The following is a 48,266-nucleotide window of genomic DNA, read 5'->3' on the forward strand; positions in this document are numbered from 1 at the left end:
CTACACCATACAGTGGAAGTGGGACAATTTTGGCAGGGTGCGCAGTATATGGTATAGCAATGGCTTTAGTGTGCATTATGCTTATGACGCGGGAGGCCAGGTAAGAGGTGTGGTGGGCTACGCAGGTGACTATCGCACCGAGTATGTAAAAAACATAGAGTATGACCAGTATGGCAGCCGCACGAAAGTGGAATACGGCAATGGCGTGGTAACACAGTACCAATATGATGCAACGATGCACCGGCTTGTGAAGCTTGTCACACAACAGGGCGATAGTACCTTGCAAAACATAGCGTATGCGTATGACAGGGTAGGAAATATATTGACAAGAAGTGAAAACGGTGTTGTGATGAGTAACAACATTGTAAAAAGCATACGGCATAGTTATAGCTATGATAGTTTGTATCGACTGACCGAGGCAGAGGGTAGCATAGAAGAGAGTGGGAACACGGTGAACAGTTACCGTAATGAATTTACCTATAGCAGTATAGGCAATATTATGAAGAAGCTCCAGGTGGTAAAGGTTAAGGGGCAGGATGATGCAGGCCTAACGTATAACTACAGTTATAGCTATGAGTCAAACAAGCCGCATGCGGTAACTAATATCAATGACAACCTAACGTATCGGTATGATGCCAATGGGAATATGATAGCGGTATACGATACGGCAAAGGATTACAACAGGGTGCTCTACTGGGATGACGATAATAGGCTCACAAAGACAGTGGACACTACAGCGGGCAAAGGGGTAACAACCACGTATAATTACGATGCCAAAGGTATGCGTATACTCAAGGATGGCCCGTATGGGAAATCGATTTATGTGGATACAGGCTTTATTGCTTCGACAGGTGGGCACTAGGCTCAGCCTTAGTGCTCAGCAACCATGCTTCGACAGGTTCAGAAACCCGAAGTCATTGTGCTCACTAACTAGATATTATAGATGGCCCCTGAGTGCTTCGATAAATCTAGCAACCTTCTATCGAAGAAGGATAACTTGTCTTAGATTGAAGTACTCAACAAAGGTTTTAGAATAGTAAGCTGTTGAAGGATTATTGAGTATAGAAATCAAAAGGTATTTTACTTTGGAACTATCTTTTGTTGCAGCCTGGATAAAAGAAAGTGCATATTATAATATGTGGTTATGGAAAATTTAACACTATTCAATATACAAGTATTGTTGAATGTACAGTAAACCCTAATTATAAATTAGTTCATATGCACAAAATTAAAAAACATCAGATGTACAGTTAGACTATACAATCTTTAATCTTTGCAATGTTTCTTTAGTAGGTATACCGTTTTTATCCCATCCACGTAATCCATAGTACTCATCAAGCATTTTTTGTAGATCTTCAGTTGTACACATCCACCCTTTTGATGGTCCATCAGGGATGGGTTCGTTCATTACACGGTAGGGCAACACATCAATTTTTCTATCAATTCCACGAGACACATTGATGAGTCGCTCTATTGTATAAATACGTTCACCAATTTCTACTAATTCCTGTTTTGTTATATTCCATCCAGTAACGTATGATAGTGCTTCAGCTAAAGTTTCATTAATCTGTGAGCCAAAACTACGTTCATGGATAAATCGGCATAATACTAAAGAATCACCAACAGCAGTATTGTTTTGTGAGTTAAAAGAATACTCAGGCTGATGAGTAAATCCAGGATCTACTTCTGGATCATTGGGATAATAAGTTGGGCGTGTATCATGATGACTACCACCTCGTGTTGCTGTTGCATATCCCAGACTCATCTGACGTAGTCCTCGTGCAGAGTGTCCTGCTATTTCTAATCCTTTTACTTCATAAAGATAATTTTGTGATTCTCTACCTATGTATTCAGATAATCGTTTGGAACCCATTGCCAGTAATTTACCTAAAAGACCTTTTTGATATGCAGCACATTCACCAATTTCTGTTAAATGATTCCATTTTCCAAAATGCAAAGGAATTTCTAAGTCTGAATTTTTTATAAGTCCTTTTTCTACACACTCAGTTAGAAATGCAAGAGTAACACCAAAACTTATGGTATCCATTCCCATTTCATCACAAACTGTATTAGCATTGTAAATAGAAACAACATCACTGTTTTCCAGCATAGAGCCTATTGAGTAAATAGTTTCATATTCGGGCATTTTAACATGAGAACCAGTATAGGTACCATAGGGGACATCAACAAGTTTGCCGCATGCTATGGGGCAGCCGTGGCAGGCAATATTTTTTTTCTTATGATGGTCTTTGATGTATTCACCACTTATCACATAAGCCTTATCAAATTGTTCTTTCTGGTTATTTCGAGTACATAATTTTCCCCTGCTATTGATCATCTGTACCAGTACTGGTGTACCAAATTCGGTTAAATGTTTGGCACGTTCTTTCATTCCCGGATAAAGTTGATTGAGACAATTTTTTAGTTTATCTATATCAAAGATTTCAAGCTTTTTGTCACCGGAAACTACTATACCTTTACATAATTTTGCTCCCAAAACTGTACCTATACCACCGCGACCAGCAGCACTCACTCGAGTTCCACTGCATATTACAGATGCATATCGTACAAGATTTTCACCTGCAGGGCCAATTAATGCTGATTCAATCCTTTTCTTGTTTTCTTTTGATAATAGTAAATAAGCCTCAGAAACTGTTTTGCCCCATATTGAAGTCGCATCCTTTATAGTCACTATCTCATTATCAATATGAATATATACCGGTGAAGATGCTTTTCCCTTTATAACTATTGCATCAAAGCCTGTTCGCTTAAACATTGCTGCAAAATTTCCGCCAAAGTTTGAATCACAAAATATGTTGGTTAATGGGGAAATGCTGGCACAATGCCCACGGCTTCCACCCCATACATGGCCACCAGTAAACGGACCTGTTGCAAAGACTACTGCATTATCTTCAGATAAAGGATTTGTGTCTGGTTTTACTGTATCATACAGTATTTTTGCCGCAAAACCATTGCCACCTAAATAAAGCCTTGCAAAATCTTCGTTAAAATTTTTAATATTTATACTTGTAGTGGTTAAGTTAACTTCTAATATTTTGCCATGATATCCAAACATTACATGTTCCCTCAATAATATAATTTATATTAAATGCATTTTTTAGCTCTTTATTTTATTGATAGTATCTGATAATTTTTGTATCATTGGTCCATCTTTGCGCCATACATAACAGGTATCAATTAAATAATGGCTCATTGATCCCTGATTGGCAAATTCTTTTGTAACAGGTTTTTGTGCTTTATGTGCCCAGAAACCCTGAACAGCAGCTGGTGCCATAGCTAAAATACAATTTGCAACGTGTGTGCATCCACTGGTTCCACCAATAATATCCTTCACAGCTTTTGTAAATCCCCTGGTAATGGATAAGCCATTCAGTTTGTGTATGTTTTTATTTGCATCAATGCACTCTACCCGTGGATAATGTATCATTTCCACATGAATATCACTTATAGTCAAAGAATTTCCACTAACCTTCATTGTAATCTTCATATTATGGAGAATGCCTGGATCTTTTTTTTCACCAGTAACCAGATAATAAGGGCATAAACGGGTATCCTTTATCTCGCCTTCTACAATAACCGAATCCTGTTCATCTTCATAACACATAATATCAATAGTTCGTGAAAATACTTTTTTATTTTTCATAATAAACCTCTTAATAATAATTATTGATAAAAAAGTATTAATAACATATTTTGCAATGAATTTTTTATTAAATGAAAAATAATTTAAAACCACTAATTATTCCTAAATGTGGAAATTTGAACAAAATATAAAATAGTGTACACCCCCGCCGACTTCGGCGGCGGTCGTGTACACTATATTCATTATGAAATTTTTTAAGGAATTATTGCTGATTTACAACAATAAGAATTCAATACAATTATATTTAGCATTTAGAAGCAGATATCCATGGACATTGCCGAGTATATATAATTTCATGTTCTGTTTATAAATTCATTTGTTAGGATGGATAGTACTGTAAACATAATAAAAAACATTAACCGTATGTTATAATAGATCTTAACTATAAATAAATTATTACACCATTGATAAAAAATGCATTTATTATTAAAATTGGTATTTATATTTATAGAAAATACAGTAAGTTTAAAGACATAGTGTCTATAAAAAAATTTCTAAATATAAAAGTATATAATGTTATTAATATTCAATAATATTAAAAATGTGTTATATATAAATAAATTGTTGACATTGTTATCATATATTGCTTGAATTATATCAACGTATTAAATAAAAAATTCACTTCTATGATCCATCGTTTCTGGTTTTTTAAATTAAAAAAATCGCAGGAGGTTTGCAATGGAAAAAGTTTGGTTAAAATCCTATGCGCCAGGGGTACCTCATTCAATCAAATACGATGAGATAACCGTTGTGCATGGATTTGAAAGGTCAGCAAAAGAATATCCAAATAAGAATGCGCTGATCTTTCTTGATGCTAAGATCAGTTTTAAGAAGATGCAGTCAATGGTTAACAAAATAGCAAATGCATTGATTGATATGGGGGTAAAGCCTGGGGATAAGGTTGCAATGTTAATGCCAAATATGCCACAGATAGTTATTGGATCATATGCTGCATGGAAAGTTGGTGCAGTTGTGGTAATGAATAATCCATTATATACTGATCATGAGTTGGAATACCAATTAAACAATTCAGAATCAACTGTTTTAATAACACTAGATTTGTTAGGCCCACGCATGATTGCATTACGCCCAAAAACGCCGGTTAAAAAAATTATAATTGCTCATATCCGTGACCATTTAGGATTTCCCAAAAAACAACTTTTACCAATAGTGGCAAAAGATAAACATAAAGATATACCACCTACTCAGGATGTATATGAATGGACTGATTTATTAAAAAAATATCCTGATAATGATCCGGGTACCATGGCAAAATTCAATGATCTGGCCAATTTACAGTACACAGGTGGAACGACTGGTGTAAGTAAAGGTGTAATGCTTACACACAAAAATTTATCATGCAATTTACAGCAAATAAATGCATGGTTTCCTGGATTTAAACGCGGTGAGTTAACAAGCTTAGGTATTTTACCGTATTTCCATTCATTTGGACTAACCACGGTAATGAACCTTTGTCTCTGGCAGGGGTGGACACAGGTGTTGATACCTCGGCCTGAACCTGGTGCCATCCTTGAAGCTATAGTAAAATATAAAGTGAATTTCTTCCCTGCTGTTCCCACAATGTATGTTGGATTATTAAATCATCCAAAAATCAAAGATACGGATATATCAAGTATTCGGGGTTGCTTTTCAGGTGCAGCACCATTGCCTGTTGATGTTATAAAAGAATTTGAAGCAAAAACAGGCGCCCAGATTTGCGAAGGCTATGGATTGTCTGAAACTTCGCCTGTTGCAACAATAAATCCGTATGGTGGGAAAACAATACAGGGTTCTATTGGATTGCCAGTTCCTGATACAGAAATAAAGATTGTTGATCTGGAAGAAGGAACAAAAGAAATGCCATTGGGACAGGAAGGTGAAGTATGTATCAGGGGGCCTCAGGTTATGAGTGGTTATTACAAGATGCCTGATGAAACAGCAAAAACACTTCGCGATGGATGGTTATATACAGGTGACATTGGTAAAATGGACGAAAACGGCTATTTCTATATTGTTGATAGGAAGAAAGATATGATTATTGCAGGTGGATATAACATCTACCCACGTGATATAGATGAAGTGCTCTTTGAACATCCAAAAATTATGGAAGCATGTGCAATAGGAGTTCCTGATAAATATCGTGGTGAAACCGTCAAAGCGTTTGTGGTATTGAAGCCTGGTGAAACAATGACTGAACAGGAAGTAATAGACTATTGTAAAACAAAATTAGCTGCTTACAAAGTTCCAAAGATGGTAGAATTTATTGATAGTTTGCCAAAGAGCAATGTAGGGAAAATATTACGTAAAGAACTCAGGAAGATGGAACTTGAAAAAATGCAGAAAGAACAGGCTGGATAGAAAATAGAGTATTATTATAAAAGTTTGATAAGGCGCACATACAGTGCGTCTTATCTTTTTATCAGGATAATAGTATGCATTATATTGGTATAGATCCATCATGGAGTGGCAAAAATAATACAGCAGTTGTTGTGTGTGATAATACGTTACAGGTCATTGAAAATTGTTATACAAATGATATTAAAAAATTAATTTTGGCGATAGTTCCTTTTAAAGATGCAATTATAGGTATTGATGCACCTCTTATTATTAGAAATCAAACAGGACATCGCAAACATGAAAATGAATTTTTAAAAGTATTTTCCCGATTTGGGCTTGGACTGCATGCAGTAAATAAAAAACGGTATCCATATTTTTTTCCCGAAGTGTTATACCGGGAATTGAGTGCTCTGGGCTATAGTTTTAATAAGAACAACATTTATGAAGTATATCCTCATGCAACAATTATGATATGTTTTAATAATATGAAACTTTTACAGTATAAATCGAAATATGGTGTTACAGTGCGCAGAAAGAATATGGAAAAATTATATAATTATATAAAAGGCGTTATTACATGTGATGATTTATTTACAGGAACTATCGCACAAGCTAAAGGTAAACAATTAAAAACATATGAAGATTATCTTGATGCGCTAGTGTGTGCATATACAATATACCACTGCATGCATAAAGGTTGTTATTCATTTGGAGATGCTGAAAATGGCATTTTGATAGTGCCTTTTCCTGAATGAAGAAAGGTTGCTTCATAAATAATTTAATAAAAAAATCCTTGCATTTATTATAATGTGATGGTATTTACAATGAACTTTCGTATTTCAGAGAGTATTTACAGTGTGGGGGATATGTATGGCAGAACAAAAATTTGCTAAAAGTGAAATATTTGCAATACTCCTTATTGCATTGATGAATCTATTTTTATTTGCTGATCAGAATCTGATGGCACCTAATCTGACACAGATTGCCCATGACTTTGGATTTAATGATGTTCAGCGAGATGTCATGTTAGGCGGGCGAATATCATTTGTATTCTGGGTGCTGGGTGGGCTTGTGACTCTTGCCATTGGTTATCTTACTGATAAAATATCACGTCGTAATCTTTTTTTATTTGTTATTCTTGTTGGTGAAATTCCCTGTTTGCTTACTGGCTATGCTCAAAATTATGATCAGCTATTCTGGCTGAGGGCATTAACAGGAATAGGAATTGGGGGAGCTCTTCCTTTAACATTTTCACTGATTGGTGATTATTTTTCACATAAAAACAGGGCGGCTGCTGCAGCATGGATTGGATTGGCACAGGGTTTAGGAATTGCAGTTGGGCAGCTTATGGCGGGTTTTATTGGGCCTGTATATGGATGGAGGTTGCCATTTATACTGGTTGCTATACCTAATTTTTTACTGGCAATTATTTTCTTGCTGTTTGTAAAAGAACCACAGCGTGGTAAGACAGAAGAAAGTCTTAAGGAATTGATTGAAGAAGGAATTGCATATACTGGACGCATTAACTGGAAAGAATATAAAAATTTATTTAAGATTAAAACCAATATTCTTGTCTTTTTACAGGGTATACCGGGCACTGTTCCATGGGGTGTATTCTTTATATTTTTAAATGATTTTTATTCGCAGGATAAAGGATATTCTGTCCAGATGGCTACACTCATTGTTATGACAGTTGGTGCTGCTGCAATTATTGGTGCATTTGTTGGTGGCCTTGTTGGGAATAAACTGTATAATATTAAACCAAAATATTTACCAATGCTTTGTGGAACCTCTACACTTGTGGGTATAATTCCCATGGCATTATTGCTTAATTATACTCCACAAATAATCGTTCCAGAACCTGATCCAACCTGGCCTCTTATATTTGGGTTTGTAACTGGCTTTACAGTTACCATAACAGGACCAAATGTTAGAGCAATCTTGCTCAATGTTAATACTCCTGAAACACGTGGTTCAATATTTTCACTTTATAATCTTACTGATGATCTTGGTAAGGGATTTGGACCGGTTATCATAAGTGCACTCATTGTATGGTTTGGAAGGATTATGGCATTTAATGTTGCAAATCTTTTCTGGCTTGTGTGTGGATTATTATTACTGGTAATGATATGGACATTCCCGGAAGATGAAGCTAAACTCAATGCAATATTAAAAGAACGCGCTGAACAGATGAAAAAAAATTGATAATAACAAAAATAATGGAGTAATCCATGAATAGAAAGTTTTTAATAGCACTGATTGTTTTCATGGTTTTATATGTATTGGTATATTCAGTGGGTAATTTTTATATTGATTATCGCTGGTTTTCAATGTATAACCATCTGGATATATTCTGGATTCTCTTCTTTTCAAAGTTTAACGTACAGACGTTATTTTGGGGTTTGTTCATAGGATTATTCATACTTAATTTTATTCTTATAAGGATTTTGGGGGGCAAAGGTAGAATATTCACAAAAAACATTCTGGATAGAATTCGAATCCCAGGATTTGGAACAACCCGCAACCTGTTGTTTGTTTTATTAGCTGCAGGTGTAATAGTTTTAGGTTTTTTTATGGGTTTATGGGCTTCAGCTTACTGGAAAGAATATTTAATGTATAAAAATGCAGTTTCATTTACTGGCTTCCCAAACGATCCCCTGTTTAATAAAGACATAGGATTTTATGTATTCACTCTTCCATTCTATAAATTCATGTTTCGGTGGTCATTGGTTTCACTTTCGATAATAACTATATTCTCTTTTTTCTTTCATATATTGAATAATGGGATTTTTTCGCAAGATGGCAAGCTGGAATTTTCCCGTTTTGCACGTGCGCATCTGTCTACACTTATGGGTTTAATTGTGTTACTCATTGCAACCGGGTACCGGTTACTTTCATATGATTTATTGTTTAATAACAGGGCAAAGTTTTTTGGTGCAGGTTATACTGATGTTCATGCAAAATTGCTAGCTTATGACATATGCATAGTAATATCAGTAATTGCTGCTATTTTGCTTTTTGCCAATATAATTACACGCAGCTTTAAATTGCCAGTGATTATTTTAATAACCTTATTGCCAGTTTATTTTATATTTGGGACAATCTTTCCTGCATTGCAGCAACGCTTCATTGTTGATCCAAATGAATTGGAAAAAGAATCTCCATACATTAAATATAATATTGAATTCACACGGTTAGCTTTTGGGCTCAATGCAATCAAAGAGATGCCCTTTGAAAATGCGCCTACGTTGACATTGCGTGATTTAGAAATGAACAAGGATGTGGTTAATAATATACGTCTTTGGGACTGGCGCCCTTTAAAACAAACATATAAGCAATTACAGGGTTTAAAACCTTATTATGATTTTATTGATGTTGATATAGTACGGTATTCTGTAAACAATCAGAAAGTTGCACTTAATATATCGGCGCGGGAATTGGATAACAGTAAATTAACCGTTTCAAAAAATTCATGGTTGAACAATCATTTGATTTTTACTCATGGTTATGGTATTGTTGCCAGCAGAGTAGATAGAATTACACCTGAAGGGCTTCCGGAACTTGTACTGTATGATATCCCTCCAAAATACAAAATACAGATACCCGTTGAAGTACCACAAATATATTATGGTGAACATAATAATGCATACATTATTACTAATACACGAGTAACTCCTGGTGAATTTGATTATCCGTATGGTGATGAAAACAAATATACACTGTATACTGGAACAGGAGGTGATGTACTTGATTCGGTTATAAAACGAGCTATGTATGCAATAGCCTTTGGTGACTTTAATATTTTAATTTCTAATGTGATAACCAGTACAAGCAGAATCCATTTCCGAAGAAATATAACCGAAATGATAAAAGCCATCACTCCATTTTTATATTATGATTCTGACCCATACGTTGTAGTTGCGGGAGGTAAAATATACTGGATTATTGATGGATATACATCTTCAAATGCATTTCCGTATTCATCACCAGTGCAATTGGAACATGGTGAATCAATAAATTATATCCGAAATGCAGTGAAAATTGTTATTGATGCATACAATGGCAGCATTACATATTATATCTCTGATCCAAATGATCCTGTAATTAATGCATATTCCAAAATTTTTAAAAATTTATTTCTTCCTATTGATAAAATGCCTTCAGAATTACAGGTACACCTGCGTTATCCTGAAGGCTTATTTAATCTTCAGGCACAGCAACTGTTGCGGTATCACATGACAAATATAAATGTTTTTTATAATAATGAGGATTTATGGGATATTCCACTGCAGATATATGAAAACGAAAAAGAGTATATGCATAGTTACTATCTTGTAACCGCTTTGCCTGGTGAAAAAACAACTGAATTTCTTTTAATATTGCCTTTTACACCCGCCAAGAAAGACAATATGATAGGATTTCTGGTTGCCCGCTGTGATATGCCTTCTTATGGACAATTATTATTATACACATTGCCCAAGGATAAACTTAACTTTGGGCCTATGCAGATTGAAGCCCGAATAAATCAGGATGCAGAAATTTCAAAACAGCTAACATTGTGGAGTCAACGTGGTTCACGGGTAATACGTGGGAACATGTTAGTACTGCCAGTTAAGGATTCAATTCTTTTTATTGAACCATTATACCTTAAAGCCGAAACAAGTGAAATGCCGGAATTAAAAAGAGTTATTGTTTCATATAGAGATAAAATTGTTATGGAAGAAAATCTTTCAATGGCACTTTCACGACTATTTACCGAAGGAGGTGGAATAAGTTTTGATTATTCTACGGATTACGGGTTAAAAGATCTCATTAATAAGGCTTATATGCATTTTATTCAGGCTGAGGAATATCAACGTCAGGGTAACTGGGCAAAATATGGGGAAGAGTTAAAACAATTGAAGGACACACTGACAGCTTTACGGAATAGCAAGTAATATTCATTTCAGATAAAGGGAGTTTTTCATGAAAAAAATTATACTATCAATTGTAGTGATTTTGTTAGTTATACTTATTGGATTTGTAACATATGTTGCAAATAAGACAGTACGTGTAAATGAAACTGATATACCTGGATTTACGCCAATCAAAAATGATGCATTGGCAGATAAATATTGCCCATATATTATTTCAAATTCTGAATATGAATATCCATACGCTGTATATTACCGCGCAAGTGTAGATGATAAAGGAAATACATATATTGCATATCATTATTTCTGGGAACGAGAAGTTAATAATACCAGAGGATTTATACCATGGTTAAGCCGAAACATTTACACAGGAGGGTTAAAACTGCAAAAAATTATGTTTGGCAAACATGATATTGAAGTTATTGGTCTTGTTATTAATAAAAAAAATATCATTACAAAAGTTATTTATGAAAGTCCTGAAAATTATAATCCCAATGTTTTTTCCGTTAAGCATAAAACGAATGAAATAACGCAAAATATAATTTTGCCATTGCGGTTTAAAGTTGTATCCTGGAACCATTTGTTTCAGCATGTTGATGATAAATATACGTTAAAAAAAGGCGAGGTTGAGTTATTTATTAAGCCAAAATATTTTACTCAGGATTTGTGGGATGAATTCACAATGTTTAAAAAGGAAGAAACAGCATTAAAACAAAATAGAGCCCATTACCCATGGGAAAGAGAATTTATACATTAATAACAATTATGCGAATAGGGAAATTTTACCCGGTAAAATCAAATAAAATACTTCACATCCATGATTATATTGAAGTAATTGTTTATAATAACAATGGAAATGATATAGTTTTACAATGTGAAATAGAAGATGTGGTGCAGAATGGCTTATCGTATGTGTATAAGATTTTTGTGCCAAATCCATATAAGCCTAAACTATGATTAATTATAGTATTATTACTGTCCAATCTACAGTGGGCAGTTTGGGGTCGTCTCAAAACCAACCGTGGGGCTTGCAATGACGTGAGTGTAATGTAATTGTGAGCTTAGCACCAGTGCTGAGCTTGTCGAAGCAAAGCAATCTTAATACCGTAGAAGATGAAATTGCCACGCGCTTGCTGCGCTCGCAACTATGGGATTGCTTCGTCACTTCGTTCCTCGCAATGACGCAGGTGCAAAGTAATTGCAATGAGGTGTCTTTTGGGATATCCTCATTATCGCAACTTATATCCATGCTTTTCTACAAATGCAACGACCTTCTTCTGAAGATTGTCAATTTCTTCCGGGGTTAATGTGTGGTCTTTGGCTCTGAATGTTATTCTGAATGAAACAGATTTTTTACCCTGTGGTATTGGTGGTTGATTGTATACTGAAATAACTTCAATATCAGCAATATGTTCCCTGTCAGCTTTATAGAGCATATCCACCAGTGTAGCAGCATATTCCTTTTCATCAGTTAATATGGAAATATCAAAAGGTACATCAGGAAATTTTGGTAGTTCTTTAAACACTATATCCTGCTGTGGCAAAGATAACAGCAGATCAACATCAATATCAAAAAGTGCAACCTGTCCTTTAATTTCAAATTCATTGGCAATTTTAGGATGAAGTTCACATACCAGTGCAACAGGCTTGTTATGAATTAAAAGTTCCAGTGAACGTGCTGGATGTGCATATGGTGGCAGATTATCGCTTTTTGGCTTCAAAGTGTAATTAGTACGTAATGTTTTTTCAAAAATGCCAATGCAGCAGGCTTTGGCATCGTAAAAAACAGGATGAACAGGTTTTTTTGAATATATAACTCCAGTAACTCTGGTATTTTCAGTAGCTAAATCTTTTGATAGTCTATTTTCTTTAAGGTAAATTCTTCCCAATTCAAAAATTTTGAAATCGTCAAAGAAGCGCTGGTTAGTTGTTATATTTACAATTAAATTTGGAATAAGGCTTCTTCGTAAACGGTCCTGTTCTTTTGACAGTGGATTTTTCAATTGCAATTCTTTGTTTTCATTTAATTGTAATTTATTAAGCAATGCTTCGCCAACAAATGAATAATTGCTAACTTCAGTCATATGGAAATCATTGACCAAAATTGATTTAATTTCCCTTTCAAACGTTCGTTTACTGTTGCGTGAAGGTGGAGCACAGGGCACAAAAGGTGGTTGTTCAGGGATATTATCAAATCCATATATTCTGCCAATTTCTTCAACTATATCATCAGGTATTGAAATATCCTTTGTTGCACGATAACTGGGGACATCGATAATCAAACTGTTGTTATTTTTGGTTACCTTAAAATCTAAGGATGTAAGAATAGATACTATTGTGTTGTCATCAATTGAATGGCCTAATTTTCTTCGGATAAAATCTGTAGTAGTTGAAATACTGACTGGTTTTGCAGGCATGGGATAGGTGTCAATAATTGGTGTTACTGCTTCAGCTTCAGGACAAAGCATCTTTATCAGTTCATAGCACCTGATAATTGCAGCAGGGCAAAGTTCAGGATCCAGTGATTTTTCAAAACGGATAGCTGCTTCTGTACGCAGATTGTATCTGTTTGCAGTACGGCGTATATAAACGGGATTAAAATTTGCAGCTTCAAGAACAATTGAAGTTGTGTTGTCTTCAATTTCACTGTTGCCACCACCCATAACACCAGCCAGTGCGATAGCACCACCACTATCGGCTATTACAACATCCTCAGATGTCAATACATGTTCCTGGCCATCCAGTGTGGTTAAATGCTCGCCATCTTCTGCAAACCGCACGATAATTTCATTGCCACGCAGCTTTGTACGGTCAAATGCGTGCATTGGCTCACCCAATTCAGCCATAACATAATTGGTGATATCCACAATGTTGTTTATGGGACGCATGCCGATTGCTTCAACCCGAGCTTTAAGCCAGTCAGGTGATTCCTTTATGGTAATGTTATTTACCATTAATCCGCAATAACGTGGCGCGCCTTCAGGATTTTTAATAGTAACTTTTAGTGTTTCTTTAGATTTAAAATCTTTTGCAAGATCAAAATTTACAGGGTATTTAAAAGGCTTTTTAAATAATGCAGCTATTTCACGTGCAAAACCTGTATGGCTCCATAAATCTGGCCTGTGGGTAATTGATTTATTGTCTATCTCTAAACGAACATCTATAAGGTTTGGGTACAGTTGTGCTAAGGTAATGCCAATGGGAGTATTTTCTGGAAATATCATTATACCTGAGTGGTCATCAGATATTCCCAGTTCACGCTCCGAACACAGCATTCCTTCGGATTCAACACCTCTGAGTTTTGCTTTTGTAACGGTGAAGGTGTCAGTAAATTTAGTACCAACCGGTGCAAGCGCTACAATATCACCAGCTTTGTGATTTGGTGCACCGCATACAACCTGTAACACACTATTGCCGGTATCCACTTTGCATACGGTAAGTTTATCAGCATTGGGATGTTTGTTAACTTCTAAAATTTTTGCAGTATAAATATTTTTTAAAAGCTCATGAGAATATTCAATAGAATCAATTTCAGCAGTTGACATGGTAAGCCGATTGGCAATATCAGCCACTGGAATGTCTTTAATATCAACCATATCCTGAATAATATTTAATGAAATCCACATAATAATAACTCCAAAAAAGACTTAAAATTGATAGAGGAAACGAACATCGCCGCTTAAGAAATGGCGAATGTCATTAATACCATAGCGCATCATAACAAGCCTGTTTAAACCCAAACCAAACGCAAAGCCAGACCACTTATCCGGGTCAATATTCCCATACTTGAGTACATTAGGATGAACCAGCCCACAGGGCAATAGCTCAACCCACCCGGAATATTTACATACACTACAACCCTTGCCACCACATATTAAACAGTGAATATCTAACTCAAATCCAGGTTCAACAAAGGGGAAATATCCAGGGCGCAAGCGTATGGTTGTTTCTTTGTGGAAGATTTCTTTTAGCAATGTTTTCATAAAATAGATAAGATGGGCCACAGAGATATCCTTATCCACCATCATGCCCTCAACCTGGTAAAATGTATTTTCATGTGAGGCATCAATACTTTCATAGCGGAAGACCCTGCCAGGGCCAATAACTCTAAATGGTGGTTTAAGCCTCTCCATGCCTCTTATCTGAATTGCTGATGTATGTGTCCTGAGCAGATTGCCATCTTCAGTCCAGAATGTATCCTGCATATCGCGGGCAGGGTGGTATGGCGGGATATTGAGTGCTTCAAAGTTATAGTAATCAGTTTCTACCTCAGGGCCATCAAGAATTTCAAAACCCATAGAGGTGAATATGTCCTCAATTTCATATTGTATTTGCGAAATAGGATGCAGGTGACCTCTTTCATACTGTTGTAATGTGCCGGGCAGTGTAAGCGTAACATCCAACCAGTCTTCCATGATAAGTTTGTTTATTTGCTGTTGGGTTAATACAGTTTTACGATTTTCCAGTGTGGATTCAATTTTTTCTTTCAGTTCGTTGGATAATTTGCCTATCTCAACACGCTCTTCCTGTGGCAATGTGCCAAGTGATCGCAAAACTTGCGTCAAATCACCTTTACGGCCCAACACTTTAACACGTAACTGTTCCAATTGATCTATCGTTGTGGCTTTCTCAATTGCGGATATTGTTTGTTCATACAGGTCCTGAAGCTGCTTTTTCATATACATCACCTGAGTAATTACAAGTCTATACGTCCCTTACCAAGAACTATCGCCCAAAAAAAATATTATTTAGGCGATAGTTACCGATAAATAATTTTTTAGATTTGTATTACAAAGGAACTGCTTGAAAAAAGTCAACAATATTACTATGAATTTTTATGTAAATTAACTATATGACAATCTCACAACTGATGCCGTGAGATGCATTTAACCAGAACTATTACTCTTTTTTGAAAGGTATGGAATTTGCATAAATAGTGCAGGTGCGCCATACGATACCCACAACCCCATAAACCAGTATCGGATAAAGTCAAATACACTTGATGAGGGGAATACTATTTTAAGACCTTCTTTAATAACAAGGAGAATGATAATCCCTATGATAAATTTACAAAGCGCAGGTAGAATTGTAAAAGTCATCTCTTCAGATTTATCTTTGTTGAGTATAAACCCTATTGCAAAACCGGATAGTACACCAAATGATTTGGCAATTTCATTGCCGGTTAAAGCTATGGCAATAATAAAAGGTACTATGACAAAAAGTGCAACTGCGGGGATTATACCGGTATTCCATAGTTTGTCGTAATGAGGGATTAACGCAATAACACACAGAAAAATAACAGTCCCTAAAATTATGCCACCAGCCACATCACCTAAAAAATGTACACCTAAATACAGGCGAGAATACGAGATGGCAATAATCAAAAATAGCGAAAATAGCGTAAAAACTCTATGCTTTAACACATAGGCCAATGTACCCCAGAATACTATTGCACTTTGAGCATGGCCGCTGGGAAATCCAGGGCTGTTAACAGGACAATACATGCGGTTCAGTTCTGCTATTGGTGGGGCAAGGTTTGCAGCATCTGGCCTGGGATTTATAAATAAAAATTTTGCAATATCGTTAATTGCAGCAGATAGCAAAAAAGCAATGCCAACTATGGTTGCAACGCGTTTATTTACACACCAGAATAAAAATGGTATCACAAGAATATAAAACATCTCATTGCCTAATTGTGTGAATGCAACCATAACAAAATCAAGCCATCTTCCGGCATAAAGATGTATCTGGTTTAATGTTTGTTCACTGAAAAGTAACTGGTTGGAAAAAAACATAATTAACTCCTTTTGTAAAAAGAATTTGATTATATCAGATTATCCAGCGCATATTTTGCAGCACCTATTGCTGCTGTGTAATCACCATATGAAGTTACACAGTAGTGAATATCTTCTTTCATGCCAGCTAAGGCCAACGTTTGTACACCCTGTATAATTTGTGGTAAAAAAAATTTATGTGCATTAGAAAGCCCGCCACCAAGTATAACTGCTTCAGGATTAAATATATTGACTAAATTTGCAATTCCAATTCCAAGGTATTGTCCAATTAAATTAAAGATATACAGTGCCAGAGCATCACCTTTTTGTGCTTCTTCAAATACCAATTGTGCTGTTAATGTCTCATGTTTTGTGCGGTTAATTATTGTTGAATCAGGATACATGCTTATATGACTTTTTGTAAAATTGACAACCGCAGTTGCTGAACCATAGCACTCAAGGCAGCCTTTTCTTCCGCATTTACACAATAGCCCATTGTAATCAATAGTTGTATGGCCAAATTCCATTGCACTTCCAGCATGGCCGGTATAGGGCACGCCATCAATAACCGCTCCACCGCCAATGCCAGTGCCCAATGTAAGCATTATCCAGTTCTTGAAATGGTTGCCATTGCCAAGCCACAGTTCGCCAAACACTGCGCAGTTTGCATCGTTTTCAAGAAAAGTTTTACATCCAGATAATTTATGTATTTTTTGCACCACGGGATAGTTTTTCCACCATGGAATATTGGGGCTTGTGACTACAATACCTTTGTGTTTATCAATAGCGCCTGCCGAGCCGATGCCTATGGCCTCAACTTCATTTTTGTTTATGTGCGATATTTCCTGTAAAATATCTATGCACTGTAAAATGTTTTTTTCAGTTTCAGAAATAGATTTTCCTGTGGGAACCTTTGTTTGTGCACGTATAACACCGGTGCTATCGACAATAATGCCTTTTATGTTTGTGCCGCCAATATCCAGACCAATAACCATAGAATGACATCCACCATGAAGTTAAACCGCATAGTATCACAAAACATTCTAAGGGCAATCATTTTTTTTATATAGGTGGTATAGAGCATATTATGAAAAATTATTTTACAATAACCGTTGATTGAATACGGTTATGTAATGGTATTGGAATCTTTATAATTGTTTGATAATCCATAGTGTTACTATAACTTTCCGATTCTTTTTGGACCAGTGATTGTACCGAAATTATATCTGTTGTTACATTGGCATATATAAAAAAATAATGAATTGTAGTATTGTTTTTTATGGAAACACCACATGTTGCATGAGTTGGAGCAAAAACAGGTGGCTTACTGTATATCTGGTGAATCTTACCATACACTGTTGCTACAAAATAATGGCTATCAGTATTTTCAATAATAAGCGATAGCTCAACAAAGGGGTAGCCATTATTTGATTTTTGGGTGCATTCCAGTATAATAGTAGTGGACATAATATCGGGGATTTGTGACTGTTCAGGAGGTGTTGATTTTTGTACCTGCTTGCTACAAGCACTACATGATATTATTTGTATTAATAGAATTATTGGAATAAAATATTTTGTCATAGAGTAAAGTTGTTTATACCTAAAGTTAGGAACATTAATTTTTAAGATAAATCTTATGAGGTAATGTTGTAAAGAAATATTTATTATGTAAATAAAATTGCGGTTTATTGAAAATTATGGGAATTTATACGGATGTTTATTGATCAATGTGCATTCAATGAAATATATTTTTTTATCTTGACAATTATATTGCTATATTAATATTGTTAAAGTCTAAAAAAATCATTAATAATAATTAGAAGGGATGTGATTACAAAATGCCAGTACCTTTAGAAGTTGAGGTAACAGACGGTGATTTGGAGCGTGCGTTTAAAAATCTGAAAAAACGCATGGCTTTTGAAGGTATCTTTAAGGAGCTTAAAAGGCGCAGATACTATGAAAAGCCAAGCGAAGAAAAGAAGCGCAAAAAGGAAGAAGCTGAAAGACGCCGTTTGAAAAAAATCCGAAGATTTGAAACGCAGACAAAACAACGCCGTTTTGTTGCAAAACCATCTGGCAGAGGCGGATCTTCACAGGACGAATAATGCTTACCTACATACGTGAAGCCAGCAAAAAATCCGGCAATTGCCGGATTTTTTTATTTGATTTGCTGTTTATCCCCTTTCACAAATTCCTGCCCATATAGAAATTTTTATTGTAATATTGTATTATATATTATAATAATGCACAAAAAATGATATGGGGGTTGCCGTACTATGACACATCCTGAAATGTTGCAAAAATATAAGCTCAATAATCATGTGAGGATTGTAACAGCAGCATCACTGTTTGATGGACATGATGCTTCCATTAATATTTTCAGGCGAATTATGATTGGAACTGGTGCTGAGGTCATTCACCTGGGTCATAACCGCTCAGTGTGGGAGATTGTTAAAAGTGCACTGGAAGAGGATGTTCAGGCAATTGCGGTTACTTCATACCAGGGTGGTCATGTTGAGTTTTTACAGTATATGTATGATTTGCTCAAAGAGCACAACGCTGAGTCAATTAAAATTTTTGCAGGTGGCGGAGGTACAATTTTACCTCATGAAATTAAGGAGCTTGAAACGTATGGTATTTGCAAAATCTATTCACCTGATGATGGCAGAGCTATGGGACTACAGGGAATGATTAATGACCTTCTTTCAAAAAGTGATTATCCAGTAGGTAACATTAAAAATTTTGATATTGAAGGAATTAAAAAAAAGAATATTCGGGCGATAGCAACCGCAATCTCTGCCTGTGAAAATTTTAGAGAGCTTGTAAAAGCTGATATTACTACCGTGCAAACATTAACTGCTTTAGATGGCACACTTGTGGTGGGTATTACCGGAACAGGTGGTAGTGGGAAATCATCACTCATTGATGAACTGGTTTTGCGATTTCAACAGTCCAATCCTGATAAGACGATAGCTATACTGTCAGTTGATCCAACGCGGCAAAAAACAGGTGGTGCTCTTTTAGGCGATAGAATCCGAATGAATGCCATCTATCACCCCAATGTATATATGCGTTCCCTTGCAACACGTGATTCAAAGACTTCAGTCTCGCACAATATAAGCGATGCAATACACATTATGAAACTGGCAGGATATGATTTAATACTTCTTGAAACATCTGGTATTGGTCAGGCACAAACTGATGTTCTTGAATACAGCGATATATCCATGTATGTTATGACGCCTGAATATGGTGCAGCAACACAACTTGAAAAGATTGACATGCTTGATTATGCCGACATTGTTGTCATTAATAAATTTGATAAATTGGGAGCGCTGGATGCACTACGCGATGTAAAAAAACAGGTGCAGCGCAATAAAGAAACCTTTGATATTTCACCTGATGAAATGCCGGTATTTGGAACTATTGCAAGTCAGTTTAATGATGATGGTGTCAATGTATTGTTCAATCATTTAATAAACACAATTAATGCAAAGAGTAAAACACAATTTGCACCCTATAGTGCAGATAAACAAAAAAAAGACATTCTGTATATTGTTCCACCCGAACGAAGTCGGTATCTTTCTGAAATATCTGAAACAATCAGAAAGTATAATGCAAAAACAAAAGATGAATCGCTCAAAGCGCAATATTGTTTCAGTTTAAAGAACAGTATTGAATATTATACACAGCATAGTGGTGATGCAAAAATTCTAAAAGATTTAAACCAAAAGTATGAAGAAGCATATTCGTCGTTAGATGAGGAAAGTAAAAGAATATTACAACAGTGGGAAGATAAAAAGAACAATTATCAGGGTGAATATTATACCTACAAAGTGCGCGGTAGAGAAATTAAGGTAAAGGCTTTTACACAGTCACTATCGCACACAAAAATACCAAAAGTGTGTATGCCAAAATTTAAAAACTGGGGTGATATCATTGAATGGAGCATGCAGGAAAATGTGCCGGGTGAATTTCCGTTCACTGCTGGTGTATATCCGTTTAAACGCGAGGATGAAAATCCCACCCGTATGTTTGCAGGCGAAGGCATTGCCGAACGTACCAATAAACGATTTCATTACCTTTCATATAATATGCCGGCGGTGCGGCTTTCAACTGCGTTTGATTCGGTTACATTATATGGTTGTAATCCTGATAAGCGTCCCGATATCTATGGCAAAATTGGAAATTCAGGTGTATCAATTTCAACGGTTGATGATGTAAAACGTTTATATTCAGGATTTAAGCTGACTGATCCCAATACATCGGTGAGTATGACAATAAATGGGCCGGCACCTATTATGGCTGCATATTTTTTCAATGCTGCCATTGATCAGGAATGTGAATTATATATTCAGCAAAATGGATTAACCAACGAAGTAAAAAGAAAAATTCAAGAATTTTATCAAAAGCGCAATGCTACACCACCTATCTACCGGGCAGCAAAACTACCTGATGGGCATAATGGATTGGGGCTGCTTCTTCTGGGTATCCCCGGTGATATGGTTATACCTGCTGATGTATATCACAATATAAAGAATCACACACTCAGGACGGTAAGGGGCACAGTACAGGCTGATATATTAAAAGAAGAACAGGCACAGAATACCTGCATATTTTCAGTTGACTTTGCCTTGAAGCTCATGGGCGATATGCAGGAATATTTTGTTAAACATAAGATAAATAATTTTTATTCAGTTTCTATTTCCGGATATCATATTGCTGAAGCAGGTGCAAATCCCATAACGCAATTAGCGTTTACACTGGCAAATGGATTTACGTACGTGGAATACTATCTGGCACGTGGTCTGCATATTGATGATTTTGCTCCTAATTTATCGTTTTTCTTTTCAAATGGGCTTGATCCTGAGTATTCCGTTATTGGAAGGGTTGCACGCAGGATATGGGCAAAAGCCATGAAATTCAAATATAGTGCCAATGAACGCTCGCAATTGTTGAAATACCACATCCAAACTTCCGGCCGCTCCCTGCATTCACAGGAGATTGAATTTAACGATATCCGCACTACGTTGCAGGCTCTGTATGCAATATACGATAACTGTAACTCTTTGCATACCAATTCATATGACGAAGCCATTACCACACCCACTGAGGAATCAGTACGGCGAGCGCTTGCAATACAGATGATTATTAATCAGGAATATGGGTTGGCAAAAAATCAAAATCCACTGCAGGGTTCATTCATCATTGAAGAATTAACCAATTTAGTTGAAGAAGCGGTTATTGCAGAATTTGACAATATAAGTGCTCGTGGTGGTGTGCTGGGTGCAATGGAAACAATGTATCAGCGCAACAAAATACAGGAAGAATCCCTATATTATGAAAACAAAAAAATGACAGGAGAATTGCCTATCATTGGTGTTAATACATTCCTTTCTAAAAACGGAAGCCCAATTCAGGTCCCTGATGAAGTGGTACGGGCAACCCCGGAGGAAAAAGATACTCAGCTTGAATCGCTTAACACATTTCATGCGGTGTGGAATCAGGAATCAACAGTAGCCTTAGAAAAATTAAAAACTGCTGTTAGGCAGCATGAAAATGTGTTTGAAACATTAATGGATGTTTCAAAATATTGTTCATTAGGCCAGTTAACCGGTGTCCTGTATAGTGTTGGTGGTATGTACAGGCGAAGTATGTAAGATATGGATAATGAACTTATTTGATAAAAATACCTATATTCCCCTGGCAGAGCGAATGCGTCCCAAAACCATTGAAGAGTTTGTGGGGCAAAAGCATTTGCTTTCAAAAGGTAAACTACTATACTCTATCTTTGAACAAAAGAAAGCTCTTTCGCTCATCCTGTGGGGTGATCCTGGAACCGGTAAAACTACACTGGCACATCTTATTGCCAATGCCTGTAATATGGATTCTTATTTTATAAGCGCAATCTCGGCAGGGGTTGCTGATGTACGCAAGGTTATTGATAAGGGGAAAGCCAATAGAACGGCGGGTGTGCAAACACTCCTTTTTATTGATGAAATTCACCGCTTTAACAAGGCACAGCAGGATGCCGTTCTTGGCGCAGTTGAAAATGGTGACATTGTGCTCATTGGGGCAACAACGGAAAACCCGTCATTTAGCATCATAGCGCCGCTGTTGTCACGCACCCGCGTATTGCGGTTGCATCCGTTACAGGAGGATGATTTACGGGCGATAGTTACTGCTGCAATGACCAATGACCAGGAACTATCGCACAAAAACATAACGCTTGATGATGTTGCATTAGATACGCTGGTACAGCTTGCTATGGGTGATGCGCGAAGGGCGCTCAACATACTTGAGGCTGCAGCGTTTTTAAAAGGTGAGGGTAAGATAGACAACGATACCATTTTTGAAGCTTACAAAGAACAAAGTATTGCTTACGATAAAGCAGGCGACAAACATTATGATACCATCTCAGCGTTTATAAAATCATTACGTGGTTCTGACCCCAACGCTGCAGTGTATTACCTGGCACGTATGCTTGTTGCGGGGGAGGACCCTGAGTTTATTGCACGGCGTATGGTGATATTTGCATCGGAGGATGTGGGCAATGCCTATCCGCTGGCGCTTACCGTTGCAACCAGTGGAATGTTAGCAGTGAAAAATGTTGGTTTACCAGAGTGTGAAATTATACTTGCTCATATGGCAACATTTTTAGCTTCGTGTCCCAAAAGCAATGCCAGTTATATGGCATTGGTTAATGCCAAAGAAATTGCATCACGAGATTTACACGAAATTCCACTCTACCTGCGTAATGCTCCCACACAACTCATGAAGCAGCTGGGTTATGCAAAAGGCTATAAATATCCACATGATTATCCCGGCCATTTTGTTGATGAAGAGTATCTTCCCAAAGAAATAAAAGATTTGATTTTTTACGCACCTTCTGAAGAAGGGAATGAAAAGAATATAAAAGAACGGCTTGTCAAACTTTGGCCAAAAAAATACAAAAAGGAGAAAGATGCATGAACGACAAAGAAAGATTATTTGAAATTTTATATCAGAAGTCATTTATGTACAGGGACAATCCCCCTTTTACTTTGGTTAGTGGAAAACAAAGCCCGTATTATTTTGACTGCAAAGCAACAACCCTTGACCCCGAGGGGTGCATCCTTGTTGGGAAATGCATGTATGCATTAATAAAAGATTTACCAGCTGATGCAATTGGTGGATTAACATTAGGTGCAGATCCCATTTCACTATCCACGGCAATGGAAGCCTATAATCATGGAAATATATTGTATCCACTGATTGTGCGTAAAGAACCTAAAAAACACGGCACGCAGAAATGGATTGAAGGCAATACCGCTAATATAAAAAAAGTCATTGCCATTGATGATGTTATTACTACAGGGGGCTCTACTATTACGGCTATAGAGCGGTTGGAGGAATCAGGTTTACAAGTTATTGCAGCTGCGGTCATTATTGACCGTGAAGAAGGTGGACGAGAAGCAATAGAAGAGAAGGGAATAAAAGTGTTATCATTATTTACACGTTCTGATTTTGATAAAAAGAGGTTAGGATAAGAAAATAAGAGGATGTCCCATATGATACCTCTTTACTATGACTTTTGCCCTTCAGTCATTGCGATGAACAAAGTGACGCAGCAATCCTCTCACTTGCGGCATTGAGATTGCCTCACTTCGTTCGCAATGACACATCAGCCAATCCCGTCATTGCGAGTGCCGCAGGCACGTGGCAATCTTGTCTTCTGCGGCGTTAAGATTTCTTTACTTCGCTTGCAATGACATTACACTGACGTCATTGCAAGCCCCACTGTTTGTTTTGAGACACCCTCTTATTGTAATAATTAGAAATAATACAACAATCCAATATTCAGCTTAACTATTGTGGTATCTCTATCAGCAATATCATGCCATAAATACCGCAATTCTACCATGAGTTTCCATGGTCCACTTAAGTCAAAATCTACACCTGCAAATCCTTCTATTCCGGCGTCTGAATCGTCATTATTGGTTTGATCATCGCTGAAGCTATAATAGTTTAATGCGGGCCCAAAACCTAAAAATGGTGAAAATTGTTTTTTGCCCATGAAAAACCAGTACCAGTCAATGTGAATACCATATACATCTGCATATTCATAATTGGCATCTTCGTTTTCCAATGAAAGATAATCAATTCCTGGCCTGAATTGCAGATTATTAAATAAAAAAGTTCCCATGTCAAAAACTATGCCAAAGTTCCAGGTGTCATCAAATCCTTCACCCCCATATCCGTCAGCATAGTCATCGTACATCTTTGAGTAGCCACCTTTAATACCAATGCCAGCGGCAAATACTGATGATGCTGTAAAAACCACCAGTAACACAAGTAATATCTTTTTCATATAACCTCCTGAAATAATTAATTAAAATTTAGATATAGTAAAAGGTGCTATAATTAAAAGCGCAAGTAAAAAAATGTGCTATAAAATAAAAATATCAATACATAAATTAAACCTTACAGGAAAAATATTGCTTTTTATGTAGTATTTATACCTTAAATTTATTTATTAATGTAAGTTATACTTGCTTACCCATGCTGCTGGAAATGGTGAGTGGTAAAATTCATAACTTTAAGCAATATAATACTTTTAGGTATTATTATTGTTTTATTTTTTTTACTTTTTTAAACTTTTTTTATAAATGACAGTTTTAATCTTTAAATACAATTTTTCCGGTGAAAGCTCAATAGCCCTGTCTATATATTTTACTGCTGCAATATAATCACCACTTTTATAAGCGTATTTTGCCATTAAGTAATTTAAACGGTGAAATTGTGTATCAATCTTTGATGCTTTTTTTAAAACATGGAATGCTTCATTGTATCGCTGTTTTTTTGCATAATATTTGGCAAGGTCAATATATGCACCAATAAAATTTGGATTGAGCTCTATTGATTGCTTTATAAGTTCAATAGCTTTATCGTAAAAACCCTGTGATGCCCATTGTATGGCCATTTCATACAGGTCTTCAGATTCAATGTCATCATAATGTTTTGGCATACAGTACCTATCTACTTAAATAAACACTTTTTATTTTCTAAATTCCACCGGCACAGACGATTTAATGTCAACTGTAAAAGTATAAAAATTATTTGTAAATGCTGATATTTTAAGGCGATAGTTCCCTTTAATAAGCCGCTTCAGAGGATCAGTATCATCAGTGCAAACAAAGATATTGCTTTGAAAACGCCAGTTAATATCAAAGTTTTTTGCTATTTCAGCATAAACAGGTTGCAATGGCTTCTTTGGAAAATGCGATACATCAACAAGCGATTCAAGAATAAATCCACAGCGAACCCTTTTGCCATTTTTGTCTTGAGCAATAACTGTTATATCAATACAACGCGTGTCCTCAAGCAAATCAAAATAAATTTCATATGTTGGTGTTTTGTCAATGAGCTCTTTACTTTTTGGAAGTGTTACTGTGTCTGAAATAAAAGAATAAACATGCGATTTTTGTTGTGTATTTGTAACAGTAGAGCATGATGTAATAAACAAAATTACAATAATATAATAAAAAGATTTTTTCATGATAAATTTCTCACATTGCAATTAAAGTTTAGTTAATTGAGATACTATACACTGTTTATTGTAGTTTGCAATAGAAAAATATTGAATAAAATCAAGCTTTAGCCTCTTATAAATTTATTTTTACGATTAATTCAGCATCGTGCTACAATCAAGATTGCATAGCAAACTCGTAATGACGGATTAACAAAGTCATCCTGAGCTTGTTTCAGGATCTATGATGGTGGGTATATAGATTATAAATCAAGTTTGGAATGGCAATGTGAAGGAAAGATTCCAGGTAAAGCATGGGAGGAAAATATTGGCGCGTGCCAGAATGTTTATTTTGGTGCATTGAACTGAAAGTAAAGAGGATGTTCATATGCTTAACAAAACACGTAAAATCCCCCCTAAAATAACAATGGCCATTTTTGTTGCATTTTTTCGTTAACATTTCTTTTTAAGGAGTATGGAGGATAATTGAGTGATATGAAGCAATCACTAGTATGGATGATGAGATTGCCACGGCACTGCGTGCCTCGCAATGACGTGATTTCCACGGAAGGAAAGATTACTTCGTCGCTGGCGCTCCTTGCAATGACGGGAAAGGGATTGCCACGCACCTTCGGTGATCGCAATGACGTATGATGGCGTCACCGCGAGGCGCGGATGCGCCGTGGCGGTCTCTTATTGCCGTAGTGTCATTCTATGCGTAGTGTAGTGAAAATAGAGATTGCTTCGTCGCTGGCGCTCCTTGCAATGACGGAAGTGTTAAATGTCATTGCGAGCGAAGCGACGCAATCTCAGTATCACGGAAGACGAGATTGCTTCGTCGCTGACACTCCTCGCAATGACGGGAAAGGGATAGCCACGCACCTTCGGTGATCGCACCAGCAGTGTGTTGTATATCATTATAGAGACATCAAAAGCCTGCATTCATGAACCCTACTGGTATATGCTCCATCTTTTTTGAAAATCTTCAATACTATGAAAGCTATGATAATGTTCGTACGCTTCATACCTATCATGTATGTCCTGAACACATTGCTACCAATCTCAATGTGCAACATCTGTTAGAAATGTTCTTTTCTATAAAAGCAAAAAGTGAGAAGTGTGTGTAAAATCCCCTAAAAGAAAAACATTAGTAAATTTCATTGCATTTTTCACATTGAAATTTTTTTCAAGGGGGTGGAATAATTGGATGATTACCTATAATTATCTAAGTACATACAGTGCAATAACATTAGTAGTGGTGACATGTTTTTCAATTTTATTATCATCAATATTATAAATAATCACACCATTATAATTTGTATCTGCACCTGATGATGTTATTACTAAATGATTATTGTCAAGTGAATCAATGAAAAAATTTCCGGTACTACCAAGATTAAGAAGAGTGGGATAATTATTATCAGAAATTATTTGTTTAAGATAATATTGACCTGTATCACTAACGATGGCAAATACTTTATCATCATCGGTAACTGCTAGATCAATGAGTGAATTTCCTATAGCTGTTGTAGGATTAAGTGTAATTGATGTACTTTGTGTAATTCTAAATATAGAATTTACGATGTCATTATACCATATATAAAAATAATTTTTAGTTTTATATCCACCGAATGGATTTACAAGTGAAACACCTATAGTAGCAGTCAATATCGGATTAATTGGATTATTCATTGAATAAAGATTCACATTAGTTGCATTGGGCTCAACAATGAATATTTCGGAATTATTCCCTTTAAATATTCCTAATGAATTAGTAGGGAACGAACCTATAGTTTGTGTCCAAACATTGTTATCTAAAAGTTGATTAATATAAAAGTTTGTGAGATCAAAGCAAATAAATGATTCATTAAATCCAATTACATTTGTGTCAGTAGGTTGTGATGTCAATATAGTCCATGTTGTCAAATCATTTAGAATTGAGATTGTTGCTGATGGAGTAAATAAAATAATTTCCCCTTTATTATTTACTGAAATACCACTTGGGGTAGATAAACCTGATGCAAGCTTGAAAGATTTAATATAATATACATTTGCCAGTATAAGTGTATAATTTACTCCATCATAAGCAATTGCATAGGCAGTTCTGGATTTTCCATTTGCAATGTCATACATATCTAAGCGGTCACAGGCAGGGACTATAAGTGTACTGGTAAATAAAATTAGGTATAAAAAAATTCTAAATATATTCATTTATATGCCTTAAGTAAAAGTATTATTTTATGATTTTAATAAATATAAGTCATATTTCAAATTTTTACAAGTAAAAATTAATAAAAATAATTAAATCTATGAAATAAAAGAATTAAATAGGATAGATAAATTATTTTAAATTGTTAGTTATAATTTTCCTGAAGCATATTCAGTTATATTTTATTAAATAATCTTTAGTGTAAAGTAATGAATTGTATTCTCATGCAGTATTTTACAGCGGGAGGAATGGAGATTTTTTTGCTTTAAAAAAGTTAAGGAATAGATGCTAAAAAAATTATTATAAACCTTTAGCTTTGTTATCGCAAAACATATAATGCAATAACATCTGTGCTGGTAATATTTTTTACGATTTTATTATCATCAACGTCGTAGATAGAAAGACCATTGTAACCATCGGTATTCCCGGATGATGCTAATATAATGTGCCTATCATCAAGTGAGTCAATTTGGAAAATACCAGTTGATCCAAATGAAGCTATAACAGGATAATTACTGTATCATATAATTGGCCATTGTTTCCCTTAAAAATACCTTCAGTAAGAGTGGATAAAGATAAAAAGGAAATCCAATTATCTATTACTTCTTTTTTATCATTTATTGCCATACCATAACTTCCAAGTGCAAATGTTGGTAATGGGTTAAACTTTTAAATGATTTGGTGTAATGAATATTTGCATTTATAAGATTATTTATTTATAAATATTCTATGCATAATTCTTTTGTAATGGAAAATCATATTGTACAAACGTTAAATTTATTTCATCAATAATTAAAATGATTAATCCAGCATGTCAATATAAAATATGTCAACACTGTTATCCGTAAATAATATCAAAAAATATTTTTAAAAATATTGTTGCACATTTAGTGCTATGATGCAACTAATAGCACGTTGTGGTGTGACATAAACAATTATCAAAAATTGTATATTTAGAACTATCGCATAATATTTAAAAATCTTTAAAAAGGTGTTATTGATGTATTTAGATTCACTGGAAGTATTTGGCTTTAAATCATTTGCCGATAAAACCAAAATTAATTTTGAAAAAGGCATTACCGCAATTGTTGGGCCCAACGGTTGCGGTAAATCTAATATTGTTGATGCCATAAAGTGGGTATTAGGTGAAAAGCAGGCAAAAAATATCCGTGGCGATAAAATGGAAGATATCATATTTGCTGGAACCGACCAGCGGAAGCCATTATCGCTGGCGGAAGTTTCACTGGTAATTAATAACACAAACCGAATTTTAAATATTGATTCGGATACGGTCACTGTTACACGAAGGGTGTTCAGAGATGGCGAATCTGAATATATGATAAATAAATCACCGGTGCGACTTAAAGACATTGAAGAATTGTTTCTTGATACTGGCCTTGGTAAGGCATCCTATTCAGTAATGGAGCAGGGCAAGATTGACCTGATACTGTCAACTAAGGCTGAAGACCGCAGGTATATCTTTGAAGAAGCTGCTGGTATTTCGCGGTTTAAGGTTCAAAAAAAAGAATCATTAAAGAAACTGGAAGATACCACTGTTAATCTTGAACGTCTTAATGATATTATAAAAGAGATTGAACGTGAAAAAGATTTTAAGTCAAAACAGGCAGAAAAAACCAAGATATATTTTGGTTTACGCGAAAAATATAAAAAAAATGACATAGCTTTACAGCTATTACGGTACAGAGATTTTCAAAAGAAACTGCAAAAGGTTACCGAAGATCGGCAGCGTATTTTTGATGAACGTGAAGAACTTTCAAAAAAGGTTGCTTTAATTTCTTCTGAAAATGAGAATGATGAAAAAAGAAAAAACGATATTCAGCTGCAGCTTTTTGAGTGGGATAAAAAGCTTCATACATATACTGTAAAAGTGGAAGACATAGATGGTAAAACTTCACGTAATAAACAGTTAATACAACAACAACAGCAGCGAATAACAACAACAAAACTGCGTATTCAGGAAATTGAAGAAGCAATTAAACGACTTGCTGAAGAAAAAGAAAAAAATTTTGAACAAAGTCATGCAATAATTAAGAATATTGCTAACGATAAAGAACAGCTTGAAAATCTTTATTCACATCGAAAAAAGAAGATTCAGAATATCCATGCATACCGGGATACTATTGAACAAAAAAAGCATGCTATTAAAGACCTTGAAGCTGAAGTAAAAAAATTACGTGAATCGTTGGAGATAGTCATCAGGCAATTAGTTGATGCCATTGAAAAGCGCAAACATGAATTGGAGTCTTCCGAAGCACAGCGTGAACAGGTACGTGAACGAATACATTCAAAATTAACGCTGGCAGAAGAAAACTTGCAGAAAGCACTGCATAATCTAAAGCTTAATTTGGTAAACGAAGCGGTAACTCAATTACAGATGATTGATTTTATTGATTTAAAGAACGATATACAGCTTTTTGAAAATTATGAGGATGGTTTCAGGTCAATACTATTTGATAAAACAGGAATTCATGCACAAAAAGAAAAACTAGATTCAAGTATTCATAAGGCAACTGCTGATATTGAACAGTTGCGAAACGACATCAGCCAGTTAGAAGTAAGTATCCGTAATGAGCAAGAAGAGCTTGAAGAAGTTAACAATATGATAACTCGCGTTGAAAAAGATTTATCTAAGAATGAAAATGAAAAAGCATGGATTGATAAACACATACAGACTATAGAGCGGCAAATTACCGAAGATACCAAGCAGAAGACACATTTAGAAAATGAGATTCAAAAAATACAGCAGCAGATTGATGAGCTTACAAAAGAAATTGAACAGTGGCAGAATAGCCTTGTGGAATTTAATGAAAAAAGCAATGAGTTAAAGCAGCAGATCCATGAGCTTATTGCAAAGCGTGATGAGATAGACAAGCGCATCATTGGACGAAAGCAATCGTCAAAAAAAGATATGGAACAATTACAGCGATTGGCTGACCGTATTAGTGCACTTGATAAAAACATTGTTGAATTTCAGTTCAGAATAAATTCAATAGAAGAATATTTATGGACAGAATATGAAACACGTATTGCTGATACAAAGATTCAGGTTGATGAATCAATGTATGAAAGTATAAACAACGAATTGCAAGATATAAAAAGACAAATACAGGAACTTGGTCCTATTAACAACTTAGCCATTGAAGAATATAAAGATTTAAAGAAACGCTTTGAATATTATATTGAGCAAAAAAAGGATATAGAAAAAGCACGTGAGGATATACTTTCAGTTATTGCTGATATTAATAAACAGTCAGTAGATCTATTCTTACAAACATTTAAAGAAATTCAGAAGAATTTTCAAGAAATATTCAAACAACTTTTTAATGGCGGTGAAGCAATTATAGAGTTGACCGATCCAGAAAACATTTTAGAAAGTGGCATTGAGATTATTGTCCGCCCGCCAGGTAAAAAGAATAAAAATATCAATATGCTTTCAGGTGGTGAGCGTTCAATGATTGCAATTGCGCTTTTGTTTGCAACATATATGGTAAAAGCTTCACCATTCTGTTTTCTGGATGAAATTGATGCAGCCCTTGATGAGGAAAATATTGGGCGCTTTATCAGGCTGGTTCAGAAATTTTCTAAGTCTACACAGTTTATCATTGTTACTCATAACAAAAAAACAATGAGTGTGTGCGACTCAATATTTGGTGTAACAATGGAAGAACCGGGTGTTTCCAAGGTACTATCTGTTAAATTAGAAACAGCGTATGCAATGACAAAGTAGAAAAGGAGTAAATGTGGAGTTAAAGCGCCAGTTAGGACTGTATACCGGAATACTTGTTATCATTGCCGATATGATAGGTACCGGTATTTTTATGACTACAGGGAATATTCTGGGCATTACGCAAAGTGCTTTTATTGTAATGCTTCTATGGATTGTTGGTGGTGTTGTTGCATTGAGTGGCGCATTAAGTTACAGTGAGCTTGCCACAATGTGGCCTGATGCAGGTGGCGAGTATGTGTACCTGAAAAAAATATTTGGTAATCTTCCTGCATTTTTAACCGGATGGGTTTCACTGTTAGTTGGGTTTACCGCACCTGTTGCCACAAGTTCTATACTTCTTGTCCAGTATCTCAATACATTTTTTGTTACTATCAACGCGCATTCCATTACTGTATATACTGGCAATGTCTTCTGGCAAAAAACTATAGCTTGCGGAATTATTGTATTGTTTGCTTTCACACATATAATTGGAGTAAGAAAAGGGAGTAATATCCAGAACATACTCACAGTGGTAAAAATTGGCATTGTGCTTGCGTTTATTGGTGCAGGTTTTTATATGCTCGATAGTTCCGGTATCAGCCGCCTGTATGCACAGTATGGCACAGTGGAAGTAAAATCCATACCATTTGTTGGATTATCCCTGCTTATGGTGATGTTTGCATACACAGGATGGAATGGTGCTACGTATATTGCAGGAGAAATAACCAATCCCGAAAAGAATCTTCCTAAAATAATGTTTTGGGGAGTAACAATTACAACCATATTATACATTCTGCTGAATGTTGTCTTTTTGATGTCAACAGATGCTATATCCATTATGGGCAAAGATGAAATAGGTGCAATTGCAGCAAAAGCCCTGTTTGGTCCAGCAACAAGTAATTTTTTCAGCATAACTATCGCCCTGATATTGCTATCATCAGTTTCAGCACAGATGATGTTGGGACCACGGGTATATTATGCAATGGCAAAAAATAAAATGATATTTCATTCACTGGCAAAAGTCAGTGAACGTTTTGGAACACCGGTACATGCAATAGTATTACAAATGCTTCTGGCAATAATCTATGTGTATACAGGCAGTGCAATGACACTGGTAATCTATATGGGATTTGCGCTGAATATATTTCCGGTGCTGGCTGTTATAGGTCTGATTGTAGCACGCAAAAAATTTCCGGATTTGAACAGACCATATACCACACCTCTATATCCACTGGTGCCGTTAACGTACATTATTCTATCTATCATTATGATGGTTGCAGCTTTGTGTTGCTGGACAATTACATCAGCATTTGCAATAGGGGTGTTACTGGTTGGTATTCCTGTGTATTACCTGTGGCAAAAAAAGATACAGGGAGCAGAACAATAACAAATCTTTGTTATTTTGGTAAACTATCAAATTCAAGTGATTCTTTGTTTATATATACTATGTTACTCATTGGAATTGATTCTTTTAATAAATCATGAATTAAGATTTTCAATTTAGAACTTATTCCTACTCTGCGCATATCAATTAATATAATTGTTTCGACTAGACTTGAAACTATTATGAAAAGTCAAATATTTTTCGACTATGGTCTAAATATCAACATATTTTATTTTTTTAATTTTAAATATTTTTTAATTTGAATATTTAGAGCTTATTATTAATTTAATGCAATATTTCTAAGGATTAAATATATTGTATTAATTGTACAATGGGAAAGAATACATTAACCAAACAATATACCCTTACTCCGGCAGCTGGCAAGCGTTTAATTGCAAAAGCTATAGTACATATTCCTGAAATACAGGAAGCGCTGCAACAGAGAACAATTGTCATTGTATCAGGAACAACCAACGGCTATGTTGCTGAAGAAATACTTGCACATAGTAAACAGCTTGAGGGATTTTCAAGAGAGCGTTTTTTTAGAGGGATAACCCTTCCACCACGATATAAGGTTAGTCAATCGGGGAGGCTGGAAGATGGTGGAACATTTACCGCTGATGTGGTAATAGAAAAAGGGAAATGGATAAAAGATAAATCGTTATTTGAAATAGTAAATGATTTACAAGAAGGTGATATTATTTTTAAAGGAGCAAATGCCGTAAATCTTGACACAAAACAAGCTGCAGTGCTTATAGGCCATCCTCAGGCAGGCACCATAGGTATTATTATGCAGGCTGTTGCAGGGAGAAGAGTATCTTTGTATATCCCTGTTGGTTTAGAAAAGCGCATATCAGCAAACATAAATGAGCTTGCTCAACTTATAAATTCACCACAAACAAAAGGAATACGCTACTTCCCGGTAACTGGAAATATTATTACAGAAATTGAGGCAATACACATTCTTACACAAGCTCATGCTGTACTTTTTGCAGCAGGAGGAGTAAGTGGTGCCGAAGGATGTGTGTGGTTAGCTGTTACCGGTACAGAAGAGCAGATACAAAAGACTGATGGAATAATAGAGTCAGTGAGGTATGAGGATAATTTTTTGCTTTTTAAATAAAATCAAGCAAAATCCCAATACTATTAATATCCCTAACGAGTAAATCCCAAAAAACGGAAGTAATACAAATGGAGTCATTAATGCACCACACAATGCACCAGTATGGTCGGCAGCATCAAGGGTTGAAGACAAAAGCTGTATATCATCAGTTTGTTTGTTAAGTAATAATGGTATAAATGAACCGGTGGTTGCTGCAATAAACATAATGGAAATATAAAATAATATTGGGTTATTGTATATAGAAAAACAAAACAACATCACTAAGCCAGCAATTAATACCACAATCCGTGTAATAAAAAAGTCTTTTGGTACAAATGTGGTTACACTGCCTATAGCTAATCCCAGCATAAACAATGCATTACACAGAGCAATTTTATAATATAAAACACCATATACATTTTGATAGGTGATAAGGGCAATGATCATTGCTGCCATACTGATAAATCCGGCTATACATATTATGCTGCCCATAAATATGTGGTGGATTCCCCTTGACTTAAAATACCATAAACTTATAATTACAATGAGCACTAACAAAAGTGTCATGAATAAAGGATTGGTAATAATCCGTTCCGCCAGTGAATTGGATTGTTTTAATGAATTAGCTAAATATTCAAAATATCCTTTTGGCAAATGATCGCTGTTTATGATATGTTCAGATTGTAATTGTGTAGAAAGATATTGTTGCTGTGATTCTTGAAAATACATTTTGAATTCATAAGGATTAAAGCCCGGAACAAGACGTTGTATGGTTTTTGCGATAGGTGTCTTTGAAAAATTTTTAATATAATGGGACAGATAGTTACTGACATCAATTTTACGGTTATCATTAAATCCAATACAATAGATGGTATCACCTGCTGAAATCAGTGATGAAGGAAATACTTGCCTGAAGCTATTTATTACTGATGCTATATATCGCCTGAGAGAAGGATTCATAATGTTGGCAAAACCTTCAACCTGAATAATGCACACACCATTGATGGATAGATGTAGTTTGCAGTCGTTGAAAAATTCTTTTGTATATAACCTGTTATGTAAAATGCTATCGGGGGGTGCTGGCAGGATGATGATGGTACTATATTTTTTATGTGTTGTTTTCAGGTAGCTTCGTGTGTCATCATAATACACATTTATTAATTGTGTGGGAAAGTCGGGATAAATTGAAATAAATTTTTGCTGCACAATATCATACATCACAGGGTCAACAGTAACATAATCAATAGAAGCACCTGCATACGCAAAAACATAATGAAGAAAGGCAGTATCACCTGAAATGAGTATGTCTGTATCTTTTAGCATAGAGCTGGTGGAAAATAATGCGTGAAGTATAGGTCGCACCTGGTAATCGTCTGGGAATTGTGCATACAGGTTGTTGTTCCCATACAGCGCAATGGTATCACCCAAACGTGCAATAAACATCATCTGGTAGGGTGTGCGTCTGTAGTCAAGTAGTGTACCTGGATGATTGGCAGCAAATGACAGTGTGAGCAGTTTCTTTTCAACGTAGGGTGAGTGAGCTATTCCAAAGGCAGCGATTACTATAGCAGTAACTATCGCCAAACGCTTAATTCTTTGTTGTATAACAGTAAAAGAAATAATGCTGGAAACAATGAAAAGAATGAGTGCGGTACCCAGTGGGTCAATTTTTTGAATGATTAAAAATGTGAATGTTATTCCACCAGTAAATGCGCCAAGTGATTCAAGTAAAAATACTACACTTCCAGGATTGATTATTTTTACGTTTGAGCCTGCAGTAACTAAAATAGGGAAAATATAACCAACAATGAAACATTGTGGGAAAAGGCACGCCAATGCAATTAAGAGTTCCACTTCAAGTGTATAAAACCCACCAAACGTGTGATATACAATAGGTATGCAATATAGCAGTATAAGCGAAATGCAAACTATGATAGGATGGAGTAAAATGTTTAAAGCAATACTATTGAATTGATGTGCTCTTATTTTTTTGCTCATTGCTGCACCAGCGGTGATACCAGCAAACCACAACACCATAATAATGCCAATAGATAGTTCATTTCCCTTAAAAAGCATAAGTAATTCGCGAATCATAATAGCCTGTGCAATGCTAGCTGAAATGCCAATAAAGAACGAAGATACATACAAAAATATACGGTTGCGTTTCATAGTGTCCATATACCAGGTATAGCAGTATTGCAGTATGGGCATTTTCCTGCTTTAAGTTTGTTTGTTGTTGTATAAAAGCCACTTCGCTCTATAACAGGCTTGCCGCAGTTGTGGCAATAGGTATTGTTGGTGCTATGTCCTGGAACGTTGCCAATATATACATATTTAAGTCCTTCGGCAAGCGCTATGTCCCTGCAGCGTTCAAGTGTTGAAACAGGTGTAGGTGGAATATTTTTTAATTTGTAAATTGGATAAAATCGTGTGAAGTGCAGGGGTGTTGTGCTGCCACAATGGGTTTTAATAAAGTGGGCCATTGCTTTGATATCTTCAGGGTTGTCGTTCAACGTGGGGATAACAAGATTTACCAATTCCAGCCATATATTTTTCTTTTTTGCAAGTTCAATGCTGGCAAGCACTGGCGATAAATTTCCACCACAAATTTCAGAATAAAATTTCTGTGAATATGACTTGAAATCGATCTTGATGGCGTTCAGTAAGGGATATAACATTTCGCTGGCTTGTTTGTTGAGATAACCATTGGAGATGATGACACAGGCAATATCATATTTTTTTGCTATCTGTACTGTATCATAAATGTACTCATATTGAATTGACGGTTCATTGTATGTGAAGGCAACAACTGGCGTTTTGTGTTTTTTAGCCTGGTTTATAAGATTGTTGGGTGTTATATATTGGCTGTCAAGTTCTTCGGGTTGTGATTGTGAAAGCTGCCAGTTTTGGCAAAATTTGCAGCTGAAATTGCAACCAGCAGTGGCAACTGACAATGCGTCATTGCCCGGCAAAAAATGATACAGTGGCTTTTTTTCAATGGGGTCAATGTGATAGGCAGCAATACGTCCATACACCAGGCTGTAGAGTTTACCATCAATACATTGCCGAGCTTTGCAAATACCTCTAGTGCCGCTTGTTAGCATACATTGATTGGGGCACAGGTTACATTGCACGGTTTGTTTATCAATTTTTTTCCAGTGTAAAGCCGTTCGATAGTTACTGGCATAAACATCTTCAGGTAAAAATGGAACAACTGAGCCAACAACAAACGCTTGTGCTGAATACATACAGCTTTGCAAAAATTGTTTACGGGTATAAAATCTCATATTTTCAATCCAGATTATTCATTTATAGCATCAATGTAATAATTAAAGAATTATAATTTTTATTTAACGATTTCACTTTCACTGAAAATAGTAGCAGCAAATGTATACATTGTTACAGAATCATATTCAAATGGATAAATCCCTGCCTTTTCACACGTGTGCTGGAAAAATTGCTGTTTTGTTAAACCATATTCTGTTGCTACCTGTGGAAGTAAAACACCACGACGATTGCCTTTTACTACTAAAAGGCCATCGGTACCTAAACGTAACTCATCTAATGAAGCAATATGCATAATTGGCGACAATACCGAAATTTCAATATGTATATTTTTATATTCATCCTTAGTAAGGGGGCTGAATCGTGGGTCGTGGAATGCAGCATTCACCGCACATTCAATGACAGTTTGATATAATGGTTTTATGGGTTCAATATATCCAATACAACCACGTAAATTTCCGTTTATAGTTAATGTTACAAAGGCACCAGCGTTTTGTTTACAGAGTTCAGGGATAGCCCCTTTATATTCTAATAATGTTTTATTATTCAGCATGGTTTCAATAGATTGGCGGGCTAATGAAAGCAAAAACCTTTTATCAGCATTAGATATAGTAAAGGAATTATCGCCCAATATGTTTTTGTTTATTGTATTAAATTCACCCGTTATTACTAAGGCTGCATAGCTTACCGTGTTATCGTAATCGCCAGTAACTTCAGCTGATGTTGCATATGCTACCAATTCTTTTGTATACATTGTTGAGAATAATAACAGACCTAACACTACTGCATTATGACCACATATGGTGATACCAGTAGACCTGCAGTAATTGTAGAATTCTTCAGCGTTTTGAGAAAGTATATAGTCAATTGCTTTTTTGTCATCACGTTTGATGTATTCCATACGTTTATCTGGCTGTAACTTGTGATAAGGGGCGTAACTAAATCGCGGGCCATGATGGGTAAAATCGCTGCTTATGACAAATAGTGGCTTTTTATAGCTTGTGAGTGTTTGTAATAGTTGCACAGCGGCCTGTCTTGCTTGCTGGTACGTTACATTACCTGCAAGCACAGGAAGAATGGGGATATCAGGGAAATAGTGCTGAATAAATGGCAACTGAATTTCAATGGAATGTTCTGATTCAAAGGCATTGTTGTTGAATGTAAAATTATTGTTTTGTGACAACGAGCGTAATGCTTTCTGTTGAATGCTCACTACACCTAACGGAGTTTTGATAGCATCGTAAAGGGGAAGGGCAAATCCATTGAAATATTCGTAATGCGATGGCCCAATGATAATTATAATATCAGGTTTATATGCAGATATAGCTTTATAAGCTTTTGCAGCTATGTGAGCACTATACATGTATCCAGCATGGGGCACTATTATAAGTGGTATGCCTTCAATTTTTTGCAATGGTTTATCAGATGATAAAAGGTATTTCAAAAGTTCATTTTTATCAGAAGGGCACCAGCTACCCGCTAATCGGGATTGTTTGGTAATGCTGTAGCTTTCAGAGCATTGTAAAGAAAAAAACAATATAAGTACTACTATTACTCTTGTACAATTCATATTGATATAATAAATTATTATTTTTTAATTGTCAATTTGAAATATAAAATAATACCTGAACCAGAAAAAGCAATAACAAAGCAAATTAAAATTAAACAGGAAACAAATCTATTAAATAATTCTGGATTTTTGAATGTATCAGGATGGTCAAGAAAACCTCTTGTTATATTTAATGAAACGAATATTAAAGCTGATAAAAAAAGAATTAAAAAATGGGAACACTACACATTCTATAATAAAAACTATTGTGGTGGAATAACAATATCAGACATTGCTACTGTTGGTATGGGTAGTATGTTAGGCTTTGCTGAGGTTATGTACCAGGAATGGTAAAAAATATAAATCGTTATCGAATAATATATAAAAATATTCTTGACAAAATTGACATACTATTTTAATGATTTATACATACCGTCTATATGGTATAATTTCATTATAGATATGGGGGGATTATGAAGAGGTTTGCTATTTTGCTATTAGTGGCAGGTTTTGTATTTATTGCATCAGCCGGATTTAGCACAACCTATATTCTGCATTTAAATGGTATGTGTTCAACTAACTGGCTTGACGGCAAAGGGACAGCACGTTTGGCCAGTGCACCCGGTTATACTTCAATCAACTGTTACGTGGATAATCGCAATACCATAGCATACTCAGCAAGTCAGTTTAAAACTAATTATCTGGATGTGTATTGTAAGGGTAGCAACTGGTGTTATATAGTTAACTATAGCGCCGGTGATGTTATCATGGGGTATATCAATGCAAATTATACACCACAGTGGAATATAGCCTATGTTTATACAACCGCTGGTGCTGGTGGCGGAAGTGAAATAGCTATTAAAGGTATTTCGGATCTTTTTACATGCAACCTGGCAGGACAACTGGGGGTAAGCACTGTTCGTAATATGTATAACCATAATGATACCAATGGTATAACTATCTACCATATAGGTGGGTATAAGGGTATTATCGGTGCATCTGTATTATTGCCGGGTGAAGACGATGGGGCGGTAGCATATCATTCATCGGGAGCATGTGTAAATTCAGGAAGCTATTCAAGTCTGTGTACATGTTCTCACTGGACAAATCACGTTATAGCATATACCTGTACAGGTTATTATCTTGATCACTATGGAATGAAAATGAAATTCATTACTCAGTTAGGATGGTAGTTGACATTATTTTTCCTGCCACAGGCGCGGTTTGAAAGAGCCGCGCTTTTTTTCATATTAAATGAAAAAGCTTTTCAAAAGAAATGTGATATTGAGAACTATGTACTATTGCTGAGAGGAAATGATATGAAAATTAAAGGGATTCATATAGCAATACTGCTGGTTATTATAATTATAATTATTGTTGCATTGATTTCAAAATCAGAAAATAATAACCAGCCTTCAACACTTACATCAGGTAATAGTTCAAAAGGCTATGGAACAGTTCTTGAACAGATGGGACTCATCTCGCCACAACAGGCACTGGTGGATTATAAAAAGCTTTCCATATATCCACCAAATAGTAGGCCTCTTACAAAAGAAAATATTGACCTTCTTATGCCAAACCGTCGTTATGAACAGCCACTTCCCATTGAAAAAGGAAGTGATATCTATTATCTCTTCACTGCAGATAAGTATCGTGTCATTGGCAATGACAGCATCACTTTTGTGTTAATGGTATTGGAAGGAACCAAACCAGATTCATCACGTATTCCCATTACTATACATAAAGCAATTATCAAGAAAGGAATGAATAATAACAAAGCAAAGTATATATCAGAACTATCGCTTACAAAAAATAATGTGGGAGATTATACTGCAGATTTGGTATGTGCTGAAGCGTTTGCTTCGGAAAAGAAAACAGGAACATACTGGGCAGAGGTTGAATTTAAAGTAGGTGATGAAGTAATTGATGCAGCAATACCATTTGAATATTTTCCTGAAACTACAATTCCAGCAAAGTTTACCGGAAATTTCAGAGACTATATAAAAAATGGATCGCTCTATGTAGATGTTGAAGTGGATGTATACCGAAAAGGGTATTACATCATCGATGCAAATCTTTTTGATAAGGACTTAGAGCCGGTGGCATACACAATAGAAAAGCGCGAGTTATATTCCGGTAAGCAATGGGTACCGCTTCTGTTCTTTGGTAAAGTCATTATTGACCAGAAGGCAAAGCCGCAATTTGTGTTGCGTGATCTTCGTGGATATCGTTTTATTGAAGCTACAACACCTGATCCTGAATTTATGGACAGGGAAATGATAAAACCGTATGAAGGTGAATATAAAACCAAAACATCTGATCTTTCGGGGCTATCGGACAAAGAATTTGAGGATGAGATGAAGCGAAAGCGCATTGAGTTTCTGGAAAAAGAAAGTATGGGTGACATTGGTGTGCAGTAAAAATTATAATGTGTGCATTTTTTTTGTTTTAATACTATGTGCGATAGTTACTGGCAATGGATGCTCTTCATCATTAGACAGTGAAAAAATAACGATGGTGATTGTCACTGCAACCAATTGCCAGTCGTGCGAAACAACAGATGACGGTATAGAATATATTACACATAATTTCCCTGATATACAGATAAAAACAGTTGAAATACATACGGCCGAAGGAGCAATGTATGTTTCCACATACCGTTTATGGCGTGTACCAGTATATCTTTTTTTAGATACAAAGGGTAGAGAACTCTACCGGTTGGAAGGGCAGCAGAATAGAAACACACTAAACGAAGCAATAACAATAGCTAAACAACGCCTTGGTAAATATAATATACTATAATACTATTACAAAATCACACTCGATTTCATATAAATACAGATGCACCTGCTTCTAGTGTTGATAACGCTTCCTAATAGTGTAACCGTTTATAGCATTTTACAGGAATACGTTAATAAGATAGAACATAATTTATGAAATTAATAATGAAGGTATGCAGCAATAATTTATACAGAGGTGTATATTGTTTAAAAAGTTCTAAATGCTCGGAAGTAATTGAGGTAGTTGTCTCTATATTCATATTTATCCTCCAAGGTATTTGTTCAATATTTAATAAATATGTTTTAATTTTCCAACTATATTTTGTACAAAAAAAACTTTATCGAAACTTAAATCCCCCCTTAAAAAGTATTAATATTATTTAAAATAATATTGACAAATATCACTAAATAAAAATAAATAGCATTAAATTATATTTATTTTATAGGAAGGTGCATATGAGACATTTACGCTTATTAACTATTGCTTTACTTATAGCTATTCCTGTTTTTGCACAGGAAACTAACGATGAAGTAGTGCAGTTACAGGATGTTATAATATCAGATACGCTGTTATATCCTGGAGCATACCAGTCAATTACCGGAGATAACCTTAAAAATAATCCTGAAACTGATTTAATGAGCATTGTTAAATCAAATATTCCTTCATTCTATGTTCCTTCAAACAGGGTAATGGGTTATGGTGTGGCACGAAGTGGTGCGGCAACTATGTCCATTCGTGGTATTGGTAAATCAGGATGGGGGCCAACAACGGGCATTCCTGTTCTGTATAATGGAATGGATACCACAATGGGAATAATGGGTCATCCAGTAGCAGATATTATGACAATGAAAAACGTTGAACGCATTGAAGTGTTGATTGGACCACAGCCAGTATTGTTTGGATCGAGCGCAATGGGTGGTGTTATCAATGTCATTACCAAAAAGCAAAAAGAAGACGGCTTTATCACCGAACTGCAGGGTTCATATGGCACTTGGAATACCACTGAAGATTACCTGTACCATATGGGAAAGATGGGAAAGCTTGACTATAGTGTTGGTTATCAGCTTCAAAAAACTGATGGCGACTGGAAACAAACAATAAATGGAAAAACATTCACATCAGAATTCATGCAACAGAATGGTACTGTACACATAGGGTATGCGCTTTCTAAAAACTGGTACGCCTCAGTGGACAGTTATGGGATGAAGCAGAATATACATGATCCAGGTCCAGATGGAATAAGTGCTTTATCAGGGGGTCCATTAACAATTCAACTTAATCTTCTTGAAGAGTTTGACATTACTCGTGGTGGTGTTGTGGCAAAGTTATCTCACGATTATGGCACGTATAGTGGAACAGTACAGGCTGAAGGTAACTTTGGACATCATGAATCTACATTGGAAAATACGGGTGAAGAAAAATTTGAATCTGATGACTCTTCGTATGCATTGCGTGTGAAAGAAATTATGAAACTGTGGGCTGGTAATACACTGACAACTGGAGCAGAATGGCGCAGGTATGGTGGTACTGCAAAGGATGTTTCATCAGGTATTTATTATATCAAGGATAAATATATGCATGATACGGCAATCTACGCATTGATGGATCAGGCGTTATTTAATAATATAATGAGTGTTAATGGTGGTGCCCGTTACAGCTATAACTCGGAGTATGGTGATTATACAGCCTGGCAGGCAGTAGCAGCAGTACGACCACTTGAAAAGACCAAGATATATACAAATGTGGCAAAAGGATTTAAATTTCCTGATATTAGGCAGGTATATTTGAAAGGGATGTATCCAGCTTTAAATCCAAACAAAGACTTAGAACCAGAAACGTATACATCGGCTGAATGTGGTATAGAACAGCAAATTATGGATATTATTAGTATTCATGCTGCTGGATATAGAATATGGTCAGATAAAATGTTTATATATACCACACAGTGGGAAAATGCAGATAAGTTTGCCTACAACGGTGCTGAAATAGCAATGAGTGTTACTGCAACTAAGTGGTTAGCGTTTAATGCAGGTTACTCATATATTGATAATAAACAGGATAATGGGTATTTGCCGTATGTTCCAAAGCATAAAGCAAATGCTGGACTTACTCTGACAATTTTTGATTTTTCAGCTACACTGGATGGTGAATATGTAAAAGGGATGTATGCAGATACTGCTGGTACAAAAGAGTTTAATAGCTATTTGGTAGCAAATGCTAAAATTTCATATACTTTTTTCCAGAAATATTCTGCGTTTATTTCACTGTATAATCTAACAGATAAAGAATATTCAACATTTGCAGTATTGGTTCCACCGCTGGGAAATCAATATATTGAATATCCAATGCCTGGCTTCCACTTCTTAGCAGGGTTGAAGGCAACATTCTAAGGAGTGCATGCTGTTATTCCATAATGTATCAGATTAATAGTAGTAACACATTAAGGGGGGGGGGTGTCCCAAAAGACACCTCTTTTTTTATATCTATATCACATAAAATCACTTGCAATGAGGATGATGATTTATTATATTTTAATATATTCACTAGTGGAGGTTTGACATGTTTCAACGCAAACCTGGATTTGCAGGTTCATTTTATCCTGCAAGCCCTGAAAAATTAAAAAATGAAATTATTAATTACTTATCAAAAGCTTCGGTAAAAAAACTGGAACATCCAGTAGCATTTATTGTACCCCATGCAGGCTATATATATTCTGGCCCGGTAGCTGCATATTCATATGCCGGGCTAAAAGAAAATCCTGTTGATGTTGTTATAGTGTTAGCACCATCGCATCGTGCGCGGTTTAACGGTGCTTCAATTATTACAAATGGTATTTTCAGTACCCCGCTGGGCGATATTACAGTGGACACTGATATTGCTGGCAAGCTCCTTGATGAGGATATTTTTTTCGAGATTAAAGAAGCACATCAGTATGAACATTCGCTTGAGGTTCAACTGCCTTTTTTACAGGTTGTTTTAAATGATTTTGTATTAGTACCGATAGTTATCGGTACCATTGATTTAGAAATATGCAGGCAGATAGGTAAAAAGTTAGCTCAAGTACTTCAGGATGAAAAGCGAAATTACAGTATTATACTATCAACTGACCTTTCACATTACTATCACTATGATATTGCCAGAAAAATTGACACTACGTTTATAGAATCATTAAAAAAATTTGACGAAGACTATCTTTATGAAATGCTTCAAAGTGACAAAGCGCAAGCCTGCGGTGAAGGCCCTGTTTTGGCTGGGATGGTAGCTTCAAAACAATTGGGTGCCAGAAGGGTTGAAATTTTACATTACGCAAATTCAGGCGACACAGCAGGACCAAAAAATGAGGTTGTGGGATATTTAGCTGCTGCTTTTGTTAAATGAGGAGGAGATATGGTACAGTTGAATGATGAGCAAAAGAAGAAATTACTTGTGCTTGCACGGCGTACAATTGAAGAATATTTACAAAAACGTACATTGCCAAAAGTTGATTATAACAACGATTTTTCAGATGAAGTATTTAAACAAAAATGTGGTGCATTTGTAACACTGCATAAACATGGAGCATTACGTGGCTGTATTGGTTATGTGAAAGGGATTAAAACCATACCCGAAGCTGTTGTTGATATGGCAAAAGCTTCTGCATTTGAGGATCCGCGTTTTGAACCTTTACGAAAAGATGAGCTTGATGATATAGATATTGAGATTTCAGTTTTAACACCTGTAGAGCCTGTTAAAGATATAGGGGAGATAGTTATCTGTAGAGATGGCCTGATAATAAGTAATGGATTCAGGGCGGGATTACTTTTACCACAGGTTGCAACAGAGTATGGATGGGATGTTAAAACGTTTTTAGAGCATACATGCTATAAAGCAGGATTGCCTGCTGATGCGTGGAAATGGGAAAATACAAAAATAGAGAAATTTTCAGCAATAGTTTTTGGCGAAAAGGAATTAAACATACGATAATGAGTATAGTGGATTAGTAAATATAGAATAAACAAAATACTATTTATCTAAGGAGAGTTAAAAGTGTAATGAATAGTAAAATTTTTAAACAGGCAATAATTATATTACTTATCCAATCTTTTCTTTTTATTTCGTGCTCAAAGAAAAAGGATTATTCTGATATAGAAAATTTACTTGCACAGTGGGCATATGCAATTAAGAATCTGAACTATCATGAATATTGCAGATTAGAAGCTTATCCAAAAGATATACATACATTCAATGCTATGTATCAGCAGTATTATATTTCTAATATAAAAATTGTAGAAGTTGACGAAAAACTTCATAACGGTACAGACAACGATGGAAAGCCCTATGAATTTAAAAACGTAAGATTCATTGCTTCATTGTATAACAGGCAAACCAACCGTGAAGAGCAAATTATTAATGGCGATATTAAATTAATTCGCTATATTTCGGGGTCACAAAAAGACAGGGGATGGTTATTGTCTAACAGGACGTTTATTTATCAAGAATAATGGATAATGAATATACGTAAAAACATACAGTATATAGTTTTGCATCATTTATGTACCAGTTGTCAAAAGATTGGGATAATATTAATTATTATAATTTTTTCACAATTATTAACTACAGTTGCTATCTCACAAAATCCCAATACAATTGCAGAGATTAATAAACGTGCACAGGAATATTATGATAAAAAAGAGCTTTCAAAAGCAATAATTGAGTGGTTAAAGATACTGGAAATAGATCCAAATAATGAAGAAGTGCAACGAAAAATAGAACTTGTATATGAGGAAAAACATAAAAAAGATATATCTTTGCAAAGGGCAAAGCTATATTATCGGTTATCAAGAAAGGTGCTTCCTGATAATGCAGAAACTGCTAAAAATAATTCAAAGATTGCAATAGATAATTTTATTATCGCCTATAGAATGGACCCCAATGATCCGGAGTTACAGGTATTGCGTGAAGATTTAAAACTTTTAGATAATGAAATCAAGTTAGAACTGGCCAAAAAGCGAATGGCGGAGGAGATAAAGAAAAAATATTATGCACTGTTAGAAGATGCTAATAAATTAATGCTGGAAAAGCAATACGAAGAGGCTGTTAAAATCTGGGACGAAATATTGCGATTAGTTCCGCTTGATACCGTTGCTCTTGAAGGTAAACGGCAGGCTGAATTAGCAATAAGCAACAGATTGAAATATGAAAAAATAATGATGTTGATTGCATCAGGTGAAGAATTGTTTAAACAGGAAAAATATATCGATTCAAAAAATGAATTTTTAGAGGTTTTAAAATTAGATGCTAAAAATAGGGTGGCTAAAGATTATTTATCCAAAATAGATGATATCCTTGAAGAAAAAAGGACCTATGAGCAGCGGCGTATACAGGCAGAACAGTTTTATGTTGCTGGTATAAATAATTTAAAAACGTATGAGTTTGAACAGGCAAAAGATAATTTTGAAAATGCTCTGGCATTAATTGAAAATTATAAGGATGCAAAAGCACAACTGGAGGCAATTCCCAGATTAAAAAAGGAATATGAAGAGCAACAGCGATTACTCAAACTTCAAAAAATTGACAAAACTTTCCAGGAAGGCTTGCTGGCATTGACTGAAGGTAGATACAGAGATGCTATAGCAGCATTTCAGGCTACTTTAACATTAGATCCCAAAAATGAATTGGCCAAACGCTATCTGTCCACTGCACTTGATGCATTACGCGTACAGGAAGAGGAAGTGGTTGATGAAAATAACCCGTATTATTCCATTGTACAGCCTTTGATTGAATCAGGGAAACGCCTGTATAATCAGGGAAATTATGATGAATCCCGAAAACAATGGCAGAAAATATTAAATCTTTTCCCACAGAATAGAATCGCTACTGAATATTTGCTGCGGTGTGATTTAGCGCAGAATCCAGAATCATTTAAGAAATTTGCAAATAATATAGTAAATGAAGGCCGTAAGTATTTAGCTGACAGAAAATTCAATGAAGCATATAGAAAGTTTGAATTAATTGCATCAATAGATCCACAATATCCTGAAATTCAAAATTTGT

38 protein-coding genes are annotated in these 48,266 nt (G+C 35.5%); 24 read left to right on the forward strand and 14 right to left on the reverse strand.

Annotated features, from left to right (window positions below):
- On the forward strand, positions 1 to 862 hold an 862-nt coding region (locus AB1444_08965; protein MEW6526781.1), incomplete at its 5' end, for a hypothetical protein.
- 393 nt (positions 863 to 1,255) lie between these two features.
- Here AB1444_08965 and AB1444_08970 read toward each other — a convergent pair.
- A complete protein-coding gene (locus AB1444_08970; GenBank protein ID MEW6526782.1) occupies positions 1,256 to 3,076 on the reverse strand; it encodes an aldehyde ferredoxin oxidoreductase family protein in 1,821 nt (606 codons plus the stop codon).
- 42 nt (positions 3,077 to 3,118) lie between these two features.
- Positions 3,119 to 3,664, reverse strand: a complete 546-nt coding sequence (locus AB1444_08975) for a DUF2889 domain-containing protein (protein MEW6526783.1) — start codon at positions 3,662 to 3,664, stop codon at positions 3,119 to 3,121.
- 678 nt (positions 3,665 to 4,342) lie between these two features.
- Between AB1444_08975 and AB1444_08980 the strand changes: the two genes are divergently transcribed.
- The 6 genes from AB1444_08980 to AB1444_09005 all read left to right on the forward strand — a co-directional run bounded on the left by AB1444_08980 (position 4,343) and on the right by AB1444_09005 (position 11,871).
- Positions 4,343 to 6,022 carry a long-chain fatty acid--CoA ligase gene (locus AB1444_08980; GenBank protein MEW6526784.1) on the forward strand — a complete coding sequence of 560 codons (1,680 nt, stop codon included), beginning with the start codon at positions 4,343 to 4,345 and terminating at the stop codon, positions 6,020 to 6,022.
- 74 nt (positions 6,023 to 6,096) lie between these two features.
- Positions 6,097 to 6,756 carry a DUF429 domain-containing protein gene (locus AB1444_08985; protein MEW6526785.1) on the forward strand — a complete coding sequence of 220 codons (660 nt, stop codon included), beginning with the start codon at positions 6,097 to 6,099 and terminating at the stop codon, positions 6,754 to 6,756.
- Between the two features lie 115 nt (positions 6,757 to 6,871).
- Positions 6,872 to 8,206 (forward strand): MFS transporter, encoded by a 1,335-nt coding sequence (locus AB1444_08990; protein ID MEW6526786.1) that lies wholly within the window; start codon positions 6,872 to 6,874, stop codon positions 8,204 to 8,206.
- A gap of 26 nt (positions 8,207 to 8,232) precedes the next feature.
- Positions 8,233 to 10,938 (forward strand): UPF0182 family protein, encoded by a 2,706-nt coding sequence (locus AB1444_08995; GenBank protein ID MEW6526787.1) that lies wholly within the window; start codon positions 8,233 to 8,235, stop codon positions 10,936 to 10,938.
- A gap of 28 nt (positions 10,939 to 10,966) precedes the next feature.
- Positions 10,967 to 11,671, forward strand: coding sequence for a hypothetical protein (locus AB1444_09000; protein ID MEW6526788.1), 705 nt, complete (start codon positions 10,967 to 10,969; stop codon positions 11,669 to 11,671).
- Positions 11,647 to 11,871, forward strand: a complete 225-nt coding sequence (locus AB1444_09005; protein ID MEW6526789.1) for a hypothetical protein — start codon at positions 11,647 to 11,649, stop codon at positions 11,869 to 11,871. The genes AB1444_09000 and AB1444_09005 overlap by 25 nt, the downstream gene beginning before the upstream one ends.
- A gap of 272 nt (positions 11,872 to 12,143) precedes the next feature.
- On the opposite strand, the gene pheT is transcribed toward AB1444_09005, so the two are convergent.
- The 5 genes from pheT to AB1444_09030 all read right to left on the reverse strand — a co-directional run bounded on the left by pheT (position 12,144) and on the right by AB1444_09030 (position 18,269).
- Complete coding sequence (gene pheT, locus AB1444_09010; protein MEW6526790.1) at positions 12,144 to 14,540, reverse strand: phenylalanine--tRNA ligase subunit beta; 2,397 nt, start codon at positions 14,538 to 14,540, stop codon at positions 12,144 to 12,146.
- Between the two features lie 21 nt (positions 14,541 to 14,561).
- Positions 14,562 to 15,599 (reverse strand): phenylalanine--tRNA ligase subunit alpha, encoded by a 1,038-nt coding sequence (gene pheS / locus AB1444_09015; protein ID MEW6526791.1) that lies wholly within the window; start codon positions 15,597 to 15,599, stop codon positions 14,562 to 14,564.
- 201 nt (positions 15,600 to 15,800) lie between these two features.
- Positions 15,801 to 16,709: a phosphatase PAP2 family protein gene (locus tag AB1444_09020; protein MEW6526792.1), complete on the reverse strand. Its 909-nt coding sequence runs from the start codon at positions 16,707 to 16,709 to the stop codon at positions 15,801 to 15,803.
- Positions 16,710 to 16,738: 29 nt separating this feature from the next.
- Positions 16,739 to 17,683, reverse strand: coding sequence for an ROK family protein (locus AB1444_09025; protein MEW6526793.1), 945 nt, complete (start codon positions 17,681 to 17,683; stop codon positions 16,739 to 16,741).
- A gap of 100 nt (positions 17,684 to 17,783) precedes the next feature.
- The gene (locus tag AB1444_09030; GenBank protein ID MEW6526794.1) at positions 17,784 to 18,269 is read right to left on the reverse strand and encodes a hypothetical protein; all 486 of its coding nucleotides are present in this window, start codon (positions 18,267 to 18,269) and stop codon (positions 17,784 to 17,786) included.
- Between the two features lie 257 nt (positions 18,270 to 18,526).
- Here AB1444_09030 and rpsU point away from each other — a divergent pair, with 257 nt between their 5' ends.
- From rpsU to pyrE, 4 genes are all read left to right on the forward strand, one after another.
- Complete coding sequence (gene rpsU, locus AB1444_09035; GenBank protein ID MEW6526795.1) at positions 18,527 to 18,793, forward strand: 30S ribosomal protein S21; 267 nt, start codon at positions 18,527 to 18,529, stop codon at positions 18,791 to 18,793.
- A gap of 171 nt (positions 18,794 to 18,964) precedes the next feature.
- A complete protein-coding gene (locus AB1444_09040) occupies positions 18,965 to 22,348 on the forward strand; it encodes a methylmalonyl-CoA mutase family protein (GenBank protein MEW6526796.1) in 3,384 nt (1,127 codons plus the stop codon).
- A gap of 10 nt (positions 22,349 to 22,358) precedes the next feature.
- Positions 22,359 to 23,660 carry a replication-associated recombination protein A gene (locus AB1444_09045; GenBank protein MEW6526797.1) on the forward strand — a complete coding sequence of 434 codons (1,302 nt, stop codon included), beginning with the start codon at positions 22,359 to 22,361 and terminating at the stop codon, positions 23,658 to 23,660.
- On the forward strand, positions 23,657 to 24,217 hold the full coding sequence (pyrE, locus tag AB1444_09050) for an orotate phosphoribosyltransferase (GenBank protein ID MEW6526798.1): 561 nt from the start codon (positions 23,657 to 23,659) through the stop codon (positions 24,215 to 24,217). The genes AB1444_09045 and pyrE overlap by 4 nt, the downstream gene beginning before the upstream one ends.
- Before the next feature lie 284 nt (positions 24,218 to 24,501).
- Here pyrE and AB1444_09055 read toward each other — a convergent pair whose 3' ends face one another.
- The 3 genes from AB1444_09055 to AB1444_09065 all read right to left on the reverse strand — a co-directional run bounded on the left by AB1444_09055 (position 24,502) and on the right by AB1444_09065 (position 26,226).
- Positions 24,502 to 25,038: an outer membrane beta-barrel protein gene (locus AB1444_09055; protein MEW6526799.1), complete on the reverse strand. Its 537-nt coding sequence runs from the start codon at positions 25,036 to 25,038 to the stop codon at positions 24,502 to 24,504.
- 273 nt (positions 25,039 to 25,311) lie between these two features.
- The gene (locus AB1444_09060) at positions 25,312 to 25,695 is read right to left on the reverse strand and encodes a tetratricopeptide repeat protein (GenBank protein MEW6526800.1); all 384 of its coding nucleotides are present in this window, start codon (positions 25,693 to 25,695) and stop codon (positions 25,312 to 25,314) included.
- Between the two features lie 30 nt (positions 25,696 to 25,725).
- Positions 25,726 to 26,226 carry a hypothetical protein gene (locus tag AB1444_09065; GenBank protein ID MEW6526801.1) on the reverse strand — a complete coding sequence of 167 codons (501 nt, stop codon included), beginning with the start codon at positions 26,224 to 26,226 and terminating at the stop codon, positions 25,726 to 25,728.
- 914 nt (positions 26,227 to 27,140) lie between these two features.
- Here AB1444_09065 and AB1444_09070 point away from each other — a divergent pair.
- Positions 27,141 to 27,323 (forward strand): hypothetical protein, encoded by a 183-nt coding sequence (locus AB1444_09070; GenBank protein MEW6526802.1) that lies wholly within the window; start codon positions 27,141 to 27,143, stop codon positions 27,321 to 27,323.
- Positions 27,324 to 27,417: 94 nt separating this feature from the next.
- Here the strand turns inward: AB1444_09070 and AB1444_09075 are convergent, their stop codons facing one another.
- Positions 27,418 to 28,407, reverse strand: a complete 990-nt coding sequence (locus AB1444_09075) for a hypothetical protein (protein MEW6526803.1) — start codon at positions 28,405 to 28,407, stop codon at positions 27,418 to 27,420.
- Positions 28,408 to 29,405: 998 nt separating this feature from the next.
- Between AB1444_09075 and AB1444_09080 the strand changes: the two genes are divergently transcribed.
- From AB1444_09080 to AB1444_09090, 3 genes are all read left to right on the forward strand, one after another.
- Positions 29,406 to 32,153: an AAA family ATPase gene (locus AB1444_09080; protein MEW6526804.1), complete on the forward strand. Its 2,748-nt coding sequence runs from the start codon at positions 29,406 to 29,408 to the stop codon at positions 32,151 to 32,153.
- 13 nt (positions 32,154 to 32,166) lie between these two features.
- Entirely contained in the window at positions 32,167 to 33,519 is a 1,353-nt protein-coding gene (locus AB1444_09085; GenBank protein MEW6526805.1) for an amino acid permease, read from the forward strand.
- A gap of 328 nt (positions 33,520 to 33,847) precedes the next feature.
- Positions 33,848 to 34,639: a hypothetical protein gene (locus AB1444_09090; GenBank protein ID MEW6526806.1), complete on the forward strand. Its 792-nt coding sequence runs from the start codon at positions 33,848 to 33,850 to the stop codon at positions 34,637 to 34,639.
- Here AB1444_09090 and AB1444_09095 read toward each other — a convergent pair.
- Genes AB1444_09095 through amrB (AB1444_09105) form a run of 3 tightly spaced genes read right to left on the reverse strand, consistent with a single transcriptional unit; the run spans position 34,601 to position 39,473 of the window.
- Positions 34,601 to 36,787: a hypothetical protein gene (locus tag AB1444_09095; protein ID MEW6526807.1), complete on the reverse strand. Its 2,187-nt coding sequence runs from the start codon at positions 36,785 to 36,787 to the stop codon at positions 34,601 to 34,603. The genes AB1444_09090 and AB1444_09095 overlap by 39 nt on opposite strands.
- Entirely contained in the window at positions 36,784 to 37,905 is a 1,122-nt protein-coding gene (amrS, locus tag AB1444_09100; protein MEW6526808.1) for an AmmeMemoRadiSam system radical SAM enzyme, read from the reverse strand. The genes AB1444_09095 and amrS overlap by 4 nt, the downstream gene beginning before the upstream one ends.
- Positions 37,906 to 37,964: 59 nt before the next feature.
- Positions 37,965 to 39,473, reverse strand: coding sequence for an AmmeMemoRadiSam system protein B (amrB, locus tag AB1444_09105; protein MEW6526809.1), 1,509 nt, complete (start codon positions 39,471 to 39,473; stop codon positions 37,965 to 37,967).
- 36 nt (positions 39,474 to 39,509) lie between these two features.
- On the opposite strand from amrB (AB1444_09105), the gene AB1444_09110 reads away from it, so the two are divergent.
- The 9 genes from AB1444_09110 to AB1444_09150 form a co-directional block, all read left to right on the forward strand.
- A complete protein-coding gene (locus tag AB1444_09110; protein MEW6526810.1) occupies positions 39,510 to 39,806 on the forward strand; it encodes a DUF2804 family protein in 297 nt (98 codons plus the stop codon).
- A gap of 119 nt (positions 39,807 to 39,925) precedes the next feature.
- Positions 39,926 to 40,645, forward strand: a complete 720-nt coding sequence (locus tag AB1444_09115; GenBank protein MEW6526811.1) for a hypothetical protein — start codon at positions 39,926 to 39,928, stop codon at positions 40,643 to 40,645.
- 126 nt (positions 40,646 to 40,771) lie between these two features.
- Complete coding sequence (locus tag AB1444_09120) at positions 40,772 to 41,872, forward strand: hypothetical protein (GenBank protein ID MEW6526812.1); 1,101 nt, start codon at positions 40,772 to 40,774, stop codon at positions 41,870 to 41,872.
- Positions 41,862 to 42,254: a hypothetical protein gene (locus AB1444_09125; GenBank protein ID MEW6526813.1), complete on the forward strand. Its 393-nt coding sequence runs from the start codon at positions 41,862 to 41,864 to the stop codon at positions 42,252 to 42,254. Before AB1444_09120 ends, AB1444_09125 begins: the two co-directional genes overlap by 11 nt.
- A gap of 434 nt (positions 42,255 to 42,688) precedes the next feature.
- Positions 42,689 to 44,623 (forward strand): TonB-dependent receptor, encoded by a 1,935-nt coding sequence (locus tag AB1444_09130; protein ID MEW6526814.1) that lies wholly within the window; start codon positions 42,689 to 42,691, stop codon positions 44,621 to 44,623.
- A 169-nt stretch (positions 44,624 to 44,792) separates the two neighbouring features.
- Entirely contained in the window at positions 44,793 to 45,611 is an 819-nt protein-coding gene (amrB, locus tag AB1444_09135) for an AmmeMemoRadiSam system protein B (protein ID MEW6526815.1), read from the forward strand.
- A gap of 9 nt (positions 45,612 to 45,620) precedes the next feature.
- On the forward strand, positions 45,621 to 46,196 hold the full coding sequence (gene amrA / locus AB1444_09140) for an AmmeMemoRadiSam system protein A (GenBank protein MEW6526816.1): 576 nt from the start codon (positions 45,621 to 45,623) through the stop codon (positions 46,194 to 46,196).
- A gap of 68 nt (positions 46,197 to 46,264) precedes the next feature.
- Complete coding sequence (locus AB1444_09145; protein ID MEW6526817.1) at positions 46,265 to 46,714, forward strand: hypothetical protein; 450 nt, start codon at positions 46,265 to 46,267, stop codon at positions 46,712 to 46,714.
- A 6-nt stretch (positions 46,715 to 46,720) separates the two neighbouring features.
- A partial coding sequence (locus AB1444_09150) for a tetratricopeptide repeat protein (protein ID MEW6526818.1) occupies positions 46,721 to 48,266 on the forward strand: 1,546 nt, incomplete at its 3' end.

It is taken from the genome of Spirochaetota bacterium, assembly GCA_040756435.1.
Lineage (GTDB): Bacteria > Spirochaetota > UBA4802 > UBA4802 > UB4802 > UBA4802.

Excerpts from the sequence above, each read along its gene's own strand:
- AB1444_08970 (MEW6526782.1), bottom strand. The coding sequence starts at position 3,076 with ATGTTTGGATATCATGGCAAAATATTAGAAGTTAACTTAACCACTACA.
- AB1444_08975 (MEW6526783.1), bottom strand. The coding sequence starts at position 3,664 with ATGAAAAATAAAAAAGTATTTTCACGAACTATTGATATTATGTGTTAT.
- AB1444_08980 (MEW6526784.1), top strand. The coding sequence starts at position 4,343 with ATGGAAAAAGTTTGGTTAAAATCCTATGCGCCAGGGGTACCTCATTCA.
- AB1444_08985 (MEW6526785.1), top strand. The coding sequence starts at position 6,097 with ATGCATTATATTGGTATAGATCCATCATGGAGTGGCAAAAATAATACA.
- AB1444_08990 (MEW6526786.1), top strand. The coding sequence starts at position 6,872 with ATGGCAGAACAAAAATTTGCTAAAAGTGAAATATTTGCAATACTCCTT.
- AB1444_08995 (MEW6526787.1), top strand. The coding sequence starts at position 8,233 with ATGAATAGAAAGTTTTTAATAGCACTGATTGTTTTCATGGTTTTATAT.
- AB1444_09000 (MEW6526788.1), top strand. The coding sequence starts at position 10,967 with ATGAAAAAAATTATACTATCAATTGTAGTGATTTTGTTAGTTATACTT.
- AB1444_09005 (MEW6526789.1), top strand. The coding sequence starts at position 11,647 with ATGGGAAAGAGAATTTATACATTAATAACAATTATGCGAATAGGGAAA.
- pheT (MEW6526790.1), bottom strand. The coding sequence starts at position 14,540 with ATGTGGATTTCATTAAATATTATTCAGGATATGGTTGATATTAAAGAC.
- pheS (MEW6526791.1), bottom strand. The coding sequence starts at position 15,599 with ATGTATATGAAAAAGCAGCTTCAGGACCTGTATGAACAAACAATATCC.
- AB1444_09020 (MEW6526792.1), bottom strand. The coding sequence starts at position 16,709 with ATGTTTTTTTCCAACCAGTTACTTTTCAGTGAACAAACATTAAACCAG.
- AB1444_09025 (MEW6526793.1), bottom strand. The coding sequence starts at position 17,683 with ATGGTTATTGGTCTGGATATTGGCGGCACAAACATAAAAGGCATTATT.
- AB1444_09030 (MEW6526794.1), bottom strand. The coding sequence starts at position 18,269 with ATGACAAAATATTTTATTCCAATAATTCTATTAATACAAATAATATCA.
- rpsU (MEW6526795.1), top strand. The coding sequence starts at position 18,527 with ATGCCAGTACCTTTAGAAGTTGAGGTAACAGACGGTGATTTGGAGCGT.
- AB1444_09040 (MEW6526796.1), top strand. The coding sequence starts at position 18,965 with ATGACACATCCTGAAATGTTGCAAAAATATAAGCTCAATAATCATGTG.
- AB1444_09045 (MEW6526797.1), top strand. The coding sequence starts at position 22,359 with ATGAACTTATTTGATAAAAATACCTATATTCCCCTGGCAGAGCGAATG.
- pyrE (MEW6526798.1), top strand. The coding sequence starts at position 23,657 with ATGAACGACAAAGAAAGATTATTTGAAATTTTATATCAGAAGTCATTT.
- AB1444_09055 (MEW6526799.1), bottom strand. The coding sequence starts at position 25,038 with ATGAAAAAGATATTACTTGTGTTACTGGTGGTTTTTACAGCATCATCA.
- AB1444_09060 (MEW6526800.1), bottom strand. The coding sequence starts at position 25,695 with ATGCCAAAACATTATGATGACATTGAATCTGAAGACCTGTATGAAATG.
- AB1444_09065 (MEW6526801.1), bottom strand. The coding sequence starts at position 26,226 with ATGAAAAAATCTTTTTATTATATTATTGTAATTTTGTTTATTACATCA.
- AB1444_09070 (MEW6526802.1), top strand. The coding sequence starts at position 27,141 with ATGAACCCTACTGGTATATGCTCCATCTTTTTTGAAAATCTTCAATAC.
- AB1444_09075 (MEW6526803.1), bottom strand. The coding sequence starts at position 28,407 with ATGAATATATTTAGAATTTTTTTATACCTAATTTTATTTACCAGTACA.
- AB1444_09080 (MEW6526804.1), top strand. The coding sequence starts at position 29,406 with ATGTATTTAGATTCACTGGAAGTATTTGGCTTTAAATCATTTGCCGAT.
- AB1444_09090 (MEW6526806.1), top strand. The coding sequence starts at position 33,848 with ATGGGAAAGAATACATTAACCAAACAATATACCCTTACTCCGGCAGCT.
- AB1444_09095 (MEW6526807.1), bottom strand. The coding sequence starts at position 36,787 with ATGAAACGCAACCGTATATTTTTGTATGTATCTTCGTTCTTTATTGGC.
- amrS (MEW6526808.1), bottom strand. The coding sequence starts at position 37,905 with ATGAGATTTTATACCCGTAAACAATTTTTGCAAAGCTGTATGTATTCA.
- amrB (MEW6526809.1), bottom strand. The coding sequence starts at position 39,473 with ATGAATTGTACAAGAGTAATAGTAGTACTTATATTGTTTTTTTCTTTA.
- AB1444_09115 (MEW6526811.1), top strand. The coding sequence starts at position 39,926 with ATGAAGAGGTTTGCTATTTTGCTATTAGTGGCAGGTTTTGTATTTATT.
- AB1444_09120 (MEW6526812.1), top strand. The coding sequence starts at position 40,772 with ATGAAAATTAAAGGGATTCATATAGCAATACTGCTGGTTATTATAATT.
- AB1444_09130 (MEW6526814.1), top strand. The coding sequence starts at position 42,689 with ATGAGACATTTACGCTTATTAACTATTGCTTTACTTATAGCTATTCCT.
- amrB (MEW6526815.1), top strand. The coding sequence starts at position 44,793 with ATGTTTCAACGCAAACCTGGATTTGCAGGTTCATTTTATCCTGCAAGC.
- amrA (MEW6526816.1), top strand. The coding sequence starts at position 45,621 with ATGGTACAGTTGAATGATGAGCAAAAGAAGAAATTACTTGTGCTTGCA.
- AB1444_09145 (MEW6526817.1), top strand. The coding sequence starts at position 46,265 with ATGAATAGTAAAATTTTTAAACAGGCAATAATTATATTACTTATCCAA.